This window comes from Sulfitobacter sp. 1A12157, from assembly GCF_043557345.1.
GTDB lineage: Bacteria > Pseudomonadota > Alphaproteobacteria > Rhodobacterales > Rhodobacteraceae > Sulfitobacter.
The window spans coordinates 1-53,879 of the sequence record NZ_JBIFFV010000001.1; the positions used below are offsets into that span (position 1 = coordinate 1).

The window sequence follows — 53,879 nt, forward strand, 5'->3', positions numbered from 1 at the left end:
CCCGTCTGGCGCCCCGCCGTGCGCCTCAGCGCCGCCGGTGAAGGGGGTTCTAAGGCGAGTGAAGCAAAGCCGCAAGCAGAAATTTGAGAAAAGACGATATTTCGGGGAACCTGTCGGCAAGTTGCTGAAATGGCTTGCTTTTTCATCGCGCACCACTCGCGAGCCACGCCCCGACGGGGGGGCATAAAGCAGAGTCCAAGCCTCGATAGCTGGGTGAATCAGCTCCGCGCTTAGCCGCCAAGAGACGGGATGTTTGATAAATCGCCCTAATCTCGCGCGACTCGTGGGGGGGGGCTTTCGGTAGGGCGGCCCCTGACCTGAGGGAACCCTCAAAGGAATGAGCGTAGGGAATGGGCATATGCACAGCAGACTGCCCCGCGCCTCCCTCACACAGCATTCCGCAAGGGCGAAATGCACCGTTCAGCGATGCAACTGCGTCAATCAATTCAAGGAAATGTGGCAGGGGCTGAGGGACTCGAACCCACGACCCTCGGTTTTGGAGACCGATGCTCTACCAACTGAGCTAAACCCCTATGCCGGTGGCTTGGGTAGTCGCAAACGGGCTGCGGATCAAGAGCAGATCTGACCTTTCCGCCGATATTCTCTTCTTTGGGGAACATTGACCGTCCAGCTTACGTTTTCCCGTCGAACCAAGCCCGAAATTGGAGGACGACCGATGACTATGAACAATCTCAAAGACGTCTACACCGACCAGCTGCAAGACCTCTACTCTGCCTGCAAGCAATCGCTCGAAGCGACCAATGCTCTGGGCCGCGCGGCGGAAGACAAGGAGCTGAGCGAAGCGCTGATCGACGGCAGCAATGGAATCGCCAAGGGCATGGATGTGCTGAAGTCCATCTGCGCCAAACATGACCTCGATCCGGATGGCGAGCACTGCCACGGGATGGAAGGCCTTGTAAAAGAGGCGCATAAACATGTGCTGGAAGAAGACTTTGGCGACAGCGATGCCCGCGATGCGATGATCATCACGCAGTACCAGCGGATGGTGCATTATGCGTTGGCGGGTTACGGCTGTGTTGTCGCCTTCGCCAATCGTCTGGGCGAGAATGAAGATGGTGCGCAACTGCAGGAGCAGCTTGATCACACCTATGACGGCGACCGCCGCATGACCGAGATCGCAACCAAGGGTGGCGTGAACGCTGACGCGGCTTGATTCTGGTGGGACTAGAATGACGAAAGCCGGCTCTTACGGGAGCCGGCTTTTTTTGTCTCCGGGGGATCACAGACCCCAGCAACGCAAAAGGCCGCAGCAAACGCTGCGGCCTTTCGATTCCTTCAGACGTCAGCCTTGAAAGCCCGATCCAAAGATCACTCAGTGATTTTGGAAACGACGCCCGCGCCGACAGTCCGGCCACCTTCGCGGATCGCGAAACGCAGGCCGTTTTCCATGGCGATCGGTGCGATCAGCTCAACGCCGAAGGACACGTTGTCGCCCGGCATGACCATCTCGGTCCCTTCTGCCAGCTGAACGGTGCCGGTCACGTCAGTTGTACGGAAGTAGAACTGCGGACGGTAGTTCGCGAAGAACGGCGTGTGACGGCCACCTTCCTCTTTGGTGAGGATATAGGCTTCGGCTTCGAACTTGGTGTGCGGGGTCACGGAGCCGGGCTTGCAGAGAACCTGACCACGCTCAACCCCGTCACGCTCAACGCCGCGCAGCAGGGCGCCGATGTTGTCGCCTGCTTCACCGCGGTCCAGCAGCTTGCGGAACATTTCCACGCCGGTGCAGGTGGTTTTCTTGGTGTCGCGGATGCCGACGATTTCGATCTCGTCGCCCACGTTGATCACGCCACGCTCGACACGCCCGGTCACAACGGTACCACGACCGGAGATCGAGAAGACGTCTTCGACGGGCATCAGGAAGGGCTGGTCCACGGCACGCTCAGGTGTCGGGATGTAGGCGTCAACTTCTTCCATCAGCTTGCGGATCGCGTTCTCGCCGATGTTCTCGTCACGGCCTTCCATCGCCGCCAGAGCGGAGCCGGGCACGACGGGGATGTCGTCGCCGGGGTAGTCGTAGGAGGACAGCAGTTCGCGGATTTCCATCTCGACGAGCTCGAGCAGCTCTTCGTCGTCAACCTGGTCAACTTTGTTCATGAAGACGACCATGGCGGGGATGCCAACCTGACGGCCGAGCAGGATGTGCTCGCGGGTCTGGGGCATCGGGCCGTCGGCCGCGTTCACAACCAGGATCGCGCCGTCCATCTGCGCCGCACCGGTGATCATGTTTTTCACATAGTCAGCGTGGCCGGGGCAGTCGACGTGGGCGTAGTGACGGTTCTCGGTCTCATACTCGACGTGCGCGGTCGAGATGGTGATGCCGCGGGCCTTCTCTTCGGGCGCGCCGTCGATCTGGTCATACGCTTGGAAGTCACCAAAGTATTTGGTGATCGCCGCGGTCAGCGTGGTTTTACCGTGGTCAACGTGGCCGATCGTGCCGATGTTGACGTGCGGTTTGGTGCGTTCAAACTTTGCCTTTGCCATGGTGGCGCCCTTTTAATTGAGGGGCCCCAACGGGGACCCGAACCCTATCTGGCGGGCGATGTATTGGGTTCGGGCGGTAAAATCAAGCGGGACTTGCGTCTTGGCGCCACTTAAAGCCCGACGTGGGCTTGTGGCATCGGTTGGGGTCGCCCCGGCTGAGGGCTATTTATCCTCCGGCTCCCCGGCGGGGGACAGGGCCGTGCCGCCGTTGAACCAACCCTCTTCCCGGTTTTGCTTGACCAGATAGGTCTCGATCGCCTTGGCGGCGTTCTGGCTGAGGTTCTTGAGCTGCTCTTCGGCGGATTTGGTATAGCCCGAGCCCACCACCGGCCCCTGATCGAAGGATTCGAAGACGGTGACCTGATGCGGCTCGGGGTTCAGCTTCTTGTTCTTGGCGTCGTCCCAAACCGTGAGGTTGAGGATCAAGATTGATTTCGGTGCAAAGACCAGCGGGATGCCCGGCTGCGCCAGCACATAGCCCTCGACGCTGATTCCAAAGTGGTAGAGGCGCTCGCCCTCGTAGCGGTCAAAGCGTTCGGCGGTGGCGGCGCGCACGGCCTCGGCCAGTTCTTCCTTGCTGACCTCGCGGCTCAGCGGCCCCTTCTGCGCTTTGGGCGCCACCACGATATTGTGGTGCAGGTTGAAATCCCCCAGCGGGGTCGGCGCCTTGTCGAGGTCGGATGCCCCGTTGCAGGCGGCCAGCGTCGCGACGAAGGTCAACAGGGCAAGAACTCTCAGCATGGGCGATCCCTCAGGGGTGTTAAGGTTTCGAAAAGGGGTAGCCGATGGGCCCAAGGGGCGCAATCATTTGCCGCAGTTGCGCAGCCCCCCGGCCGGTCTATCTTGGACAGTGAGTGAGGAGAGCAACATGACCCAAGCCCGCCCCCTGCCCGTTCGCGTGCCACTCGTTACCGAGCCTGTCGGCATGCTCGGCAGTCTTCAGATGGCGCGGCGCAATGTGCTCAGCATCATTCCCAAGATCGCCATGACCCAGCCCATGGTCTCGGGCAAGACCGGCAAGCGCTGGCATATGGTGATGGACCCCGGCGCGATCCGGCAGATCCTCTTGGACCGGGTGGAGGATTACCCAAAGTCCGACGTCACCAAGAACCTGCTGCGCCCCGCGATCGGCGAGTCGCTCTTTATCGCCGAAGGCGCGCATTGGCGCTGGCAGCGCCGCACCGCCGCGCCCGTATTTTCGCAACGCAATGTGCGCAACCTCGCCCCGGTGATGAGCGCCGCCGCCACCCGCTCAGCCGAGCGCATCGCCGCCGCCGGGCCACGCGCGGTCAACATGCTCGACGAGATGGTGACGACGACCTTCGAGGTGATCGGCGACGTGACTTTCTCGGGCGACGCCACCTTCGACCGTGACAAGGTGCATGGCGCCATCGACGATTATATTGCCGAGGCCGGCAAGATCAGCCTGTTCGACATTCTCGGCCTGCCCGACTGGCTGCCGCGCCCGGGGCGGATGATGTCCGGCCAAGCGCTCAAGCAGATGAAGGCGATGGCCGATCAGGCGATCGAGGCGCGGGTGGCGCGCGGCCATGACGGCACGCCCGATCTCTTGGACCTGCTTTTGGAGGGCGAAGACCCCAAGACCAAGCGCCAGATGAACACCGGCGAGTTGCGCGACAACCTGCTGACCTTCATCGTCGCCGGCCATGAAACCACGGCGCTGACGCTGGCGTGGTCGATGTATCTGATGGGTTTCGATCCCGAGATGCAGACCCGTGCCCGCGCCGAGGTGCGCGAGGTGCTGCAGGGCCGCGCCTGCACCGGTGAGGACGTGGACAAGCTGCCGCTGGTGCGGATGATCATCGACGAGGCGCTGCGCCTCTACCCCGCCGCCGGGATCATTTCGCGCACGGCGCAGAAACGCGACAGGCTCTGCGACCGCGAAATACGCCCCGGCGACACGGTGATGATCCCGATCTACGCGCTTGGCCGCAACGAATTGCTCTGGGACGATCCCGATGCCTTCCGGCCCGAGCGTTTCGCCGACCGCAAGGCGATCGACCGCTACGCCTATCTGCCCTTCGGAGACGGGCCGCGCATCTGCATCGGGGCGAGTTTCGCCTTGCAGGAGGCGGTGATCATCCTCGCCACGCTGCTGGGGCGGTTCAGGTTCACCCCGGTGCCGGGGCGCGACCCCAAGCCGGTGATGATCCTGACCCTGCGCCCCGAAGGCGGCGTCTGGATGACCGCCGAGCCGCTGGACTGACCGCGCCCCGAGGGGCGCGGGTGTTTCACGTGAACTTGTTGTCGCGCGGGAAGCCGCGGGGGGCCATGCGGCCCGAGCTTGCGCGCTTGCCGGTCCATTCGGCCAGATCGGCCTCGGTCCGGGTGCGGCCCGCCGGATCCTGCCAGCTGAGACCCGCCTCGCGCGTGAAGGTGATGGCGTCCGACAACCCGCCGTCCTTGAATTTCTGCAGGCGCACGCCCTTGCCCCGGCCCATCTCGGGCAACTCGTCGAGGCCGAAGACCAGCACCTTGCGGTTCTCGCCCACAGTGGCGACACTGTCGCCCGACACGGGGTGACAGACCAGCGCAGTGACCCCCTCACCGCGCACGTTCAGCACCTGTTTGCCGCTGCGGGTCTGGGCCACAACGTCATCCTCGGGCACGACAAAACCATCGCCTGCCGTGGAGGCCACCAGCAGCTTGCGCCCCGGCTGGTGGATAAAGAGCGAGACGATCTGCACCTCGTTGGGCAGGTCGACCATCAGGCGCAGGGGCTCGCCCATGCCGCGCCCGCCCGGCAGGTTGGCGGCGGAGAGGGTGTAGAACCGCCCGTTCGAGCCGAAAACCAAAAGCCGATCCGTCGTCTCGGCATGGAAGATGAAGCGCGGCCCGTCGCCGTCCTTGAACTTCAACTCGCGCCCGAGGTCGATATGGCCGGTCATGGCGCGAATCCAGCCCATCTGGGAGCAGACCACGGTGATCGGCTCGCGGTCGATCATCGCCTCGATCGGCACCTCCTCGACCTCTCCGGCGGTGTCGAACTCGGTCAGGCGCTGGCCGCGTTTGACGCCATCGATCACCCAATCCTTGCCGAACTGCTTTTTCGTCGCACGCAGCTGGTCGGCGATGGTGGACCATTGCAGGTCCTCGCTCTCGAGCAGGTCTTCGAGCCCCGCACGTTCGGTCATCAGCGCGTCGCGCTCGGCGACCAGCGCGTCTTCTTCCAGACGCCGCAAGGACCGCAGGCGCATGTTGAGAATCGCCTCGGCCTGCACGTCCGAGAGCCCGTTCTCGCGGCCGGCAAAGCTGTGCGGCACGGCGCGGGTCTCGCCGCTCTCGGCCAGCACGCCGATGGCCTGCGCCTCGGCATCGGCGATCACCGCAAGCTTCGAGACATCGACCCCGGCCAGCGGCGAGACGTAAGCCGCCTCGTCCATGGCGCGGCTGAGGGTGTCCTGATGCGCGCGGCTCCAGTCCTCGTACATCAGCGCGGCCTTGGGGTCCTCGTCGTAGCGGATGATCTCGATCACCCGGTCGAGATTCAGAAACGCCGTGATCAGCCCCTGCAGCACTTCGAGCCGGTGGTCGATCTTGTCCATCCGGTGCCGCGAGCGGCGTTGCAGCACCTCGCGCCGGTGGTCGAGGAAGGCGCGCAGCACTTCCTTGAGCGAGCAGACCTTGGGCGTCTGCCCGTCGATCAGCACGTTCATATTGAGCGAGAATCGCACCTCGAGATCCGAGTTACGGAACAGCATGCCCATGAGCACGTTCGGATCGACGTTTTTGGACCGCGGTTCAATGATCATGCGAATGTCTTCGGCAGATTCGTCGCGGATGTCGGCGAGAATCGGGATCTTTTTGGTCTGGATCAGCTCGGCGATCTTCTCGATCAGCTTGGACTTCTGGACCTGATAGGGAATCTCGGTGACGACGATCTGCCACGCGCCACGACCCAGATCCTCGACCTCCCAGCGGCAGCGCAGCCGGAAGGAGCCGCGACCGGTGCGATAGGCGTTGGCGATGTTCTCGGGCGGTTCGACGATGACGCCGCCGGTGGGGAAATCCGGGCCGGGCACGTAGTTCAACAGCGTGTCATCGCGGGCGTCAGGCTTCTTGATCAGGTGGATACAGGCGTCGCAAAGCTCGGCGATGTTATGCGGCGGAATGTTGGTGGCCATGCCCACGGCGATGCCAGAGGAGCCATTGGCCAGAAGGTTCGGGAACTGCGCCGGCAGCACGACAGGCTCGGTCAGCGTGCCGTCGTAGTTCTCGCGGAAGTCGACGGCGTTCTCGTTCAACCCTTCCAGCATGGCCTCGGCCACGGCGGTCATCCGCGCCTCGGTGTAGCGCGAGGCGGCGGGGTTGTCGCCGTCGATATTGCCGAAGTTGCCCTGCCCGTCGACCAGCGGGTAGCGCACGTTGAAATCCTGCGCCAGACGCGCCATCGCGTCGTAGATCGCGGCATCGCCATGCGGGTGGTAGTTACCCATCACGTCGCCCGAGATCTTGGCCGACTTACGGAAACCGCCCGTCGAGGACAGGCGCAGTTCGCGCATGGCATAGAGAATGCGGCGGTGCACCGGTTTCAGCCCGTCACGCGCATCGGGCAGCGCCCGGTGCATGATCGTGCTCAGCGCATAGGTCAGGTAACGATCCCCCAAGGCGCGGCGCAGCGGCTCGGACAGGTCATTCGGGTCGAGTTCTGGGGGTGTGCTTGTGTCTGACATGACGGGTCTTTTAGCCAAGCACGCCAGAGCGGGCAAGCGACAGATTACCCGCAAACGACTCGGCAAAATCGCCGCTGTCACGGTTTCAAGTGAGAAAAAAGCAATACTTTTCGGCTATGCGAATTCTTGCCAATCGGAAATGAACCATTCGCGAAGTTTCGCGTTGGTCTCTCACAGCAACATGGTTTGACACGGGACGAGGAACGGCGAAAATGAAACGGTTCATCTTTTTGACATTTGGTTTCATGGGCTGGGCATTCTACGAGATGAGCGGCGGCGCGGATTTCGTGCCTGCAGGACCGCAAATGGCCAGCGCCGAAGCCGCAGAATCGGCTCTGATCGCCAATGCGAACCCCTCTTCAAACCTTGTCACTGCCACCGCGGCAAACGCGGCCCGCAAGGCGGAGAGCCCGATCACCCCCTTCGCCGAACGCACACCCGCCCGTGATACCACAGCCACCCGCGTGGCACTGAACCTCACAACGCTCAGCGACCTGCCGCAGGTCAATGACGGGATGGTGCAAAAGGCCGTGGCAACCCCTGCGGACCGCGCCGGGGCGAAGGTGGTCAAGGCCAAGGCTGTCAGCGCCCCTGCCCCTCAGGTTGAGAAAGCCGCCTACACGACGACAACCGCCAGCGCGCCCGTCGTGATCCCAAGCCTGATTGACGGTGCTGAAAGCGACGCAACCTATGTCAGCACGACGCAGGCCGACATCCGCAAGGTAAACGGCACCCGTGTCAACGTTCGCGGCGGTCCGGGCACTAACTTCGGCGTGGTCGGCAAGCTCGGCAAAGGCGATGCCGTCGAAGTGATCGAAGACAACGGCGCAGGCTGGGTGCGTTTCCGCAGCGTCGACGGCAGCGAATCCGGCTGGATGGCCGACTTCCTCCTCAACAACGGCTAACTTGCCAATCCTATAGCATCGCGCGATGAAGGGCCCTTCAAACGAAGGGCCCTTTGCATGTCTGCGACCCGCTCCATCCTCATCACCGGCTGTTCCAGCGGCATCGGCTATGCCGCCGCGCACGGTATGCGCGCCCGTGGATGGCGCGTCTTTGCCGCCTGCCGCCAACAAGCGGATTGCGACCGGTTGCAGGCCGAAGGCTTCGACGCGCCGCGCCTTGATTACACCGACGAGGCCAGCGTCGAAGCGGCGCTCGCCCATGTGCTGAACCAAACCGGCGGCACGCTCGACGCGCTGTTCAACAACGGTGCCCACGCAACGCCCGGATTGGTCGAAGACCTGCCCACCGATGCCCTGCGTGAGATATTCGAGGCGAATTTCTTTGGTTGGCACAGCCTGACCCGCGCGGTGATCCCGGTGATGCGCAGGCAGGGGCATGGGCGGGTCGTGCAATGCTCTTCGGTGCTTGGCATGGTGGCGATGCCGTGGCGCGGCGCGTATAATTCCACGAAATTCGCCCTTGAGGGGCTGACCGATACCCTACGGCTTGAAATGCGCGGCACCGGGGTCGCGGTGATCCTGATCGAGCCCGGCCCCGTCACCTCGAAACTGCGGGCCAAGGCCATCCCGCGTTTCGAGCGCTGGATCGACTGGCAAAACAGCCCCCGCGCGGCGGAGTATGAAAGCACCATGCGCCCCCGACTTTATGACGACAGCGGCAAGAAAGACCGCTTCGAACTCCCGCCCGAGGCGGTGGTCGAGAAACTGGCGCACGCCGTCGAATCCCCCCTGCCCCGCCCGCGCTATTTCGTCACAACCCCAACGCATATCGGCGGTATTTTACGGCGTATCCTGCCGACGCGCGCGTTGGACTGGGTCACCAGCCGTTGATTTTGGTTGCGCGGCTGCCCGCTGCCGCTACATCTCAGGCCAACGAAAGGACAGCCCATGCCAAATGATCCGTTTTTCGTGATCGTCCTGATCTCTGTCGTGGTGGTCGCCGTTGTGCTCCTGATGGGGCTGGGCGGATTTGCTACCGGCGGCAAATTCAACAAACGCAACGCCAACAGGCTGATGCGCTGGCGGATCATCGCGCAGTTCATCGCCGTGCTGCTGATCCTTGCCTATGTCTATTTCCGAGGGGGCACGATCTGATGGTAGTACTGAACAAGATTTACACCCGCACCGGCGACAAGGGCACCACCGCGCTTGGCAATGGCGATCGCGTGGCGAAACACGACGCCCGGGTCGAGGCCTATGGCACGGCGGATGAGCTCAACTGCTTCGTCGGCGTGGCGCGGTTGGAGGCCACGGGTGCGACGGACGAGGCGCTGGCGCGCATTCAGAACGACCTCTTCGATATGGGCGCCGACCTTTGCCGCCCCGATATGGAAGCCGATAAGGATGCGGAATACCCGCCCCTGCGAGTCACCCAAGCACAGGTCGACCGGCTGGAGCGTGAGATTGACGTGATGAACTCCGAGTTGGAGCCGTTGCGCAGCTTCATCCTGCCGGGGGGCCGTGCCTTGGCGGCGCACCTGCACGTCTGCCGCACCGTGGCGCGCCGCGCCGAGCGGCTGGCGGTGCTGCTGGCCGAGCAAACGGCAGTGAACCCTGCCTGCGTGACCTATCTGAACCGGCTCAGCGATTGGTTCTTCGTCGCCGCGCGGATGGCTAATAACGCGGGCAAGGAAGACGTGCTTTGGGTGCCGGGGGCAAACCGGGCGTAAAATAGCGCTAACAGACGAAAAACCGGGAAAACGCCGCGTTCAAAACTGCCAACCTGCCGATTTTGGCCTGTTTTGATCCGATCCGCTTCGTTACACCCGTGTGGAGAATTAGGGAGACCGGGCCACCAGCCCGCGTCGCAAACTGAGGAGAGAGACCGCTCATGAAGGTACTGGTGCCTGTCAAACGCGTGATCGACTATAACGTGAAAGTTCGTGTCAAAGCGGACGGATCGGGTGTTGATCTTGCCAATGTGAAAATGTCGATGAACCCCTTCGACGAAATCGCCGTCGAACAGGCGATTCGCCTGAAGGAAGCCGGTCAGGCTGAAGAGGTCGTCGCCGTCTCCATCGGTGTGAAGCAAGCGCAGGAAACGCTGCGCACCGCCCTCGCCATGGGTGCCGACCGCGCGATCCTCGTGGTGGCCTCGGACGATGTGCACAAGGACATCGAACCGCTGGCCGTGGCCAAGATCCTCAAAGCCGTGGTCGACGAAGAGCAGCCGAGCCTCGTGCTCTGCGGCAAGCAGGCGATCGACAACGACATGAACGCCACCGGGCAGATGCTCTCGGCGCTGATGGGCTGGTCGCAAGCGACCTTTGCTTCCGAGATCGCTATCGAAGGCGACAAGGCGAAAGTCACCCGCGAAGTCGACGGCGGCCTGCAGACCATCGAGGTCACCATGCCGACAGTCGTCACCGTGGACCTGCGCCTCAACGAGCCGCGCTACGCCTCGTTGCCCAACATCATGAAAGCCAAGAAAAAGCCGCTGGATGAGAAGACCGCCGAGGACTACGGTGTCGACGTCTCCAACCGGCTGGAAATCGTGAAGACCGAAGAGCCCGCGGAACGCGCCGCCGGCATCAAGGTCGGCTCGGTCGACGAGCTTGTGGCGAAACTCAAAGAAGCGGGGGCTGTGTAATGGCTGTTCTTCTGATTGCAGAGATTTCCGACGGCGAACTGTCGATGGACGCAACCGCCAAGGCGGTGACCGCGGCCAAGCAACTGGGCGACGTGACCATTCTGGCGGCGGGCAGCTCGGCTGCGGCGGCAGGCGAAGCGGCGGCCAAGATCGATGGCGTCTCCAAGGTGCTGGTTGCCGAGGACGAGATGCTGGGCCACCGTCTGGCCGAAGCCACCGCGGCGCTGATCGTCAGCCTTGCCGGTGACTACGACCACATTGTCGCGCCCGCCACCACGGACGCCAAGAACATCATGCCCCGCGTCGCGGCGCTGCTTGATGTCATGGTGATCTCGGATGCCTCCGGCGTGGTCGATGCCGACACTTTCGAGCGTCCGATCTACGCGGGCAACGCGGTGCAGACCGTGAAGTCGAACGACGCCAAGAAAGTCATCACCTTCCGCACATCGACCTTCGATGCCGCCGGTGAAGGCGGCTCCGCCTCGGTCGAGACCATTTCGGCAGCCGAGAACCCCGGCCTGTCCACATGGGTCGAAGACAAGGTCGCCGAATCGGACCGCCCCGAGCTGACAAGCGCGGGCGTGGTGGTGTCCGGTGGTCGCGGTGTCGGCTCCGAAGAGGACTTCGCCCTGATCGAGAAACTGGCCGACAAGCTGGGCGCCGCCGTTGGCGCCTCCCGTGCGGCGGTCGATTCGGGCTATGCGCCGAACGACTGGCAGGTGGGCCAGACCGGCAAAGTGGTCGCCCCCGACCTCTATATCGCCGTCGGCATCTCGGGTGCGATTCAGCACCTTGCCGGGATGAAGGACTCCAAGATCATCGTCGCGATCAACAAAGACGAAGAATCGCCGATCTTCCAAGTTGCCGACTACGGTCTCGTGGCAGACCTCTTCGACGCGGTGCCGGAACTGATCGAAAAGCTGTAAAGCACTCACATGAAACACCAAAGGCCCGCCGTTCTCGGCGGGCCTTTTTCGTGCATGCCCCTACCGGGAGCGTCAGGACATGCTTTGCAGCGCATCGGTCAGAGCGGCGGCGGCAGTGGCATGGGCCATCGGGCCCAGCATTTCCGACGCGGCCTGCGCCTCGAACTCACTGACGACCATTCCAGCCGTCGGCCCGGCAGAGGGGTCTTTTGGCGTGACGACCTCGATCTTGGCCGTGGCGTGCTGGGCCACCGCGTCCAACATTTCGCGCGTTACGAACAGCGGATCATGGCCCAACTCCCCCACCGGCTGCGCTGCCGCTGCGACCGGCGGGCGGTCGGCCAGCCAAAGCAAAAGCGTGCGCCCCTGTATTTGCCCCAACATCAAACGCATGCGTGCCATCCACGCCTGCTGAAGCTCCGCACGCACCGCCTCAAACCGTTCGGGCGAGACCTGCATGAGATGGGTCAGCATGTGCCGGTTGAAGTGGAATTGCGAGAAATCGACCTCGCGGTAGATCGTCTGCAACAGCGCTGAGGCCCCGACGAAGCGGTCGTTTCGACGCCGGTGCACGGAATAGAAACGGTTGGTCATATTCTGCGCGCCCATGATCTGAACGACTGTCACATCCGCCTGCGAGGCAGCCTGCGCGACGAACGGGTCATGGGCAAAAGCGTCAATCCCCGCATTCGGGAAGCCGAAGTTCACACAGGTTTTGCCAATCTCGGCCTCGACCCGCGCGGGAAACGGCTCTTCAATGAATTTGCCATAGGTCTCTGTCCCGCCGAGAAAGGCGATATAGGGCGCCTCCAGCCTGCGGCGCGGGCCGCGAAACATCAGTTTTGACGTGCCATAGCGACATGGCAAATAGTCCAGGGGCGCTGGCCCCACTGCATCATAGGTCATCGAACCCACCTTTTTGTTCACCCAAAGCCAGATTGCACAGCAGGGGCTGCGATTCTGTTAACGGGCGAATTTGTCGTGAGATTTCGTAAACAGCTGCCCTTGCGGCACCCCCGCCACGCGCCCTATTGTGCGCCGAACTCAAGCAAAGGACAGGCCATGGACATCCAGACAATCGGTATCGTGGGAGCGGGGCAAATGGGCAATGGGATCGCCCATGTCATGGCGCTGGCAGGCTACGACGTGCTGCTGAACGATGTCAGCGTCGATGCGCTGGCCAAAGCGATGAAAACCGTGACCGGCAATATGGACCGCCAAGTCAGCCGCGAGAAGATCACCGCCGCCGACCGGGACGCCGCCATGGCGCGCATCACCACGACGCAGACGCTAAGCGATCTGGGCCAAAGCGATCTGGTGATCGAAGCCGCAACCGAGCGTGAAACGGTGAAACAAGCGATTTTCGAAGACCTGATCCCGCATCTAAAGCCGACGACGATCCTGACCTCGAACACTTCCTCGATCTCGATCACCCGCCTTGCCAGCCGCACCGACCGACCCGAAAAATTCATGGGTTTCCACTTCATGAACCCCGTGCCGGTGATGCAACTGGTCGAATTGATCCGCGGCATCGCCACGGACAGTGAGACCTATGACGCTTGCAAAGCCGTGGTCGACCGTCTGGGCAAGACCGCCGCCTCGGCCGAGGATTTCCCCGCCTTTATCGTGAACCGCATCCTGATGCCGATGATCAACGAGGCGGTCTATACGCTCTACGAAGGGGTCGGCAATGTCGAGTCGATCGACAGTTCGATGAAGCTGGGTGCGAACCACCCCATGGGGCCGCTGGAGCTTGCGGACTTTATCGGTCTGGACACATGTCTTGCCATCATGAACGTCCTGCATGACGGCCTGGCGGATACGAAGTATCGCCCCTGCCCGCTGCTGACCAAATATGTCGAAGCCGGGTGGTTGGGCCGCAAGACGCAGCGCGGCTTCTATGATTACCGGGGCGAAAAACCGGTTCCGACGCGCTGAATTGCGAGGGTGTTGGGGGCCCTGCCCCCATCGCGCCAGAGGCGCGATTCCCCCGAGGGTATTTTCAAAAGGATGAAGCCTAGTTGGTCAGCGCCAGAGTATGCGCGCGCAGCCAGGCCATGAAGCCGCGCGGGTCGTCTGCCCAGCGGTCGATCTCTTCGCGGGCGAGCGGGTGGCCGACGATGGGGCCTTGGGGCCTGTCGCAGGCGTGGGCGATTTCATGCAGCAAGAGCCCTTGGCGCAGCATCGGGCTGAGCCTGTTGGCGATCTGATAGGCGCGGCTGTTCTGGCCCGGGAAGCGCATCGGCACCACCTGCGCGCCGGAGCGGCGGATCATTTTGGCAGTAAAGACGTTCCATTCCGCTTCGACCGCCGGGCCCCACCAGCTTTTCGAAGCAGCAACGACGCCTGAGGGGAAGAGCGCCACGACGCCCCCCTCCTTGAGATGGGCCATGGCCTTGGCGCGCATTTCCACACCTTTGCGCTGCGCATCCGGGTCATGTGGGAAGGGCACCGGGATCATGTAGCTGCCCGCCACCTCGTCGATGGAGGTGAGCAGCGATCGGGTGAGGATACGGTAATCGGGGCGCACGCGGCCGATGAGGTCGGCGAAGATCATACCGTCGACCATGCCGTGGGGGTGGTTTGCCACGACCACGACTGGCCCCTCTTTTGGGATGCGGTCCAACTGCGTTTGCGGGGTGGTGAGGTCGATGCCCATCGTGTCGAGCGCCGCGCGCCAGAAGGCCTGGCCCGAGGGGGTGCCGCGTTGTTCGAACTTGCGGATCAGACGCAGGATCTTGAGCTTGCCGGTAAAAAGCTCCATCGCGGAGATCACCCGCGCTTTCCATGGGTCATCGAAGGTCGAGGCATAGGACAGGCTGCGGCGGTCGTATTTGGTGAAGGTCACCGTGCCGTCGCCTGTCTGGGCCGGCTCGGCCGCGATGTTTTGCAGGTCATCCATGGGGTCGGTGGATCCTTTTTCCCGCTTGGCGGACCTAAAATCCTTCGCCGAACTTATCCGCCACGAGGGCGGTCAAAGCTTCGGCCAAGGCCTCGGCATCGGGGCCGGAGGTTTGGACATCGATGGTGGTGCCGCGCGATGCGCCGAGCATCAAGAGCCCCATGATACTGTCGCCGGAGGCCGACATGCCGTCCTTGCTGACTTCGGCGCGGGCATCAAATGCCTCGACCACTTCGACTAATTTGGCGGAGGCGCGCGCGTGCAGGCCTTTTTCGTTTACAATCTTTAAAGAAAATTCGGGCATGACGTCTTGGGGCCTTCTAACCTGCGCTGACATTCTGGCTGTCGATATACTTCTTACCAGCTTCGAGCGCGGCACGCACGGCATCGGGCACATCCATATGCCGCGATTTGGCGAGTTTGATCAGCATTGGCAGGTTCGCGCCGTAGATGATCCGGCGGTTTTCCGGGCGGCAGGCCAAGAGGCTGAGGTTCGAGGGGGAACCGCCGAAAAGGTCGGTGACCACCACCACACCGGCGCCTTGGTCCACCGCATCGGCGGCGCTGCAGATCTCGCGTTCCTTGTCGGTGCGGTCGTGGTCGGCTTCGATCGCGATGGCGCGCACGCCAAATTGGGATCCCACGACATGTTCGATGGCGGCAAGATATTCTTGCGCCAGCCCCCCATGTGCGACGATGACGATCCCGATCACGGCTTGTTTCCTTCACGATGCTGACGGTCCAGCTCTCGGTGCCTAATTGACACCTGCCAGCCCTGCTCTGCAAGGCGCAAAGCGTGGTCTTCGGCCATGGCGACAGAGCGGTGTTGGCCGCCCGTGCAACCAAAGGCGATGGAGATATGCGACTTGCCCTCTTCGCGGTACGCGGGCAGCAGCAGCAGGCTCAGGTCGAGCACCTTGTCGGCGAAATCGGCGTAGCGTTTGTCCCCGGCCACATGGGCCGCAACCGAAGGATCGCGCCCGTCGCCGCTGCGCAGTGCGGGCACCCAATAGGGGTTTCTAAGGAACCGGCAGTCATGCACCACATCGACGCCACGCGGGAGGCCCCGTTTATAGGAAAAGCTCTGAACCGAGACCGTAAGGTGGCGCTGGCCGCCGGGGGCGAACCACTGTTCGACCTCTGCGCGCAACTCGTGGACGTTGAGGGTTGTCGTGTCGATCAACACATCGGCGCGGGCGCGGATCGGGTGGAGCAGTTCCTGCTCGCGCGCGATCCCGTCGACGGGGCGGTCAGCCGGGGCCAGCGGGTGGCGGCGGCGGGTTTCGGAAAAGCGTTGCAGCAGCACATCGGGGGCGCAGTCGAGATAGAGCAGTTCCGCGCGCCACCCCGGTTCAGCCGTCAGGCGGCCCATCAGTTCGAGCACGCCTTCGGTGGAAAAGTCCCGGTTGCGGGCGTCGATCCCCAGAGCCACCGATTGCGCATCGCCGGGGCGGTCAAGGAGCGCGGGCAGCAGCCGCAGCGGCAGGTTGTCGATTGCCTCGAACCCCGCATCCTCCAGCACGTTGAGCGCAGAGGACCGCCCGGCGCCCGAAGGGCCGGTGACAAGGACCAACCGCCGGGGGGCGGGGTCTGTTGATGAGGTCTGACTGATCAATTCGGTTTTTCCACACCTGACATATACAGATGAATTGCTGCCGCAAAATGAGCGCTATCGCATTTGTGAAAACAGGGCAACGTGACACCCCGTAGCATATGGCTGTGCGGTTCGGGAAGGCGCTGGTCTTCGGTACGGGACAGATCGACGACGAGGGCCAAGGGCACGGGGCCGTGATCCTCGGCCCGCAGAATGCCGACATAGCGCGCCTCGATCAGGCCGCGGATCGGTTCTGGGACGCTGGCGATCACCTGATCCCCCTGACGCATGATATCGGTGCGATCATCGGCCACCAGCGTGGCACCAAGGGCGATCAATTGCAGGGCGAGGGCCGATTTGCCCGCACCCGAGGGGCCAAGGATCAGCACCCCGCGCCCATGGATCGCCACGCAGCTGGCGTGGAGGTTTTCGCGCTCGATAGTCATATCAGGCCCCGCGCCCGGGATTTAGGTGGGCAACCCCACGACAAAACGCGCGCCCAAGGGTTCGGAGGTGATGTCAGCCTCGGTCGGGCGGATGTTCTCGGCCCAGATCACGCCGCCATGGGCTTCGACGATCTGCTTCGAGATCGCGAGGCCGAGACCGGAGTTATTGCCGAAATGCTCTTCCGGGCGCTGCGAGTAGAAGCGTTTGAAGATCTTGCCAAGTGCCTGTTCGGGAATGCCCGGGCCAGTGTCTTCGACCACGATCAAAACGCGGTTGGCCCGTTTGCGGGCCCAGACCCGGATCGCGTCGCCGTCTTCGCAAAAGGAGATTGCGTTGGTGATCAGATTCACGAAAACCTGCGCCAAACGGGCTTCCAGCCCATGCACGGTGATCGGCGCAGCGGGGAGATCAGTGATGAAATCGATGCCTTTGGATTTCGCGTCTTCGCCAAGGTATTGGCCCAGATTGCCCAGCATTTGCAGCAGGTCGAAGGGCTCTTCCTCTTCCTTGACCAGCTCGGAGTCGAGCCGCGAGGCATTGGAAATGTCGCTCACCAGCCGGTCGAGGCGGCGCACGTCATGTTCGATCACATCCAGCAGTTTCTCGCGCTGGTCGTCACGCTTGACCATGCGCAGCGTGCCCACGGCAGACCGGAGCGAAGCGAGCGGGTTCTTGATCTCATGCGCCACATCGGCGGCGAATTGTTCGTTGCCGTCGATCCGGTTGTAAAGCGCCGAGACCATGCCGCGCAGCGCGCCCGAGAGGCGGCCAATCTCATCGGGGCGCGCGGTCAGATCGGGGATGCGGATGCGGCCGGGGTTCATCTTGCGCGCGTCCTTGTCGCGGCCCAGTTCGGCAGCGGCAGAAAGGTCGGCGAGCGGATTGGCGATGGTCGAGGCCAGAACGAGGCTGAGGCCGATGGAGACGAGGGTCGCAATGACGAAAATCTGCAAGACGCGCTCACGTTCGCTGCGCACAAGGCGGTCGATCTCTCCCGCCGCGCTGGCCACGGCGACCACGCCGACGGGGGACTCGCCCTGCATGATGGGGGTCACCACGCTGAAAAGCGTGCCGCCTTCGATGGCAAGCGTGCCTTCCAGTCGGGTGCCGCTGGTCACGCTGGTGCCGACCATGCCGCGCAATTGCTCTTCGAGCGGCGGGGTGGCGGTGACCTCATCGGTGCTGAAGGGGGCCGAAACCCGGTCCCAAAGCCAATTCAACCCGTCGTTCAGCAAGGTCCGCTCACCCGCCTCGGAGGCGGCGAGGGCCTCGGCCACGGTAAGGCTGCCTGCGGTGCGGGCGACCAAGGTTTCCGCCGGATCATAGACAAAGACTTCGATGCCGCCGCGCAGGTCCAGCCCGTCGAGCGTGGCAGCCACATCGACGCCATCGCCGGTGGTCAGGTTCACCGGCGCGCCCGCGGGCAGTTGCGCTTCGATCACATCGGCGATCAGCTCGGTCTCGGACACCAGCGCCGCGGCGCGTTGTAGCGCCAGACTGTCGCGCGAGGAATTGAGGTAGAGGATCCCCGCCACCAGAACGCTCAGCGCGATCAGGTTAAAGGTAATGATCTTGCGCGTCAGCGGCGAGGAGCGGAGAGAGAACAGCCCCCGCCGTTCGCGCTTGACCCGAATTTCATCCGGCGCGGCACTGTCGGGGGTGACCCAATCGTCCCCCAGTACAACGTCACCGTCCCTGCCAGCAGCCATGTCCCGCACAAGCTTCCTTTCGACCCGCGTTAACCGACGGGTTTACTCTTCGTTATATCTATAGCCGATGCCGTAAAGAGTCTCGATCGCCGAGAATTCATCATCTGCGCTGCGCATCTTCTTGCGCAGCCGCTTGATGTGGCTGTCGATGGTTCGGTCATCCACATAGACCTGATCATCATAGGCCACGTCCATCAATTGGTCGCGCGATTTCACGAAACCGGGGCGCTGCGCGAGCGCTTGCAGCAGCAGGAATTCGGTCACGGTCAGCGACACATCCTTGCCCTTCCAGCTCACCGCGTGGCGCAGCGGATCCATCCGCAGATCGCCGCGTTCCATCACCTTGGTCTCTTCGGTATCGCCGACCTCATTGGTCTCAACCGCGTCTTGGCGGCGCAGAAGCGCACGGATACGTTCGACCAAAAGGCGCTGGCTGAAGGGCTTTTTGACGTAATCGTCAGCCCCCATGCGCAGGCCCAGCACCTCGTCGATCTCATCGTCCTTGGAGGTCAGAAAGATCACCGGCATCGCGGTTTTCTGGCGCAGACGTTGCAGCAGATCCATGCCGTCCATACGGGGCATCTTGATGTCCAGCACCGCCATATCGGGCAGTTTCTTGTTGAAGGCGTCCAAGGCCGCTTGGCCATCGTTATAGGTTTCCACTTCGAAACCTTCAGCTTCAAGAGTCATCGAAACGGATGTCAGGATGTTCCTGTCATCGTCTACCAATGCGATCTTTGACATTGCCTGCTTCCTTATGCTGCTCAATTCGTTCTTATTTTTGGAGTCAGTGATCTCCAATATTAAAGATCGAATCAATCCTTAAGTGCGAATCGTGCCTCTGAGATGCACCAATTCCGTCATAATTTGGTTAGGAATGGCTAAATTGCCGCACTTTGAGCGGCCTGATCCGAGAGGAAGCCGGTGTCGCGCACGCCGCATCGGTCCGGGATCTAAGCGCTCAGAAACAAAGTTTTAGATGATGGCGCTAACTGTGACAAAGCTGCCTGTTCAACCTGAAAACGCCCGTGTTAAGAGGCTCTCAAGGCCCCCGACGCCCAGGGCAATTGCGCCCGCTCGGACACGTTCTGCGCTGCTCACGCGCTACCACAGGAGACATCATATGACATTTGGACGGGTAAACCCGCAGTTCAGCCTTGAGGATCAAAAGATCAGCGGGCTTGGCGATGTCTATTACAACCTGACCGAGCCTGCGCTGGTCGAGGCGGCATTAAAACGGGGCGAAGGCAGCCTTGGCAAAGGCGGGGCCTTCCTCGTGACCACCGGCAAGTTCACGGGCCGCTCGCCCAAGGACAAACATGTGGTCAAGACCGACAGCGTGGCCGACAGCATCTGGTGGGAAAACAACGCCGCGATGTCGCCCGAGGGCTTCGACGCGCTCTACGAAGACATGATCGCCCATATGCAGGGCAAGGACTACTTCGTCCAAGACCTCGTCGGCGGGGCGGACCCCAAACATGCGATCAACGTGCGCATGGTCACCGAGTTGGCATGGCACGGGCTTTTCATCCGCACCATGCTGCGCCGCCCCGATGCCGAAGCGTTGAAGGACTTCATCGCCGATTTCACCGTCATCAACTGCCCCAGCTTCCAGGCCGATCCGGCCAAGCATGACTGCCGCAGCGAGACCGTGATCGCGATGAACTTCGACCGCAAGATGATCCTCATCGGCGGCACCGAATACGCGGGCGAGAATAAGAAATCGGTCTTCACCTTGCTGAACTACCTGCTGCCGGAAAAAGGCATCATGCCGATGCACTGCTCGGCCAACCACGCCAACGGCAACCCGGTCGACACCGCCGTCTTCTTCGGCCTGTCGGGCACCGGCAAGACCACCCTCTCCGCCGATCCCGAGCGTACGCTGATCGGCGATGACGAACACGGCTGGTCCGACAATGGCACCTTCAACTTCGAAGGCGGTTGCTATGCCAAGACCATCAACCTCAACCCCGAGGCGGAGCCGGAGATCTACGCGACGACCTCCAAATTCGGCACGGTGATCGAGAATATGGTCTTCGATCCCGACACCTTCGAGCTCGACTTCGACGACGACTCGCTCACCGCGAACATGCGCGCCGCCTATCCGCTGCACTACATCTCGAACGCCAGCGAGAAGGCCGTTGGTGGCCATCCGAAGAACATCATCATGCTGACCTGCGACGCCTTCGGCGTGCTGCCCCCGATCGCGCGGCTTAGCCCGGCGCAGGCGATGTACCACTTCCTGTCGGGCTTCACCTCCAAAGTGGCGGGCACCGAGCGCGGCGTGACCGAGCCTGAGCCCACCTTCTCTACCTGTTTCGGCGCCCCCTTCATGCCGCGCCGGCCCGAGGTCTACGGCAACCTCTTGCGCGAAAAGATCGCCCAGCATGGCGCAACCTGCTGGCTGGTGAACACCGGTTGGACCGGCGGCGCCTATGGCACCGGCTCGCGGATGCCGATCAAGGCGACCCGCGCCCTGCTCAGCGCCGCGCTCGAAGGCCGTCTGGCGGATGCGGAGTTCCGCAAAGATCCGAACTTCGGCTTCGATGTCCCTGTCGAGGTGAACGGCGTCGCCGACATCCTGCTCGACCCGCGCCGCACATGGGACGACCCCGAGGCCTATGACCGTCAGGCGGCAAAACTGGTCAAGATGTTCTCGGACAACTTCGAGCAGTACCTGCCCCATATCGACGACGACGTGAAAGCCGCGGCGATCAGCTAAGCCTGTCGCCAAGGGCGAAACAGAAAGGGCCGTCCCTGTTGGGGCGGCCCTTTTCGCATCTCACACCCCGTGGCCTTAGCCCGCGAAAGTCACCTTCGCATCCAAAGGCATCTCGCGCAGGAAACTGTCATCGACGCCGACGATATTCACCGAACTCGACCGGTCGACCGCCGCGATCAGGGCAAAACTCTTGTCTGGATAACGCCCGGCCATCAGCAACCGTTTATAGGCCAAGGGCACCGGCGCGCCCCCCTCCTCTCGCGGGATCTCGGTGACAACCTCGTCCAAGCGAACGCCACAGGTCGCCTCGACCTCCCGAAAGGGGTAGTTCAGCATATTCTCGAACTCAGGCCCGCCCGGGAAGAGTTTGATGGGCCGCCCGATGCTGCTGCGCGCATTGGACCAGCCCCACCATTGCGTGTAAAAGGATTTCTCCCCCACCTCGGTACAGATCCACCCATTGGGCGAGTCGCGGTACACCAGCACATAGGGACGCATGGCGCGGAAGGCCTCACTCTCCAACTCGCCGCGGCTCAGGCTCCAGGCCTGTAGCACGGCCTGAAGCATGGCAGAGCCGCCATCCCAAATCAACGACAGGGGCTGCTGTTGTTGGTGAAAGCACCAGCCGCTCGGCTCTTCATAGGAAAGGCGCAGCATACCATCGGCATGGCGCGTCTTGCCATCCAGCCACAGCTTGCCCCGGTCGAGGATATCGCGCGCTTCGGGCAGGGCTTCGGTGCCTGCTTTGGTCAGGGAATAGCGGCGGTTCTCAATCGTGAACAGCGGCGCGCCCATCGCCTCTTCCAGCTGCTGGATATGCCGCCGGACCGTCTGCCGGGTGCTGGCCAATTCGGCCACCGCATGGCTCAGGTTCAAAGTATGCGCCAGAGTCACGAAAGAGCGCATCATCTCAAACAAAAGGGCCGGGGCGGGGTCCTTTTGCAGGGTCTGGGGCACGGGGGCGACCGGCTCAATATCGGACATATGCTGGTTCATAGGCAAGGTATGGTACATGAATCACCCGGTAACGCAACATAATCCATACATCCACGGTGAATTGGTTAACGCAAAGAGGCCAGATCTAGGCAATTGATCCTCAATACATTGCGGGTAGTGAATATATGGTACTCAACCAGAGGTATTGAACCATGTCCCACCCCGTAGACGTTCACGTCGGTCGTCGGCTCAAGCAGGCTCGCACCCTGCGCCGGCAATCTCAGACCGATGTGGCACGCGAACTCAAACTGTCGTTTCAGCAGATTCAGAAGTATGAAATCGGCTCCAACCGGATCGCCGCCAGCCGCTTGCATGAGCTGGCCCGGATACTCAACGTGACCCCCGGCTATTTCTTCGAAGGGCTGGATGACGACAACCCCGAGACCAACAACGACCCCTCGCTCGACATCGTGAATGCCATTGGCTCCATCAAGGATGAAGCGGTAAAGGCCCGTATTCTAACGTTTATCGAGGATGTTGCCGGCGTCACCGTCGCGCGCAAAGGCTGATAACAGCCCGTCGTTCACGCGAAACTCCACCCGGGCCATAGGGCTCACACCACCTGCCCAAGGGCCACGAAAGCCCGCGGCAAACCGATGCGCACCCGCTTTAAGGGCCGGTCCAAATCACCGGCGTCTCCCACCTTCACGCGACCAGCGTTTCCGCCTTTTTCAGATCGACAGAGACCAACTGGCTCACCCCCTGCTCCGCCATGGTGACGCCAAAGAGCCGGTCCATCCGCGCCATCGTCACCGCATGGTGCGTGATGATCAAAAAGCGCGTGTCGGTCTGACGGCACATCTCATCCAGCAGATCGCAGAACCTGGTCACATTTGCGTCATCAAGCGGCGCGTCGACCTCATCCAGCACACAGATCGGCGCCGGATTGGCGAGGAAGACGGCAAAGATCAGCGCCATCGCGGTCAATGTCTGCTCTCCGCCCGACAGCAGGCTGAGGGTGCTCAGCTTCTTGCCCGGCGGCTGGCACATGATCTCAAGCCCGGCTTCCAAGGGATCGTCGCTTTCGACCATCACAAGGTTCGCCTCACCGCCGCCGAAGAGATGGGTGAACAGCATCGAGAAGTTCGCGTTCACCTGATCAAAGGCCGTCAGCAGCCGCTCCCGCCCCTCGCGGTTGAGGCCCGCGATGCCACTGCGCAGGGTCTTGATCGCCTCTTCCAGATCGGCCTTCTCGGTCAGCAGCGCTTCATGCTCTTCGCGTATCTCTTTCGCATCGTCCTCGGCGCGCAGGTTCACCGCGCCAAGGGAATCCCGCTGCCGCTTGTACCGGTTTACGTCTTCTTCAAGCCTTTCCACAGGCGAGATCTGATCCGGCTCGACATCGAGCGCCTCGCGCAGCGCCTCGGGCGTGCACTGCCGTTCGTCCTGAATCCGCTCTGACGCATGGGTCACCGTTTCGCGGGCGGCATCGCTGCGGGCCTCGGCCCGGGCACGGGCCTCCCGCGCGTCCGAGGCTTGCCGCTCTGCATCGCGCTCGGCATCCGTCGCGGCTTTCAAGGCGGCCTCGGCGGCGGCCAGCGTTTCCGTGGCATGGGCGCGGCGCGCCTCGGCGGAGGTGATCGCGCCCGACAGGTCTTCCCGCTTCGCCGCGATGTCCGCCGGAACGGCGCTCGCCTCGGCCAATTCGGCTTCGGATGCGCCCTTGCGCTCGACCAATTCAGCGCTGCGCTTGCCCGCCGTTTCCAACCGATTGCGCCAGCCGCTGACCTCTTTGGCAACCTCTTGCAGCCGCCTTCTGCGCGTTTCCCCCTCGCGGCGCAACTCGTCATGGGCCGAGCGGCGCGACATCATGGTGATCCGTGACGCCTCGACCGTCATGCGGACATCCTCGACCGTCGCACGGGCGGCGGAGAGATCATCCAACCCCGCCAGCGTGCGCTCGGCGTCCATCACCTCGGCCCGCGCGGTAATCGCGGCGTCCTCATGACGCTTCACGGCTAGGCCGAGGGATTCCAACCGGCTTTGGGCCAGATTGCGATCTGCCTCTGCACGGCTTAGCGCGCGGCCTGCTTCGGCGACCTGCCTGTCGGCATCGCGCCGCGCCTCGCGGGCGCGCTTGTCGGCCTCGGCCTGTTCGGTCAATTGCTGCTGGAGGGTCTCATGCGCCGTCCGCGCAGCTTCGGCACGGGCGCTCGCCTGCTCCAGCGTCTGTTTCAGGACTTCCAACCGGTTCAACTGCTGCAAGCGCAGCGCGGCCGCCGAGGGCGCATCTTCGGCCATGGCGCGGAAACCGTCCCACCGCCAGAGATCGCCTTCCTTCGACACCAAGCGCTGCCCCGGCTGCAACTGCGCCTGAAGCTCTGCACCCGCTTCGGCATCGACGAGCCCGACTTGAGCCATCCGGCGCTCTAGCACCTGCGGCACGGTGACATGCTGTGTAAGCGGGGTCACCCCGGCGGGCAGTGGCTGCGGCGCCGGGTAGCTTGGCAAATGCGTCCAGCCCGAGGGGCGACCGGCCTCGACCTCAGGTGCACGCAGGTCGTCGGCCAAGGCCGCGCCGAGCGCTTTCTCAAAGCCCTGTTCCACCTGCAACCGGTCGAGGATCTGCCCGCCGTCGGCGCTATCACGCTCCACCAATTTTGCCAGCGCGCCGACCTCGGCCTGCAGGGCCTTGGCCTCGCCCTCCGCCTCAGAGCGCTCCGCGCGGGCCTCGGCCTCGCGCGATTGCGTGTCGGCACGGGTCTCTTCCGCGGCCAGAAGGGCGGTATCCGCCGCTGTCGAGGCGGTGACGGCAGCCGCTTCGGCCTTCTCAGCCGCCGCGAAATCCCGCCCGGCCTTGTCGAGGGTCGCTTGGCTTTGCGCCACCGCATCGCGCGCCTTGCGGGCCTCGGCTTCCGACTTCTCCAAGGTTTTGCGGCTGTCCTGAAGCAACCGTTCCGCCGAACTGTGGCGCGCCGCCAAACGGGCCACGTCTTCGGTTTGCTGCGAAAGATCCGCCTCGCGGGTTTGCAAGACTTCGGCGGCTTCCCGCGCGGCCTGTTCCGCCGCCTTAACCGCGCTGTCGTGACCCTTATCCGCCTTGGCGAGGTCTTCCGCTTCCTCTTCGAGGCGCGCGATCGTTTCTTCGGCGTCGCGGTTCAGCCCGCCTTCGCGGTCGATATCGCGGGTCAGCTGGGCAATGCGGCCTGTCAGGGTTTCGATCAGCGACGCCGCCCGCGCCTCTTCTTCGGTCAGCGTGTCGCGCTGCGTGGTGAGGCGTTGCAGGACCGCAGTCGCAATCGTCTCTTCCTCGCGCAAAGGGGGCAAGGCGGCTTCGGCCTCTTCCCGCCCCTCGGCCACACGGCGCACCTGCGCTTCGGCCTCTGCCGTGGCGGCGACGCGGACCCGCAGTTCACCCTCGGCCTTCGCACGCGCCTCATCGGCTTCGCGCCAGCGGCGATACAGCAACAAGCCCTCGGCATGGCGCAATGCTTCGCCAATCTCACGATACCGGGCCGCCTGCCGGGCTTGCCGGGCCAGCGTGGCCAATTGCGCGGCCAGTTGTTCGACCACATCATCCACGCGGGCGAGGTTTTGCTCGGCCCCGTTGAGTTTCAACTCGGCCTCATGGCGGCGCTGATACAGGCCCGAGATGCCAGCGGCCTCTTCCAGAATGCGGCGGCGGCTTTTTGGCTTGGCGTTGATCAACTCGGCAATCTGTCCCTGCCGGACCAAGGCGGGGCTATGCGCCCCGGTCGAGGCATCGGCGAAAAGCATCTGCACGTCGCGGGCGCGTACATCCTTGCCGTTTACCTTATAGGCGCTGCCCACGTCGCGGGTGATCCGGCGGACGATTTCAAGCGCGTCTTGTTCGTTGAACCCTGCGGGCGCAAGCCGGTCGCTGTTGTCGAGGTGCAGCGCCACTTCGGCGAAGTTGCGTGCGGGCCGGGAGGCGGCCCCGGCGAAGATCACATCTTCCATGCCGCCGCCGCGCATGGCGGTCGGGCGGTTCTCCCCCATGACCCATCGCAGCGCTTCGAGCAGGTTGGATTTGCCACAGCCATTCGGCCCGACGACCCCGGTCAACCCGTCGGAAATGACGAGGTCGGTCGGATCCACAAAGCTTTTGAAGCCGGTTAATCTGAGTTTGGAAAAGCGCAAGTTAGCCCTGCCGTGATTGATTCTCGCCTGAGCGGCGAACTTGCCGTTTGGCATGGGTCTGAGTCAATCAAAAGCCCCAAGGGAGAGGGGGCGGTCGGCGGTTATCCACAAGATATTGTCCTGCTTGGCGGCTGTGCCCTCCCCTGCACTCGTTTGGCGCGGGTCGATAGCGCACCTCGCCTATTCCCCGCCCCTCGTCTCGCGCCGCAAGCGGGGCCGCAAGAGAAAGCCCAGCCTAATCACAGTCCAACACCCCAAGCGCCAGCGCCTGATCGCCCAGAACCTCCTTCACCTCACAGCCGCTAACCAGTGCCATCGCGCGCCCGGCCCGCCCGCGGATGGGGCCAAAGCGCGGGGCGTATTGGGTGTTCACGCGCACCGCCTCCGCCCGCTCGCCCCTTACGCGGACATCGAACACCGACCCCTCCACCGTGATCCGTTGCGCCGGCAGCCCCCGGAACTCCCGACTGGGCGCCGTGCAGGCCGCAAGGCTGAACCAGACTGCAATGTTAACGAGCAAGCGCATGGCGCAACCCTGCCCTTACAGAGTTAACAAAAGCCTAACGCAAAAGAAAAAGCCCCGGCGAGGCCGGGGCTTTCAAAATTCTTTCAAACGCTCGTTCAGTGCAGCTTGGCTTCGACTTGGGCGATGCCCTCGTCGATCAGCTTATTGCCCTGAGCGGCGGTCATCTGCTTGGCGATCACGTCGCGCGCGGCGGCCACGGCGATAGTCACCGCTTGGTCGCGAACTTCCTTCACAGCGGCGGCCTCGGCCGAGCTGATCTGGTCTTTCGCGGCGGCCATGCGGCGCTCAAGCGACTTGGCCATATCCGCCCGCGCCTGTTCGGCGGCAAGACGGGCGTCTTCCTTGGCGGAAGATACGATCCGGTCCGCTTGGTCCTGCACCTCTTTCTGCTTGCGCTCGTAAGAGGCCAGCAGGGTTTGCGCTTCTTCACGCAGGGCGCGGGCTTCTTCCAGCTCGGTCTTGATGCCGTCGGCGCGTTTGTCGAGCATGCCGATCAAAAGCGTTGGCACCTTGAAGTAAATCAGGATCCCAAGGAACAGCAGAAAGGCCAGCAACACGATGAAATCGGTGTTGCGCAGCGAAAAGAAAGGCCCCGTGGCGGCAAGCGCCGGCGAAGCGGCGAGACCGGCGAGCAGGGTCGAAAGTGTCAGGCGCATGGATTTGGTCATGGCTTATCCTTTCATCCGCGCGTCGACGGCAGCGCTGACGGTTGCGGTATCGGCCGTGCCACCCAGAGCGGCGACGAGGGCCTCGGCGGTGTCCTTGGCAACGGCTTGCACGTTGTCCATGGCGCCCGCGCGAATTTCGGCGATGGCTTTTTCCGATTCTGCCACTTGCGCGGCAATCTCGGCATCGGCCTTGGCCATTTCGGCATCCAGATCAGCCTGCATGTCCGCTTTTGCCTGAGCCACGATCTGCTGTGCCTCGGCACGGGCGTCGATCAGGGCCTTGTCATAGGCGGCTTCGGCTTCCTGCGCCTTGACCTTGAGGTCTTCGGCAGCCGCGATGTCATTGGTGATGGTCCCTTGGCGCTCGGCCATAACCGCACCGATACGAGGCAGAGCCACGCGCGACAAGATCAGGTAGGTGGCGATCAGCGCCAGGATCAGCCAGAAAATCTGGTTGCCCCAGTGATCGAAGTTCAGCTGCGGCATGCCCGGCGTTTCGGCAGCATGGGTCGCAATGCCGGTCGCGTCGGCCAGCCCGTCGCTGGTTGTTACAGTTGCCATCGTGGCTTCTCCTTGGAAACTTTGCCGTTACAGCCGGGCAGACACGGCGCTGCGCGCCTGCCCGCTCGTAAGGATTACAGTTCCGAGAGCTTAGACAGCGAACATCAGCAGCAGAGCGACGAGGAACGAGAAGATCCCCAGAGCTTCTGCGAAGGCGATGCCGATGAACAGCGTTGCTGTCTGGCTTGCGGCTGCAGAGGGGTTGCGCAGTGCGCCGGACAGGAAGTTGGCGGCAACGTTGCCGACACCCAGGGCTGCGATGCCTGTGCCGAGACCTGCGATGCCTGCGCCGATATGTGCGAGTTGACCTTCCATTGGGGTATCTCCTTACGATTGGAAGTTAAAACTTTGACGGGAAACCCCGCCGTTGTTGGGGTTGTTAGTGTGCCGGGTGCAGCGCGTCCTTGAGGTACACGCATGTCAGGATGGTGAAGACATAGGCCTGAATGAAGGCCACCAGCACTTCGAGACCGTACATCGCGGTGATCGCGACGACCGAAACCGGCGAGATGACGGCGATGGCGGCGAAACCGGCGAAAACCTTGATCACCGCGTGGCCCGCCATGACGTTGCCCGCCAGACGAATGGAGTGGCTGACCGGGCGCACGAAGTAGCTGATCAGCTCGATGATCGCCAGCACCGGGCGCAGGGCCAGAGGCGCCGAGGACACCCAGAAAAGGCTCAGGAATGCCGCGCCGTTCTTGACGAAGCCCACGACAGTCACGGTGATGAACACCGCCAGCGCCAGCACCACGGTCACCGAGAAATGCGCGGTGGGGGTGAAGGCTGTCGGGATCAGGCCGAGGAAGTTGGCCATGACGATGAACATGAACAGCGTCATGATATAGGGAAAGAACTTCAGCCCCTCTTTGCCGCAGATGTCTTCGACCATCTTGTGGATGAAGCCATAGGCCAGTTCGGCCACCGACTGCATGCGACCCGGAACGACCGAGCGGCGCGCGCTGCCCAGAACGAGCATCGCGAAAGTGGCCAGAACCGCCAGCGCCATCCAGAAGGTCGCGTTGGTGATGGTGTACCAAGCAACGGAAGCATCGTCGCCAAAGAGCGGCGATACGATGAACTGGTCCATCGGGTGGAATTCCAGACCGCCTGTTTCAGCGCCGTTCGTCTCTGTTGCCATCTCAGGCTCCCTCGTCCTTGCCCGAATGGGGCGTATCCTGTTCGGCCGGTTCGGCCTGTTGTTTACCCCGGATTTCCTCAGCGGTGCGGAGCATCGTTTTCACCCCCGCCGCAAGGCCCAGCATTACAAAGAGCACCATGAAGATGGGCAGCGTGCCAAAGAGCACATCAAGCCCGTATCCGATGCCAAAACCGATCCCAAGACCGGCCACAAGTTCGATCACCATCCGCCATGCCATATTGGCCTGCGAATAATGTTCATCCGCCCGGGGCTTGGGTGCGCCGCGTTCTTTCGCAGCCGCCAGTCTGGCCTCAAGCTGCTCCATTTGCTGCCGTTGGTCCGGGCTGGTCACACCAAAATCCCCTTAGGAATATCTGCTGCGGTGCTACTGTCAGGGCGGGTTAGAGTCAACAACCTTGGCCGCCGCAGTTTTTTTGAACAGTTACAATGACTTAAGGAACTCATAGCCTGCCGACTCTTGAAACAGGCCCGGCAATTCCCAAGGAAATCGCGCAGAATGGTTATTCAACTTAGCGGTTAAGTTAGCTGCAATGCCCGCTTTCGCCTACGCGCGCTCCGCGCTATTCAAGCCTATGACCCAAGACCTAGATCAGGTGTTTGCCGCCCTCGCCGACCCCACGCGCCGCGCCATCCTCGCTATGCTGCTGGAGGATGATATGGCCGTGACCGATGTCGCATACCCCTTCGAGATGTCGCTCGCCGCGATCTCGAAACATTTGGGCGTGCTGACAGCGGCGGGGCTGATCAGTCAGGAAAAGCGGGGGCGGGTGAAATGGTGCAAACTGGAACCGGATGCGCTGCGGGATGCGTCGGTCTGGATGCAGGGGTTCGGGCAATTTGAGCCGGTGAACCTAGATGCCTTCGAGCGTTTTTTGGAAATAGAGCTGCCTGAAGGTGGCGAAGGCGAGAGGCGCTCAGGGTCGGAATAAAGAGAGTGATCCCCCCTTGCCGCGAGGTAAATAAGACAAGGGGAGGATCAATCGACGGTCAGATGACGCCGAATGCGAAACGCAAAATAGCCAAAACCACGACGATCAACCCGATCAGGTAAATAATACTACGCATGGTGGTGTCCTTCACTGTTAATTCACGCCCCAACGCAGGGCCTCGCGCTAAGGTTCCACCGATTCCGCAACTTTCTGAATTTTTATGATTTTTCTTCGCCATCCGCGCGCAGCAGCAGCGAAAGCGCGAGGATCGTCATCAGCACCCCGCCCCAGACCAGCGCCCCCGGCAGGGCATTGCCAAAGCCCAACTCCCACAGGATTACCCAGCTGGGCGTGAGATAGGTATAGGCCATGACCTTGGCCGAGGGCAGCCGCAGCGCCGCGAATTGCAGCAGAACCACCGTGGCCGCCGTCGCGAAGACCGCGACATATAGAATAGTGATCCAGACCAAGGGGCGCAGCCCGCTCCAATCGGTCGCGCGGAGGTCTTGCCAGCCGTAAAGCCCCAAGAGGACCGTGCCCGCCAGCAAGGTGCCAAAGGTGAACATCACCGCACTTTCGCCGCGGTTCAGCCGCCGTACCATCGGGGTGTAAAGCGCATGGCTGATGCAGCCGACGAAATAGATCGCCTCCCCCCGCCCGATGTCGAAGGCCAGAAGCGCCGAAAGGTCGCCGCGAAAGATCACCCAAAGCGCCCCGGCCCCGCCGATGGCCAGCGCGAGCGCCATGCGCGGCGTCATGACCTGCCGCATCAACAGCCACGCGAACCCCGCCGCCATCACCGGCACAAGGGTAAAGACCGCCGCCGCAGCCACCGGGGGCGCGGTTTTCAACCCTTCGAACATCAAAACGAAGTAGAGCGTGAACAGCCCCGCCAGCACGAAATAGCGCCAAGGTGCTGCAAAGCCCGCCCGGCTGATATCGCCTCGCCCCCAGGCCAAAACCCCAACCAGGACCGTCGCTAAGGCGAAACGCAGGGCGTTCAGCGCTGTCGGCGTGATCTCATTCGCCACCTGCGCCCCGAGCGAGAATGACCCGGCCACCAAGGCCGAGAAGCAAAGCATCGCCAGATGCCCCTGCGCCGCGGCGCTTATTCGGGGCATGTGACCGCATCCTCGGCGTGTTCCTTGAGGAACCGCAGCACCGCCTGCACCTTGCTGGTGCGGTGCAGATCGACATGGGTGACCAGCCAAAGCGCACTGCCCCATTCGGGGCGCGGCGCGTGAATCTCGACCAATTGCGGATCGTTGCGTCCCATTGCGGCGGGCAGGCCGCCGATCCCGGCCCCGGCCCGCAGCGCCGCCTCCATCGCCGTGCCGCTGGTGCTGCGCCATGTCACGCTTTCCTCCGGCACCGTGGTCCAGAGCCACTTGTGATAGGGCGCGCGGCTGTCGCGGTTGTCGGCGGCGATGAAACGGTGCTTGTGGTAATCCTCCGGCCCCTGCGGGATGCCGTACTGCGCCACATAGTCCCGGCTGGCATAGGCCCCCACCGCCAACTGCGCATAGGGCTGCACCACATTGTCGGGCTGATCCGGCACGGCCCCGGCGCGGATGGCGACATGCGCCTCGCCATATTCGAGCCGGAACAGGCGCTCTCCGATTAGATAGCGCACCACCAGTTCCGGGTTCTGGCGCTGGAACTCGGTCAGCAAAGGCGCAAGCTGCGGGGCGAGGAAATCGAGCGAGGTGATCACCAACTCCCCTGAAACATCGCTGCCGCGCCCCTTGATCCGCCCGGCCAATTGGCTGAACTGATCGTCGGTCGCCCGCGCCACCCGCAGCAGGTCTTCCCCCGCTTCGGTCGCCGTGTAGCCGCGTGCATGACGCTGAAACAGCTTCACCCCAAGCCGCCCCTCCAGCGCGTCGATATGACGGATTACTGTGGCATGATGCACGCCCAGCACCTCTGCCGCGCCGCTCACGGTGCCAAGCTGGGCGACCTGATAGGCGGTTCTGATTTCGTCCCAATTGTCCATTGTTCACCTCGCCTTTCCGACTTGTGCATTTACGAACATGGTCACGCTCATTCTGGCAGTTGCGTTCGCGAGCACAATGGCCAATTCCATGCCATCAGATTTACCCTTGGAACAAGGATCAACACCATGGCCACATTGCGCATCGAAACCTCGGTGAACCGCGAAAACTCCGTCACCCGCCAATTGACGGATCGGATCATCGCGACCCTGGGCGACAGCGACGTCGTCACCCGTGACATCGCCAGCGAACCCCTGCCGCTGATCGATTCGACATGGGCCAGCGCCCGGGTGAAACCCGCCGAAGAGCGTTCAGAGTTGGATCAAGAAGCCCTCGCTCTCTCCGACGCGCTGGTCGCCGAAGTGCAGGCCGCCGATACGATCGTCATCGGCGCGCCCATCTATAACTTCACCATTCCCGCCTCGCTGAAAGCGTGGATTGACCTGATCGCCCGCGTCGGCGTGACCTTCCGCTACACCGAAGACGGCCCCAAAGGGCTGCTGGAAGACAAACGCGTGATCGTCGCCTTCGCCTCGGGCGGGACGGGCATCGATTCTGCCGCCGATTTCGCCAGCGGCTACCTGCGCTTCGTGCTGGGCTTTCTGGGCATTACCGATGTGACCTTTGTCGCGGCGGACCAACTGGCCATGGACGCCGAAGGCACCATCGCCCGCGCCCATGCACAGATCGACGCGCTGCGCGACGCGGCCTAAGCGCCCCGCCCTCCCCTCCAAATCAGCCGCGTCCCCACACCGGGGCGCGGCTTTTGCGTGGCAGCCCTTCGCCACCCAGCCCACCCGGCTTGACTCGCAGCCCCGCAGCGCGTAAACGCCAACCGATCTCCGGAAGCATTGCCTTCCGGTCCCGGCCTGTCGTCGGGATCGCCCCCAGTCAGCGCGTTGCGCCCACTGGGGCGTTTGTGCATTTTCGCGCGCGTCCTTAAATAGGGGCAAGTGCAACCGACCCGAAAGGCCCTGTGCCCATGTTTGAGAATCTAAGCGAACGGCTCTCTGGTGTCTTTGACCGCCTGACCAAACAAGGCGCGCTCAGCGACGAGGACGTCAAGACCGCCCTGCGCGAAGTGCGCGTCGCCCTGTTGGAAGCGGACGTTTCGCTGCCCGTGGCGCGTGAATTCGTCAAGACGGTGCAGGAAAAGGCGACGGGCCAAGCGGTGACCAAATCGGTGACGCCGGGCCAGCAGGTCGTCAAGATTGTCCATGATGCGCTGATCGACGTGCTGAAAGGCGAAGGCGAACCCGGCTCGCTGAAGATCGACAGCCCGCCCGCGCCGATCCTGATGGTCGGCCTCCAGGGCGGCGGTAAGACCACCACCACCGCGAAACTCGCCAAGCGCATGAAAGACCGCGATGGCAAGCGCGTGTTGATGGCCTCGCTCGACGTGAACCGCCCCGCCGCGATGGAGCAACTGGCGATCCTCGGCACCCAGATCGGCGTCGACACGCTGCCGATCGTCAAGGGTGAAAGCCCCGTTCAGATCGCCAAACGCGCCAAGACGCAGGCGGGCTTGGGCGGCTATGACGTCTATATGCTCGACACCGCGGGCCGCCTGTCCATCGACGAAGAGTTGATGAGCCAAGTCGAAGCCGTGCGCGACGTGGCCAATCCACGTGAAATATTGCTGGTCGTCGACGGTCTGACCGGCCAAGACGCCGTGCACACTGCCGAGAACTTTGACGCGCGCATCGGCATCACCGGCGTGGTGCTGACCCGGATGGACGGCGACGGCCGCGGCGGTGCTGCGCTCTCGATGCGGGCCGTGACCGGCAAGCCGATCAAGTTCGTCGGTCTGGGCGAAAAGATGGACGCGCTCGAAACCTTCGAGCCTGAGCGCATCGCGGGCCGCATCCTCGGCATGGGCGATATCGTTGCCCTCGTCGAGAAGGCCCAAGAAACCATCGAGGCCGAACAGGCCGAAAAGATGATGAAGCGCATGGCCAAGGGTCAGTTCAATATGAACGACCTGAAGATGCAGCTTGAGCAGATGATCAAGATGGGCGGCATGCAGGGCATGATGGGCATGATGCCCGGCATGGGGAAGATGGCGAAACAGGTCGAAGACGCCGGTTTCGACGACAAGATCCTCAAGCAGCAGATCGCCCTGATCCAGTCCATGACCAAAAAAGAGCGCGCCAACCCTGCCCTGCTGCAGGCCAGCCGCAAGAAGCGTATCGCCAAGGGTGCCGGCATGGAGGTCTCCGACCTCAACAAGCTGATGAAGATGCACCGCCAGATGTCCGACATGATGAAGAAGATGGGCAAGATGGGCAAAGGCGGCATGCTCAAGCAGGCCATGAAGGGCATGATGGGCAAGGGCGGCATGCCCGGCGGCATGGACCCCAGCCAGATGGACCCCAAGGCGCTGGAAGCGGCGGCCAAGCAGATGGGCGGCAAGCTGCCCGGCGGTTTGGGCGGCATGGGGGGCGGCCTCGGCGGCGGCATGGGCCTGCCCGGCGGCCTCAGCGGTTTCGGAAAGAAGAAATGACCGATACCGTCACAGATACCGCAGCCCGCGCCGCCGAGCTGTTGAAAGAGCACCGCGCCTCGATCGACCGGCTCGACGCGATCCTCGTCTATACGCTGGGCGAGCGGTTCAAACACACGCAGGCCGTGGGGAAACTCAAGGCCACGCACGACCTTCCCCCCTCCGATCCGGCCCGCGAAGCGGCCCAGATCGAGCGGCTCGAAGATTTGGCGGAAGCGGCGGACCTCGACCCCGTCTTCGCCAAGAAGTTCTTGAACTTCATCATCGCCGAAGTCATTCGGCACCACAAAACCCACCAAGAAGAATAGGACGGCCTCCCGTCCCCCCAACCAACCTAAAGGATTAAACACCATGGCAATGAAAATTCGTCTCGCCCGCGGCGGCTCCAAAAAGCGCCCCTTCTACCGTATCGTGGCTGCCGACAGCCGCATGCCGCGCGATGGCCGCTTCATCGAGAAGCTGGGCACCTACAACCCGCTGCTGCCGAAAGACAGCGAAGACCGCGTGAAAATGGACGTGGAAAAGGTGCAGGAATGGATCGCCAAAGGCGCCCAGCCGACCGAGCGCGTTGTTCGCATGCTGGAAGCCGCTGGCGTCCGCGAAAAGACCGAGCGTAACAACCCCAAAAAGGGCACACCGGGCAAGAAAGCCCAAGAGCGCGTGCAAGAGAAGGCCGACAAGGCCGCTGCCGCTGCCGAGGCCGCCAACGCCCCTGCCGAAGAAGCTTCCGCAGAATAAGCTTCGAGCGCCCGGCATGGATACGTTCTCTGATGACTTCCGTGCCGGGCTGCACGACCTGATGCGATGGCGGCGCGACGTGCGCCGCTTTCGCACAGACCCGCTGGACGAGGCGCTGGTGCAAAGCTGCCTCGACAGTTTCAACCTCGCCCCCTCCGTGGGCCTGTCGGAACCCTGGCGGATCATCCGCGTCGCCTCCGACACCGCGCGGCAAGCTGCGCTTGAGAATTTCCAATCCGCCAATGCCCGCGCCCTCGCCGGATACGAGGGTGAGAAGGCCGCGCTCTATGCCGGGCTCAAACTCTCGGGGATGAGCGACGCGCCCGAGCAATTGGCGATCTACTGTGATGAGAGCACCCAGAAGGGCAGCGGCCTCGGCGCGGGCACCATGCCCGAGATGCGGCGCTATTCGGTGGTGGGGGCGATCACGCACCTATGGCTCACCGCCCGCGCCCATGGCCTTGGGCTGGGCTGGGTTTCGGTGCTCGACCCCGCGCGGCTGAACCGTGACCTCGTGGTGCCAGAGGACTGGTCGCTGGTGGCCTATCTTTGCATGGGCTGGCCCGAGGAAAACAGCCTGACGCCGGAACTGGAAACCAAAGGTTGGGAGACCCGCGCCCCCCGCCTCAAGGTCGAGACCCGCTGATGAGAAAACTGCTGTTCCTTCTGTCCGTGCTCGTGCTCGGCTTTGTCCTTGGCATTCGCTATGATCGGCAGTTAATGCAGGATGAATGCAAAGCCGGGGCCGGTGAATGGACCGGGACGATCTGCGTGAATTCGGAGTTGTTGCAATGAGTGACCAAGACCTGATCTGCGTCGGTGCCATCGCGGGCGCCTATGGCGTGCGCGGCGAAGTGCGGGTGAAAAGCTACTGCGCCGTGCCCGAAGACATCGAAAACTACCGCCCGCTAAGCACCGAGGACGGCAGCCGCCAGTTCACCCTCGCCCTGCTGCACCCGGTCAAAAACGGCTTTGCCGCGCGCATCGCCGAAATCACCACCAAGGAAGAGGCCGACGATCTGCGCGGTGTCTCGCTCTTTGCCGCGCGGGATCAATTGCCGGGCCTGCCGGATGACGAATTCTACCACGCCGATCTCATCGGGCTTGAGGTCTATGACACCGGTGGCGTTCTGCTGGGGCGCGTGAAGACGGTGCAGAACCACGGGGCGGACGATCTGTTGGAACTGCACCTTGCAGGCAGTTCGGCCACCACCTTCCTGCCCTTCACCAAAGCCGCCGTGCCCACGGTCGACCTCGCCTCGGGCCGGATCATCGCCGACCCGCCTTTGGGCGTGCTGCCCGAGGGCAAGGATGGCTGAGACCGGAGCCGGATGATGCCCCGCCGGATCATCCTGCATCCCGGCTTTCACAAGACCGGGACCAGTTCCGTTCAAGCCACCCTGCGCGCCAACCGCGCCCTGCTGAAACCCCATGTCGCCCTGCGCCTGCGCTGGCAGATGAAAGACCTGCTGCATGCCGCGCGCGGCTATTCCACATGGCGCGACCCGCTCACCTTGCTCAAGGCCGAGTACCGCTTCGACGCCCTTCTCGATGCCCTGCCCCGGATGCCGCGCCGGACGCTGGTCCTCTCGGCTGAGGAACTGGCGGGTCACATGCCCGGACGGGGCGAACTGGCCGATTACAGCGCCGCGCCCGACCTGCTGGAGACCTTTACCCGCAGCCTGCGCCGCCGTTTCCCCCGGGCCGAGATCGTGGTCTACCTCTCGACCCGCGATCCGGCGGATTGGATCGCTTCGGCCTATTGGGAGCATGTCAAAGCCTCCTCCATGACGCTGGACCTTGCCGAGTTCACATCCCGCTACGCCCCAGCGGCAGATTTGGATGCGGTGGCCGAAACGATGGCCCGCCGCCTGCCCTGCCCGGTGCATCACGCGCGGCTGGAGGCCTGCCGCGATCTGCCGCTTGGCCCCGCGACGCCACTTTTGGACCTCTGCGCATTGCCGCCTGAGGTCATGGCGCAGATAACCGTGCCCCCGCCCGAGAACCGGCGCTTGCCTGTAGACCTTTTGCAGGCTCTGCTTGACGCCAACCGCCAACACGCCGATGACCCCGAGGCGCGCCGCCGCGCCAAGACCGCCCTATTGCAACAGGCAGGAACCGCATGAAACCCACCCGCTCTCACGGACGTCAAAGCGCCCGGCCCAGCCTCACACCCCGCGCCCTGATGCAGGACACGCCCGATTACGCCGATGTCTGGCAGGCCCGGATCGTCACGCTGTTTCCCGATCTCTTCCCCGGTGTGCTGGGGGCGAGCCTGACCGGAAAAGCGCTGCACGAAGGGCGTTGGCAGTTGCACACCCATGACCTGCGCGATTTCGGCATCGGCAAGCACCGCAATGTCGATGACACCCCCGCAGGCGGCGGGGCGGGCATGGTCATGCGCGCCGATGTGGTCGGCCCGGCGCTGGCGCGCGCGCAAAGCCATGCCCACGGGCGCTGGCCGATCCTCTACATGTCGCCGCGCGGGCGGCGGTTCGATCAGGCCATGGCGCGCGATCTGGCAAGCTGCGCGGGGGTGACGATGCTCTGCGGGCGGTTCGAGGGCGTCGACGAGCGGGTGATCGAGCATTTCGGGATAACCGAGGTCAGTCTGGGCGATTTCGTCATGACGGGGGGCGAGTTGGCCGCCCAAGCGATGATCGACGCCACCGTGCGCCTGCTGCCCGGCGTGCTGGGCAATGCTGAGAGCATCGAAGAAGAAAGCCACGCCTCGGGCCTGCTGGAACATCCGCAATATACCCGCCCGGCCGAATGGCAAGGGCGCGAAATTCCGCCCGTGTTGATGTCGGGCAACCATGGCGAGATCGCGAAATGGCGGCAGGCGCAGGCCGAAGAGCTGACCCGCAAGCGCCGCCCCGACATGTGGGCCGCGTTCGAGAGCAAGGACTAAGCCCGCGCCCGGGTACGGAACCCGCCCCTGCGCGGCGCGTTGATCCTCCATATCGGAGGGAGAATCCAAATGCTTGAACTTATTCTTATTCTGTTGATCGTCGCCGCCGTTGCAGCGCTCTTGGGCTTTGGCCGCGTATCGGGCGCCGCGATGACCGGGGCGAAAGTGCTGATCGGCATCGTATTGGTGCTGTTCCTGCTCGTTGTCTTGGGCGTGATCGCGCTGGCCTGACGCGCCAGCGCACAGTGGTTTGAAACACTGAGGATCAAGGCGGCCACAGCCCCCCTTGATCCTACCGCTTTTGCCCCCTATACCCCGCGCATCCGGAATCGCTTTGGCGGCTCCGGTGATTTGCGTTTTACGCAGAAAACTAAGCAATGACGACGATACCTCCGGCGGGGGGCCATGATCGGAAACGATCCCGGCGCTGCCCGATAGAACCCGAAGCTCTGGGTCGCGACATAATTTCGTGGAATACCGCGAACATCATAGGAGAATGGTCAGATGAACCTGATCGCAGAGATCGAGGCGGAACAAGTCGCCGAACTGGGGAAAGAGATCCCTGACTTCCGTGCCGGTGATACCGTTCGTGTTGGCTTCAAAGTCACCGAAGGCACCCGCACCCGTGTGCAGAACTACGAAGGCGTCTGCATTTCGCGCAAGAATGGCCACGGCATCGCCGGGTCCTTCACCGTGCGCAAAATTTCCTTTGGCGAAGGCGTAGAGCGTGTGTTCCCGCTGCATTCGACCAACATCGACAGCATCACCGTCGTGCGCCGCGGCCGCGTCCGTCGTGCCAAGCTGTACTACCTGCGCAGCCGTCGCGGCAAATCCGCACGGATCGCCGAAAACGTCCACTACAAGCCGCTTTCCGGCGCGAACGCATAAAGGACTGGTCGATGAAAACCGATACACATCCCGAATACCACATCATCAACGTCAAGATGACCGACGGCACCGTTGTGGAAATGAAATCGACATGGGGCAAGGAAGGCGACCAGCTGTCGCTCGACATCGACCCCTCCGTGCACCCTGCCTGGACCGGCGGCACGGGCCGCATCATGGACACCGGCGGTCGCGTGTCGAAGTTCAAGAACAAATACGCAGGTCTGGGCTTCTAAGCCCTACCGACATTGCGAAACAAAGGCGCGGCCCCTTATGGGTCGCGCCTTTTGCGTTTGGGGGATGGGGCAGTGAATGGGGCCGAGACCGGGTGTGTGCGGCAAGCGCTGTGGAGGTATTTTTAAAAGGATGAAGTTAAGGGGGGAGGCGTGCCGCTGGAGGCCGGGGCGCATGGGGAGGCCGGGCTAGAGGCGGCGCTCTTGTAGGGCGGCTTGGGCGCCGTAGCCGTGCAGGTGGGACAGCACCGCGCCATAGGCGATCAGCAGATAGGCGAGCAGTTCCGTGCCTTCTTGGACGGTGGTTTTGATTTGCGGGTCATAGGCTGTGCCCATGACGGCCTCCCACAGGGCGCCGGTGCCGAAAATCCGTGAGAAGAAGAGCAGCAGCACCACGCCGATATAGACGAAAGTGGCGGAGCGGGTTTGCAGATGGTGCAGCATGGGCAGCAGCGTGGTGCCGCGGTTGCGCCATGCGATCAAGCTGCCCACCGCCAGTGTCACGAGGGCGGGGTAGATCCAGAACCCATGTTGGATACGGTCGAGTGCGGCGTCATATTCGCGCAGGAACATGCAAGCGAAGAGCGTGGCCGCCAGCGTCAGATACCCCCGCATGCCCACATGTTGATAAGCGCCCAACATGAAAATTGCAGCCGCGATGGCCAGCAGGGTGTTGTGCATATGTTCGGTCAGCGAGTCTTCGGTAACGCCATCGCCCAGAACGGCCGTATCGAGGTAGACCGTCACCGGCACCAGCGCCACCAGCAGGCAAACCAGCGCGAACTCCGCGATCACCATGGCCAGAGACGGCAGCACGCCACGGGCTGTTGTCGGCTTTGATCTGGTGGGGTGGTGATCTGGCATGAGGAAGGCCTTGCTTAAGCGGTTCTTTGGGGCGCATTGGCGCGCGGTAAGGCGCGGTGTTACAACCTGTCTTGGGCAGTGAAAATAGTGCAAATATCCGTGATGTCCAAAAGCGGCAGGGCTGCCACGGTCGGGCCGAACAAGCGGCCTCGCCACTTTCCAAAGGCGTGAACCCTACATATAGTGCGGCTCAACAATATCCTGCCTTGAAGGGCAGGCGCGAAGGGACAGCAGTATGGCGCATATTATCGTCGTCGGTAACGAAAAAGGCGGCGCGGGCAAATCGACCGTTTCCATGCATGTGGCGACGGCCTTGGCGCGGCTTGGCCATAAGGTCAGCGGGCTGGACCTCGACCTGCGGCAGCGGACCTTTGGGCGCTATATCGAAAACCGCCGGGCCTTCATGCGCGAGTCCGGCCTGACGCTGGCCAGTCCGACGCTGTGCGAATTGCCGGATGTGGAGGCCAGCAGCCTGCGCCCCGGCGAGAATATGTATGACCATCGCTTGAGCGCCGCCGTGGCCGCGCTGGAGCCGGACAATGATTTCATTCTGATCGACTGCCCCGGCTCGCACACGCGGCTCAGTCAGGTGGCCCATTCGCTGGCGGACACTTTGATCACGCCACTGAACGATAGTTTCATCGACTTTGATCTTTTGGCCCATATCGACGCCAATGGCGAAAAGATCACCGGCCCCTCCGTCTATTCCGAAATGGTTTGGAACGCGCGGCAGCTTAGGGCGCAGGCCGGGCTGTCAGCCATCGACTGGATCGTGGTACGCAACCGTTTGGGGGCGCAGCGCATGGTCAATAAGGAAAAGATGGAGCGCGCGATCAACAACCTCAGCAAGCGGATCGGCTTTCGCACCGCGCCGGGGTTCAATGAGCGGGTGATCTTTCGGGAGCTTTTCCCGCGCGGTCTGACCTTGCTGGACCTCAAGGATATCGGGGTAAAACAGCTCAATATCTCGAATATCGCCGCGCGGCAGGAGCTGCGTGAGTTGATCAAAGCGCTGGAGTTGCCGGGCGTCAGCCCCGACTTTTGATCCTAGTGGCGCGGCAGCGGCGGAACGACCCGGCGGCGGCGCGACAGGGCGACGAGGTTCGATAGGAATAGCGCGCCCACGACGATCGCCCCGCCGATCAGCGCATAGATGCCCGGGTCTTCGCCCAGCACCGCCCAGACCAGCAGCGGCGCCAGCACGGATTCCAACAGGACGAGGAGGCCTACTTCGGCGCTTGAGATATAGCGCGGGCCGAGCGCGATGAGCCCGGCGCTGGCGGCCATGAATGCCGCGTAGAGCAGCATCTGCGGCAGTTCTGCGGTGGGCATCTGCAGCGGCTGAGCCACGGGCAGCAACACCGCACCGGCCAGCAGATAGGCCAATGCCACCGCCGGCACCATCGACACCGCGCGCGCGTGGCGCGCCGCTGTCAGCGCCCCGGCGAAGATGGCCGAGATCGAAAGAGCCAGCAGATCGCCCGCGCGCGAGGCATTCTCGGTCTCGCCCGAGCCGAAGGCGATCACGGCCAATCCGGCAAGCACCGCCGCGATGGTAAAGAACATGCGTCGGCTGATCGGCTCGCCCAGAAAGACCCGGCTATAGATCGCGGCAAAGACCGGCAGCGAGGCAAGGATAAAGACCACATTCGCGACGGAGGTCAGGCGCACGGCCAGCACGAAGCCGACCCCGGCGCAGGCCACGCCGCCGATGTAGATGGCGCTCGCCCATCCGGCGCGGCGGAGGGCGCGGAAGGGGGCGGTGCCCTGGGCCAGCAGCAGGCCCGTGCCGATGGTTATGCCCACGAGGGTCACCTTCCAAAAGGCGAGCGTCAGCATCGGCGCGTCGATGACGCGCACGAAAAGCGCTTCGGGAACGATGCACATCACCCCGAGAAAGGTGAGCAGGAGGCCTTTGGTCTGATCTGTCATGCGCCATCGGTGGCGGTTTCCACGGGCTAAGTAAAGCCCCCCTGCCCCACATCCGACAGCTTGAGCAGCGCCCGCCGCAGCACCGCCGCCTCGGCAGGGTCGAGCGCATCCATCAGCGCGGCATTGTAGCGCTGTGCCACGGCGCGCAGATCGTCATAGGCCGCTTGGCCCTGCCGGGTCAGCGACAGATGCTCCACCCGCCGATCCTCTGGGTCGCGGCTGCGGGTCACGAAGCGCCGCTCGGTCAGGCGGTGCACGGCGCGGCTGATCTTGGTCTTATGCATCCGCGCGCGCTGGCCGATCTCGCTTGCCGTGAGTTGCCCATAGAGGCCGAGGTGGAACAAGACCCGCCATTCGGTGCGCAGCATGCCGTAGCGGCTTTTGTAGATCTGCTGAAACTCAAGCGATGACGCCTCTGCCGCTTGGTTCAGCAGGTAGGGCAGAAAATACTGAAGCTGAAACTCACCGTCCGCCATGCTGCGCCGCTTGTTAGTTACAAATCCAACTATTACGCTTGTAACAGATTCTGCAAGGGGGCACAGATGACCAGCCAGTCAAAGCCATCGACGATGACAACCGCGGCCACCACATCGGGCACGCATCCGGGCTATATGCCGGGTTTCGGCAATGATTTCGAAACCGAAGCCCTGCCCGGTGCCCTGCCGCAGGGCATGAACTCCCCGCAGAAATGCAACTACGGGCTCTATGGCGAGCAGCTTTCCGGCACGGCCTTTACCGCGCCCTCTCATCAGAACGAGCGGACGTGGTGTTACCGCATCCGGCCTTCGGTCAAACATTCCTCGCGCTTCACGCGGATCGACCTGCTCTATTGGAAGTCCGCGCCGCATGTGCCCGAGGATGTCACCAGCCTTGGCCAATACCGCTGGGATCCGGTGCCGCATAGCGACACGCCGCTCACGTGGCTCACCGGCATGCGCACGATGACCACGGCGGGGGATGTGAACACCCAAGTTGGCATGGCGAGCCATATCTATCTGGTGACCGAGAGCATGGTGGACAGCTATTTCTACTCTGCCGACAGCGAACTGCTGATCGTCCCGCAGGAGGGCAGCTTGCGCTTTTGCACCGAGTTGGGCGTCATGGACATCGCCCCGCAGGAGATCGCCATCATTCCGCGCGGGCTGGTCTACCGGGTCGAGGTGCTCGACGGCCCCGCGCGCGGCTTTGTCTGCGAGAACTACGGCCAGAAGTTCCACCTGCCCGCGCGTGGCCCGATCGGCGCAAACTGCATGGCGAACCGGCGCGATTTCAAGACCCCGGTGGCGGCTTTCGAGGACCGCGAGGTGCCCTCGACCGTCACCATCAAGTGGTGCGGCCAGTTCCACGAGACCCGGATCGGGCATTCGCCGCTCGACGTGGTGGCATGGCACGGCAACTACGCGCCGGTGAAATACGACCTCAACACCTATTGCCCCGTGGGCGCGGTGCTCTTTGACCACCCGGACCCGTCGATCTTTACCGTGCTGACCGCGCCCTCGGGCGTGGAGGGCACCGCCAATATCGACTTCGTGCTGTTCCGCGACCGCTGGATGGTGGCCGAGGATACCTTCCGCCCACCATGGTATCACAAGAACATCATGTCCGAGCTGATGGGCAATATCCACGGCCAGTATGACGCCAAGCCCAAGGGCTTCGTCCCCGGGGGCATGAGCCTGCACAACATGATGCTGCCGCATGGGCCGGACCGGAACGCTTTCGAGGGCGCGTCGAATGCCGAGTTGGCGCCCCATAAGCTCGACAACACGATGTCCTTCATGTTCGAGACACGCTTCCCGCAGCATCTCACCGAATTTGCCGCCCGCGAGGCACCGTTGCAGGACGATTACATCGATTGCTGGGAAAGCCTTGAGAAAAAGTTCGACGGCACCCCGGGCAAGAAGTGACCGCCCTCGAAAGGACCGCAATGACCCTGATGACCTCTTGGGTGGAAAGCGCCAATTCGGCCACCACCGATTTCCCGCTGAACAACCTGCCCTACGGCGTCTTTTCGACCAATCAGCTTGAGGCGCGCTGCGGCGTGGCCATCGGGGATATGATCCTCAACATGGCGGCGCTGGAGGAAGAGGGGCTCATCGCCCTCGCCGAAGAGCCGGTGTTCGATGTGCCCTATTGGAACGATGTGATGGACCTTGGCCCCACGGCTTGGGCCTCTTTGCGGTCCCGGCTGTTCGAATTGCTCAGCGCCGATGCGCCGGATCAAGCCGCCGTTGCCCCTCATCTGGTGCCGATGGAGGCCGCGCAGTTGCACATGCCGATGATGGTTTCCGAATATACGGATTTCTACGCGGGCAAGCATCACGCCACGAATGTCGGCACCATGTTTCGCGGGGCCGAGAACGCGCTGCCCCCGAATTGGCTGCACATCCCCATCGGCTATAATGGCCGCGCCTCCACCGTCGTCGTCTCGGGGACCGAGATCACGCGGCCCAATGGCCAGTTGAAAGCCCCCGAAGCCGAAGCGCCGCATTTCGGCCCCTGTCAAAAACTCGATATCGAGTTGGAGATGGGCGCGATCGTCGGCACCTCGACCGAGATGGGCCAGCCGATCCGCATCATTGAGGCGGATGAGATGATCTTTGGCTATGTCTTGCTGAACGACTGGTCGGCGCGGGACATTCAGGCGTGGGAATACCAACCGCTCGGCCCCTTTCAGGCGAAAGCCTTCGCCACCTCGATCTCCCCGTGGATCGTGACCCGTGACGCGTTGGAGCCCTTTCGCACCCCGACGCGCGCGCGGGAAAAAGACCTGCTGCCCTACCTGCGCGAGAGCAAACCCGGCCTTTATGACATCGAGCTTTCCGTGATGCTCCAGCCCGAGGGCGGCGAGGCCGAGGAAATCGCCCGCACCAACTACCGCGAGATGTATTACTCCGCCGCGCAGCAGTTGACGCATCATGCCTCTTCGGGCTGCGCGATGAACGCGGGCGATCTTTTGGGTTCCGGCACGATCTCCGGCCCCGAAAAATCGCAACGCGGGTCCCTCTTGGAACTGTCATGGGGCGGCAAGGAGCCGATCACCCTCGCAGACGGCAGCACCCGCAGCTTTGTCGAAGACGGCGACACGCTGACCCTCACCGGCCACGCACAGGGCGATGGCTATCGCGTGGGCTTTGGCAATTGCACCGGCAAGGTCCGCCCGGCACTCGACTTTTCCTGAACAGACCGCGCAACCGCGCCGGCGAAGCAAGACAGAAGGACAACATATGGCCAAGCAATTCGCATCCCAAGGCGACATGACCGAGAAAGAAATCTCCTTTACGCAGGTGGGTGAGGGTCTCTACGCCTTCACCGCCGAGGGCGATCCGAACTCCGGCGTGATCATTGGCGACGACAGCGTGATGATCATCGAAGCACAGGCGACACCGCGTCTGGCAAACAAGGTCATCGACTGCGTCCGCTCGGTCACCGACAAGCCGATCAGCCATCTGGTGCTGACCCATTACCACGCTGTGCGCGTGCTCGGGGCGTCTGCCTTCGGCGCCTCGCAGGTCATCATGTCCGAGAAGGCCCGCGCCATGGTCGCCGAACGCGGACAGGAGGATTGGGACAGTGAATTCGAGCGTTTTCCACGTCTTTTCGAAGGTCATGAGAGCATCCCCGGGCTGACCTGGCCCACCACCACCTTCAATGGGCGGATGAGCGTTTATCTCGGCAAGCGCCGGGTCGATATCATGCAGTTGGGTCGCGCCCATACGGCGGGTGACGCGGTGGTCTATGTGCCCGACCAAAACGTCATGTTCACCGGCGATATCGTCGAATACCACTCCGCCTGCTACTGCGGCGACGGGCATTTCCACGACTGGCCCGAGACGCTGGAACGCATCCGCGCCTTCGACCTCGACGCCATCGCGCCGGGCCGGGGCGACGCGCTGGTAGGGCGCGAGATGGTCAATGCCGCAATTGACAGCACCGCAGACTTCGTGCGCTCCACCTACCGCCCGGCGGCCCGCGTCGCCCTGCGCGGCGGCACCTTGAAAGAGGCATGGGACGCCGTGCGCGCCGAATGCGACCCCAAGTTCGGCGATTATGCCATCTACGAGCACTGCCTGCCCTTCAACGTCGCCCGCGCCTATGACGAGGCGCTGGACATCGACACGCCGCGCATCTGGACGGCGGCGCGCGACAAAGAGATGTGGGAGGCGCTGTCGGACTGATGTCCCTGCCCGCGCTTCTTCCTGCCCTGATCGTGCTGGCGCTGGCGCTTTGGTTCTATCTGGTCTTCGCGCTGGTGATGGAGCATCGCCGCCACGCGGCACGCCGCAGCGGGCAGCCCTACGCGGGCCTGCGCGACACGGCGCAGGTTTGGTCAAAGATGCTGCGCGCGCCCAAATACCGCGGTGCGCGCCGCCGGGTGGCGCTGGTGACGCTGGCCTTGCTGGCCCTGCTGCTCTTGCGCGCCTTTCTCTGAGGATACCGCCATGGCCTATGCCTACACCCCCTTCCCCTACAGCCCCCCGCCCGGCCTGACCGCGCCCGAGCCGCGGCACCCGGTTGTGATCGTAGGCGCTGGCCCTATCGGGCTGTCGATGGCAGTGGACTTGGCCCTGCGCGGGATCAAATCGGTCGTGCTGGATGACAACAATGTCGTCTCCCTCGGCTCGCGCGCGATCTGCTGGGCGAAACGGACGCTGGAGATTTTTGACAGGCTCGGCATCGGGGAGCGGATGTTGGAAAAGGGCGTGACATGGAAAGTGGGCCGCCAGTTTCACGGGGAACAGGAAGTCTATAACTTCGACCTGCTGCCCGAGCCCGGGCATAAATATCCGGCTTTCGTAAACCTTCAGCAATATTACGTCGAAGAGTATCTCATCGAACGCGCGCAAGAATTCCCCGACCTGATCGACCTGCGCTTTCTCAACAAGGTCACCGATCACAAGGGCCACGCGGATCATGTCGAGCTGACGGTCGAGACGCCGGATGGCCCCTACCAGCTGGAAACCGACTGGTACATCGCCTGCGACGGGGCAGGCTCGGCCACGCGCAGACGGATGAACCTGCCCTTCGAGGGGCAGACCTTTGACGAACATTTCCTCATTGCCGATGTGGAGATGGAGACCTCTCCCTTCGGCGACCATGACACGCCCGAGCGGTGGTTCTGGTTCGCCCCGCCCTTTCACAACGGACAATCCGCGCTGCTGCACAAACAGCCCGACAACATCTACCGCATCGACCTGCAACTGGGGCCAGAGACCGACCCAAAAGCCGAAGCGACCGAAGAGAAGGTCGTCCCCCGCCTGAAACAGATGCTGGGCGATGCGCCGTTCCGGCTGGATTGGATGAGCGTCTATAAGTTCCGCTGCGCGCGGCTGGAGAGGTTCGTGCATGATCGCGTTGTCTTTGTCGGTGACAGCGCCCATGTGGTCAGCCCCTTTGGCGCACGGGGCGGCAATGGTGGGGTGCAGGATGTCGACAACCTCGGCTGGAAACTGGCCGCTGTTGTGCAGGGCGATGCGCCGCCAAGCCTGATTGAGAGCTATGACATCGAACGCGGCCATGGCGCGGATGAGAACATGCGCAACTCCGCCCGCGCGACCAATTTTATGACCCCCAAATCCCCTATCGAGACCCTGTTTCGCAACGAGGTGCTGACCCTCGCAGCAAAGCATCCTTTCGCGCGCAAACTGATTAACTCAGGCCGGTTGTCGCAGCCCTGCACGCTGGCCCAAAGCCCGCTGCAAACTGCAGGCGACGCCCCCCTGCACCCCGGCAGCGCCCTGATTGACGCGCCGTTGGTCGGGCCTGCGGGGGATTGCTGGCTGTTGGATGCGGTTCAGGGCCGGTTCACCCTGCTCGCCGTGGGCGAGATCACCGCCCCCGACCTTCCCGGCCTTGCCCGGATTGGCATAGATCAATCCCATGACGCCTACCCCTGTTTTCAGGGCAAGGACGGCCACGCGCAAAGGCGCTATGGCAGCGGATTCCTCTATCTGCTGCGCCCCGATGGCCATGTTTGCGCCGTCTTCGACCGGCCCGACAGCGCCGCGATTGCCCGCGCCTTTGACCGTGCGAAAGGAGCCCCCGCATGATCCTCGAAGACAACCTCGGCGCCGAGGGCGACAGCGTCTATGCCACCCTCATGGCCGCCCACGAAGGGCTGAGCGCGGCGGAAAGCCACGCTCTCAACGCCCGGTTGGTTCTGATGCTGGCCAATGAACTCGGCGATCCCGCCCGGCTTGCGGCGCTTTTCAAAGCCGCGCGCGAACTGGCCTAACCCGCCAGCCTCAAAGCACTTTTCCCCCATACCCGCGCTTGCCGGGCCGCTTTCCTGCGCTAGCTTGCTGCTCAACTTCCCGCGACAGGCTTGACGCAACGCGCCTGATCGGCAGACTAAACACCCCGCGCCCACCTCAAGAGGCGACAAAAGCAGGTCAACTGCATCACCTGCCCCACCGTGAAAGGTGGGGATCCGCGATGGCCCGGCCAACGCACCAACGGAGAGGAAAATCATGGAATTTTTGACACGCACCGGAAAACCGCTGCCGCAATCCGTGCTGAGATCGGCCGAGAACGCCAAGAAAGACCCCGTCAGCAGACGCGAGTTTCTGGCGATTGCGAGCGCCTTCGGGGCCACGTCCGCCACCGCTTATGGGATGCTTGGCATGGCCGCGCCCGCCCGTGCGGCGGCCCATGCCAACCTTAAGGAAGGCGGCACCGTGCGGATGCAGATGGAGGTGCGTGCCCTGAAAGACCCGCGCACCTATGACTGGTCGCAAATCGCCAACTTCAGCCGCGGCTGGCTGGAATACCTCGCCATCTGGGAGAATGACGGCACCTTCACCCCCGGCCTGCTGGAAAGCTGGGAGATCAACGACGACGCCACCGAATACACGCTGAACGTCCGCAAGGGCGTGACATGGAACGACGGCACCGCCTTCACCGCGCAGGACGTGGCGCGCAACATCGAGGGCTGGTGCGACAAGTCGCTCGAAGGCAACTCCATGGCGGGCCGTTTCGCCACGCTGGTGGATGAGGAAAGCGGCAAGGCCATCGAAGGCGCGATCGAGGTGGTGGACGACCACACCGTGAAGCTCACGCTGCCCAAATCCGACATCACGCTGATCCCCGGCATGGCCGACTATCCCGCCGCGATCACGCCCGAGGGGTTCGACCCCGACACGATGCTGGAAAACCCCAAGGGCACCGGCCCCTACCTACCGGAATCGCTCGAAGTGGGTGTGAAAAGCGTGCTGGTCAAGAACCCCGATCACATATGGTGGGGCACGGAGGTCTTTGGTGGGCCGTACATTGATCGCTTGGAATATATCGACTACGGCACCGACCCTTCCGCATGGATCGCCGCGGCCGAGGCCGAAGAGGTCGATGCTTTCTACTCCATGGAGGGCGAATATATCGACGTGATGAGCACGCTTGACGGCTGGGTCGAGAATGAGATCGCCACGGCGGCGACCATCGTGATCCGCCCCAACCAATTGGCCGAAATCGACGGCATGAAACCCTACGAGGACAAGCGCGTGCGCAATGCGCTGCAACTGGCCGTCGACAATGCCGTGCTGCTGGAACTGGGCTACGCCGGGCGCGGGATCGTGGCCGAGAACCACCACGTCGGCCCGATGCATCCCGAATATGCCGAGATCGAACCGCCCAAGACCGACCCCGAAGCCGCCCGCGCGCTGATGGAAGAAGCCGGTATGGCGGATTACGAACACGAGCTTTTCTCGATCGACGATGCCTGGCGCAAGGACACGACCGATGCAGTGGCCGCGCAGCTGCGCGATGCGGGCATCAAGGTCAAACGCACCATCCTGCCCGGCTCGACCTTTTGGAACGACTGGGTGAAATACCCCTTCTCCTCGACCAACTGGAACGCGCGGCCTCTGGGCGTGCAGATCTGGGCGCTGGCCTACCGCTCGGGCGAGGCGTGGAACGAGTTTGGCTATGCCAACCCCGAGTTCGACGCCCTGCTGTCAGAGGCGTTGGCCACGGCGGATGTCGAAGCCCGTCGCGAGATCATGGCGAAGGGTGAGAAGATGCTGCAGGACGATGGTGTTACGATCCAGCCCTACTGGCGCTCGCTCTACAACCACACCCGCGAGGGGCTGGTGGGTGCCGCGCATCACATCGGTTTCGAATACCACCCGGCGCGGATGGCTTGGGCGGAAGAGTGATCTGCCGCTAAGTCGAGACGCGAAAGGGCCGCAGCGATGCGGCCCTTTTTCTCTGCGCGGCGGCGCAGTTACCCGCCAATCAACTCTTTCGCCATCATCATATGCACGCCCTTCTCGCGGTTCACCGTCTGGGTGATCCGCAGATCACCCGCCAGCGAACAGAGCACATAGGCATCCTCTCGGCTGATCCCCGCGCGTTCGGAGACAAGCGCGATCATGTCCCGCAGGGCCATCTCCGCGCAGCGGTCGAGGTCGGGGGCCATGCCCATGGTGATCACATGGCTCGGCGTCTCGGCCTGCGGATAGCTAAGTGTGCGGTCCTTCAAAACGGTCAAACGGAAGCGCCCCTGTAGCGCCGTCTCAATCGCCGTGACGCAGACCTCTCCATCGCCCTGCGCGCCATGCCCGTCCCCGCAGGAAAACAGCGCCCCTTCATTGAAGACCGGCAGGTAGAGCGTGCTGCCCGCCACCAGCTCCTTGTTGTCCAGATTGCCGCCATGTTTGCGCGGCTCGATGGTAGCGATCCGGCCCCATTCAGGCGGCGGGGCCACGGCCATCACGCCAAAGAACGGGGCCAAGGGCAGTTCCAGCCCCCAAGGCAGCCGGGCGACGCCCCGCTCTGCGTCGAGCGGGATGTTGCTGTGATAGGTCTCGGGGAAATCCTGCGGCAGCGTGCCCGCCAAGGGGCGGATGAAGTTATACCCCCAGTCCTGCCGCAGCGCGACATCGAGGATTTCGACCTTCAGCACATCGCCGGGCATCGCGCCTTCGACGGCGACCGGCCCGGTCAGGATATGGCCCGGCATCGGCGGCGGGCCTGCCTTGTGGATGTCGTAGAGTTCGGGCGGCACATGGAAGCCTTCGGGCGGCAGGCAATTGGGCGCGCCTGAGACGGTGTTGATAATCACCTCCTCGCCGCTTTGGATGGTCAGCGCAGGCGGGCGGCTGGCCTCGAAATAGCCCCAATGGCAGGTCTCGGGCGAAGACTGCAGCGTGGCGGTCATGACTGCGCCCCCCGGTTGGCCAAGATGCCTTCGATCAGTTCCTGCACCCGCAGCGCTTCCTCTGGCGTCGCCAGTCGGCTGGCCTTGCCCGCCATCAGCAGCGCCATGTCATCAAGCTGCGCCTTGAGGCTGGTGGCGCGGGTGTCGGCGGGGGCGTCGCTGGTCGGCGCGAAATCCTCCCCGGTCGAGACGGTGTCGATAGAGAATTCCGAGATGCGGCGGCTGGCTTTCGCGCCTTTCACCGTCACCTCCTGCCGGTCCGGCTGCGCGCCACCGACAGAGCCGAGGATCGAAACCGGCAAGCCCTCTGCATTGACCAAGCGCGCTGCCACATGGGTCTCGCAGAGCTTGTCGTCGGGGTATTCCGCATGGGCCCATTGCAAGGTCAGCGGCCCCAACACCCGCTCGCTTAGGAAGAGGAAATGCGAGATCACCTCGCGCGTCATGCCCCCCTCAGCGGCAAAGCGCAGCCAATCGGCATCGACCTGCCACGCGCGGGGCCAAGCCGGATAGGTCACGATGATGTCGATGCCGCAAAGATCACCGAGCGCGCCCTCACGGATCGACCGTGTGAGATCGGTCAGCGCCGCCCCCGCCGCTTGTGTGAAATTCACCGCCGCCGGAACGCCCGCGGCCTGCAACGCGGCCACCAAGGCGCGGCTCTCGGCGATGTCCACGCCTAGCGGCTTTTCGAGGAAAATCGCCTTGTCCGCCGCTGCGGCCTCAAGCGCATAGGCTTTGCGCGGCACGGGTGGGCAGGCGAGGTAAACGAGATCGACATCGGCCATCGACTCGGACGCCGTGGCAGAGACCACCGCCTCCGGCGCGACCTCTTGCGCGGCGGCGCAGGCCGCGGGGTCGGGATCCCACATGGTGGTGACCGTGAAGCCGGGGTGCAGCACCATGTTCTCGGCCATGCGCCGCCCCATGATCCCCAATCCGATTACCGCAGTCCTGATCGTCATCTTCGTCTCCCTCAATGTGCTGCGCGATAAGACGCTGCAATCGGGAGAACTTCAACTGCGCGCGGCGCAATTGCCTCAGGCGAGGTCGGCGCGGACCAAAGGTTTGATCACGCGGGCCAGTTCTTCGGGCGCGGATTGGCTTTTGAAAACATCCGCGATGGTGAAAACACAGGTGAAAGACCCTTCGAAACACAGCACCCCATTCTGCCGCGCCTTCATGCCGAAGGTGATGGATTTATTGCCAAGCCGTGTCGGATAGGTCTCGCACATCAGCTTGTGCCGCGGCGTGACCGGGCTGCGAAAATCCATCGACAGGTTGACGAAAGGCGTGCCGATATTGCGGTCGATCTGAAGTTGAAACCAACCGTCACCGTCGAAATGCGCCTCCCACCACGCGTTGATCGCATCCAGCGCGAAATAGGGCAGCCGCGCGGTATAGGCGATCTGCGCCGGGTCACAATCGCCCCAAGTGACATTGATCTCGTGAACGAAGTTTTCCGTGGTCATAACGCTGCTTTCATCTGCTCAAACCCGCCTGGGGCATGGGCAATCTTCTATCCCTTCCTGCCCGACGCGCAACCCAAGCGCGGAGCGCGCACAGCAAGGCGGACGCGGCATGTTCAACTGAAACAAGAAGAGGGGGGAGGATGGTGGCGTTACCTGGATTTGAACCAGGGACCTAACGATTATGAGTCGTTCGCTCTAACCAACTGAGCTATAACGCCGTGGCGCGTCGGATAAGGCAGCTTGGCATTGGGGTCAAGGGCGAAAACCGGATGATTTCACTTTTGCCCCAGAAAACTGCCGCCTGCCCTCAATGCGCGGGGGCCGAGACCACATCAAGCAGCGTGCGCCCGCCGTCGATGGTCATGATCTCACCCGTCATGAAGCCCGAACTTTCAGCGGCGAGGAATTGCACCGCCTCGCAAAGCTCATTCGGCCCGGCGATCCGACCAAGCGGCGTATGCGCGCGGATGTCGTCGCGCCAATCGCGGTTTTCGGCCACTGCAGCGCGGAGGGACGCGCTCATCACCGAGCCAAAGGAGATCGCATTCACCCGTATCCGGTGCTCTGCCAGCACCAGCGCCAGAGAGCGGGTCATCTGCTGCACCGCCGCCGAGGCGATGGCATAGCCCATCATATCCGGCTGGTGACGCTGTGCCGCGATGGAGCTGAGATTGATGATCGACCCCACCTGCCCCTCGGTCTGGCCTTCGGCCTGTTTGATCATCCGCCGCGCCACCTGCTGTGACAGTTGCAGCGCCGTCATCAGGTTCTGCTGCAACAACGTCTCGACCGAGCCATCCTCCACATCGAGCGGATCGGTCGGCATCACCTGCCGCGAGGCATTCACAAGGATATCGACCTGATCATAGGCGTCGATCGTGGCCGAGACGAGGTTGGCGATGGTCAACCGCTGGCGCAGATCACCGGCGAAAACGCGGATATTGCCGTCGTCCGGCGTGTCGCCCAGCTCTTCCATGAGCTTTTTCTCGTTGGAATCGGCGCACATGACATTGGCGCCCCGGTCGGCCAGATGCCGCGCGATGGCAAGGCCGATCCCGTCCGCCGCGCCGGTGATGATGGCTGTTTTACCAGAGATCGAGAATGACATCGGGATACCCCCTTAAGGCTCAGCGGCGCCGGGTCAGCGGGCGTGTGGCGTGGAACAGTTTGAACCGCGCATCGCCTCCAAGCTCGGCCAC

The 53,879-nt window shown here is 63.0% G+C and carries 61 protein-coding genes and 2 tRNA genes (1 of these 63 running past the window's edge); 32 read left to right on the forward strand and 31 right to left on the reverse strand.

The annotated features are described in order from the left end of the window. Window positions 1–457: 457 nt before the first annotated feature. Window positions 458–533, reverse strand: a tRNA-Trp gene (locus tag ACGYLC_RS00005). Between the two features lie 143 nt (window positions 534–676). Here ACGYLC_RS00005 and ACGYLC_RS00010 point away from each other — a divergent pair. Further along, window positions 677–1,174 (forward strand): DUF892 family protein, encoded by a 498-nt coding sequence (locus ACGYLC_RS00010; protein WP_394420903.1) that lies wholly within the window; start codon window positions 677–679, stop codon window positions 1,172–1,174. 155 nt (window positions 1,175–1,329) lie between these two features. Here the strand turns inward: ACGYLC_RS00010 and tuf are convergent, their stop codons facing one another. Together tuf and ACGYLC_RS00020 are read right to left on the reverse strand one after the other, a co-directional pair. Beyond that, on the reverse strand, window positions 1,330–2,505 hold the full coding sequence (gene tuf, locus ACGYLC_RS00015; protein ID WP_394420905.1) for an elongation factor Tu: 1,176 nt from the start codon (window positions 2,503–2,505) through the stop codon (window positions 1,330–1,332). Window positions 2,506–2,667: 162 nt separating this feature from the next. Then, entirely contained in the window at window positions 2,668–3,246 is a 579-nt protein-coding gene (locus ACGYLC_RS00020; RefSeq protein WP_394420907.1) for a hypothetical protein, read from the reverse strand. A gap of 127 nt (window positions 3,247–3,373) precedes the next feature. Here ACGYLC_RS00020 and ACGYLC_RS00025 point away from each other — a divergent pair, with 127 nt between their 5' ends. Beyond that, window positions 3,374–4,732, forward strand: coding sequence for a cytochrome P450 (locus ACGYLC_RS00025; RefSeq protein WP_394420909.1), 1,359 nt, complete (start codon window positions 3,374–3,376; stop codon window positions 4,730–4,732). 25 nt (window positions 4,733–4,757) lie between these two features. On the opposite strand, the gene ACGYLC_RS00030 is transcribed toward ACGYLC_RS00025, so the two are convergent. After that, entirely contained in the window at window positions 4,758–7,199 is a 2,442-nt protein-coding gene (locus ACGYLC_RS00030; protein WP_394420911.1) for a DNA topoisomerase IV subunit A, read from the reverse strand. Window positions 7,200–7,411: 212 nt separating this feature from the next. Between ACGYLC_RS00030 and ACGYLC_RS00035 the strand changes: the two genes are divergently transcribed. From ACGYLC_RS00035 to ACGYLC_RS00060, 6 genes are all read left to right on the forward strand, one after another. Further along, window positions 7,412–8,104: an SH3 domain-containing protein gene (locus ACGYLC_RS00035; RefSeq protein ID WP_394420913.1), complete on the forward strand. Its 693-nt coding sequence runs from the start codon at window positions 7,412–7,414 to the stop codon at window positions 8,102–8,104. A 57-nt stretch (window positions 8,105–8,161) separates the two neighbouring features. Further along, window positions 8,162–8,995 (forward strand): SDR family NAD(P)-dependent oxidoreductase, encoded by an 834-nt coding sequence (locus ACGYLC_RS00040; protein ID WP_394420915.1) that lies wholly within the window; start codon window positions 8,162–8,164, stop codon window positions 8,993–8,995. Between the two features lie 57 nt (window positions 8,996–9,052). Then, complete coding sequence (locus ACGYLC_RS00045; protein ID WP_394420916.1) at window positions 9,053–9,259, forward strand: twin transmembrane helix small protein; 207 nt, start codon at window positions 9,053–9,055, stop codon at window positions 9,257–9,259. After that, entirely contained in the window at window positions 9,259–9,834 is a 576-nt protein-coding gene (locus ACGYLC_RS00050; RefSeq protein ID WP_394420917.1) for a cob(I)yrinic acid a,c-diamide adenosyltransferase, read from the forward strand. Before ACGYLC_RS00045 ends, ACGYLC_RS00050 begins: the two co-directional genes overlap by 1 nt. Before the next feature lie 161 nt (window positions 9,835–9,995). After that, window positions 9,996–10,754 (forward strand): electron transfer flavoprotein subunit beta/FixA family protein, encoded by a 759-nt coding sequence (locus ACGYLC_RS00055; RefSeq protein ID WP_394402484.1) that lies wholly within the window; start codon window positions 9,996–9,998, stop codon window positions 10,752–10,754. Then, window positions 10,754–11,680: an electron transfer flavoprotein subunit alpha/FixB family protein gene (locus ACGYLC_RS00060; RefSeq protein WP_394420919.1), complete on the forward strand. Its 927-nt coding sequence runs from the start codon at window positions 10,754–10,756 to the stop codon at window positions 11,678–11,680. The genes ACGYLC_RS00055 and ACGYLC_RS00060 overlap by 1 nt, the downstream gene beginning before the upstream one ends. Window positions 11,681–11,752: 72 nt before the next feature. Here ACGYLC_RS00060 and ACGYLC_RS00065 read toward each other — a convergent pair whose 3' ends face one another. Further along, window positions 11,753–12,586 carry a DUF6473 family protein gene (locus ACGYLC_RS00065; RefSeq protein WP_394402488.1) on the reverse strand — a complete coding sequence of 278 codons (834 nt, stop codon included), beginning with the start codon at window positions 12,584–12,586 and terminating at the stop codon, window positions 11,753–11,755. A gap of 156 nt (window positions 12,587–12,742) precedes the next feature. Here ACGYLC_RS00065 and ACGYLC_RS00070 point away from each other — a divergent pair, with 156 nt between their 5' ends. After that, a complete protein-coding gene (locus ACGYLC_RS00070; protein ID WP_394420922.1) occupies window positions 12,743–13,618 on the forward strand; it encodes a 3-hydroxybutyryl-CoA dehydrogenase in 876 nt (291 codons plus the stop codon). A gap of 79 nt (window positions 13,619–13,697) precedes the next feature. Here the strand turns inward: ACGYLC_RS00070 and ACGYLC_RS00075 are convergent, their stop codons facing one another. Genes ACGYLC_RS00075 through ACGYLC_RS00105 form a run of 7 tightly spaced genes read right to left on the reverse strand, consistent with a single transcriptional unit; the run spans window position 13,698 to window position 19,076 of the window. Then, window positions 13,698–14,582: a lysophospholipid acyltransferase family protein gene (locus tag ACGYLC_RS00075; protein ID WP_394420923.1), complete on the reverse strand. Its 885-nt coding sequence runs from the start codon at window positions 14,580–14,582 to the stop codon at window positions 13,698–13,700. A 34-nt stretch (window positions 14,583–14,616) separates the two neighbouring features. Then, the gene (locus ACGYLC_RS00080) at window positions 14,617–14,886 is read right to left on the reverse strand and encodes an HPr family phosphocarrier protein (protein ID WP_067260603.1); all 270 of its coding nucleotides are present in this window, start codon (window positions 14,884–14,886) and stop codon (window positions 14,617–14,619) included. Between the two features lie 16 nt (window positions 14,887–14,902). Next, window positions 14,903–15,295: a PTS sugar transporter subunit IIA gene (locus ACGYLC_RS00085; protein ID WP_394420925.1), complete on the reverse strand. Its 393-nt coding sequence runs from the start codon at window positions 15,293–15,295 to the stop codon at window positions 14,903–14,905. Then, window positions 15,292–16,197 (reverse strand): RNase adapter RapZ, encoded by a 906-nt coding sequence (rapZ, locus tag ACGYLC_RS00090; RefSeq protein WP_394420927.1) that lies wholly within the window; start codon window positions 16,195–16,197, stop codon window positions 15,292–15,294. The genes ACGYLC_RS00085 and rapZ overlap by 4 nt, the downstream gene beginning before the upstream one ends. Further along, window positions 16,194–16,622, reverse strand: a complete 429-nt coding sequence (locus ACGYLC_RS00095; protein ID WP_394420929.1) for an HPr kinase/phosphorylase — start codon at window positions 16,620–16,622, stop codon at window positions 16,194–16,196. Before ACGYLC_RS00095 ends, rapZ begins: the two co-directional genes overlap by 4 nt. Before the next feature lie 21 nt (window positions 16,623–16,643). Next, the gene (locus ACGYLC_RS00100) at window positions 16,644–18,332 is read right to left on the reverse strand and encodes a sensor N-terminal transmembrane domain-containing protein (RefSeq protein ID WP_394420931.1); all 1,689 of its coding nucleotides are present in this window, start codon (window positions 18,330–18,332) and stop codon (window positions 16,644–16,646) included. A 42-nt stretch (window positions 18,333–18,374) separates the two neighbouring features. Continuing rightward, a complete protein-coding gene (locus tag ACGYLC_RS00105) occupies window positions 18,375–19,076 on the reverse strand; it encodes a response regulator transcription factor (RefSeq protein ID WP_067260621.1) in 702 nt (233 codons plus the stop codon). Window positions 19,077–19,455: 379 nt separating this feature from the next. Here ACGYLC_RS00105 and ACGYLC_RS00110 point away from each other — a divergent pair, with 379 nt between their 5' ends. Next, complete coding sequence (locus ACGYLC_RS00110; protein WP_394420933.1) at window positions 19,456–21,054, forward strand: phosphoenolpyruvate carboxykinase; 1,599 nt, start codon at window positions 19,456–19,458, stop codon at window positions 21,052–21,054. Window positions 21,055–21,129: 75 nt separating this feature from the next. Here ACGYLC_RS00110 and ACGYLC_RS00115 read toward each other — a convergent pair whose 3' ends face one another. Beyond that, the gene (locus ACGYLC_RS00115) at window positions 21,130–22,038 is read right to left on the reverse strand and encodes a LysR family transcriptional regulator (RefSeq protein ID WP_394402498.1); all 909 of its coding nucleotides are present in this window, start codon (window positions 22,036–22,038) and stop codon (window positions 21,130–21,132) included. A 164-nt stretch (window positions 22,039–22,202) separates the two neighbouring features. Here ACGYLC_RS00115 and ACGYLC_RS00120 point away from each other — a divergent pair, with 164 nt between their 5' ends. Beyond that, window positions 22,203–22,559, forward strand: a complete 357-nt coding sequence (locus ACGYLC_RS00120) for a helix-turn-helix domain-containing protein (RefSeq protein WP_394402500.1) — start codon at window positions 22,203–22,205, stop codon at window positions 22,557–22,559. A 136-nt stretch (window positions 22,560–22,695) separates the two neighbouring features. Here ACGYLC_RS00120 and ACGYLC_RS00125 read toward each other — a convergent pair whose 3' ends face one another. From ACGYLC_RS00125 to ACGYLC_RS00155, 7 genes are all read right to left on the reverse strand, one after another. Then, entirely contained in the window at window positions 22,696–26,151 is a 3,456-nt protein-coding gene (locus ACGYLC_RS00125; protein WP_394420934.1) for a chromosome segregation SMC family protein, read from the reverse strand. Between the two features lie 235 nt (window positions 26,152–26,386). Then, the gene (locus ACGYLC_RS00130; RefSeq protein ID WP_394420935.1) at window positions 26,387–26,677 is read right to left on the reverse strand and encodes a hypothetical protein; all 291 of its coding nucleotides are present in this window, start codon (window positions 26,675–26,677) and stop codon (window positions 26,387–26,389) included. 95 nt (window positions 26,678–26,772) lie between these two features. After that, the gene (locus ACGYLC_RS00135; protein ID WP_168613456.1) at window positions 26,773–27,333 is read right to left on the reverse strand and encodes a F0F1 ATP synthase subunit B; all 561 of its coding nucleotides are present in this window, start codon (window positions 27,331–27,333) and stop codon (window positions 26,773–26,775) included. A gap of 15 nt (window positions 27,334–27,348) precedes the next feature. Continuing rightward, window positions 27,349–27,906 carry a F0F1 ATP synthase subunit B' gene (locus ACGYLC_RS00140; protein WP_394420937.1) on the reverse strand — a complete coding sequence of 186 codons (558 nt, stop codon included), beginning with the start codon at window positions 27,904–27,906 and terminating at the stop codon, window positions 27,349–27,351. A 90-nt stretch (window positions 27,907–27,996) separates the two neighbouring features. Further along, on the reverse strand, window positions 27,997–28,221 hold the full coding sequence (locus ACGYLC_RS00145; RefSeq protein ID WP_007118046.1) for a F0F1 ATP synthase subunit C: 225 nt from the start codon (window positions 28,219–28,221) through the stop codon (window positions 27,997–27,999). A 64-nt stretch (window positions 28,222–28,285) separates the two neighbouring features. Then, entirely contained in the window at window positions 28,286–29,047 is a 762-nt protein-coding gene (locus tag ACGYLC_RS00150; RefSeq protein ID WP_394420939.1) for a F0F1 ATP synthase subunit A, read from the reverse strand. A gap of 1 nt (window position 29,048) precedes the next feature. Beyond that, complete coding sequence (locus ACGYLC_RS00155) at window positions 29,049–29,399, reverse strand: AtpZ/AtpI family protein (protein WP_394420941.1); 351 nt, start codon at window positions 29,397–29,399, stop codon at window positions 29,049–29,051. A gap of 241 nt (window positions 29,400–29,640) precedes the next feature. Between ACGYLC_RS00155 and ACGYLC_RS00160 the strand changes: the two genes are divergently transcribed. Next, a complete protein-coding gene (locus ACGYLC_RS00160) occupies window positions 29,641–29,997 on the forward strand; it encodes an ArsR/SmtB family transcription factor (protein ID WP_394420942.1) in 357 nt (118 codons plus the stop codon). A 218-nt stretch (window positions 29,998–30,215) separates the two neighbouring features. On the opposite strand, the gene ACGYLC_RS00165 is transcribed toward ACGYLC_RS00160, so the two are convergent. Continuing rightward, on the reverse strand, window positions 30,216–31,118 hold the full coding sequence (locus ACGYLC_RS00165; protein ID WP_394420944.1) for a DMT family transporter: 903 nt from the start codon (window positions 31,116–31,118) through the stop codon (window positions 30,216–30,218). Next, window positions 31,106–31,993, reverse strand: coding sequence for a LysR family transcriptional regulator (locus tag ACGYLC_RS00170; RefSeq protein WP_394402514.1), 888 nt, complete (start codon window positions 31,991–31,993; stop codon window positions 31,106–31,108). Before ACGYLC_RS00170 ends, ACGYLC_RS00165 begins: the two co-directional genes overlap by 13 nt. A 126-nt stretch (window positions 31,994–32,119) precedes the next feature. On the opposite strand from ACGYLC_RS00170, the gene ACGYLC_RS00175 reads away from it, so the two are divergent. From ACGYLC_RS00175 to rpmE, 12 genes are all read left to right on the forward strand, one after another. After that, the gene (locus ACGYLC_RS00175; protein WP_394420946.1) at window positions 32,120–32,704 is read left to right on the forward strand and encodes an FMN-dependent NADH-azoreductase; all 585 of its coding nucleotides are present in this window, start codon (window positions 32,120–32,122) and stop codon (window positions 32,702–32,704) included. Window positions 32,705–32,973: 269 nt separating this feature from the next. After that, on the forward strand, window positions 32,974–34,494 hold the full coding sequence (gene ffh, locus ACGYLC_RS00180) for a signal recognition particle protein (protein WP_394420948.1): 1,521 nt from the start codon (window positions 32,974–32,976) through the stop codon (window positions 34,492–34,494). Then, window positions 34,491–34,802 (forward strand): chorismate mutase, encoded by a 312-nt coding sequence (locus tag ACGYLC_RS00185; RefSeq protein WP_339819109.1) that lies wholly within the window; start codon window positions 34,491–34,493, stop codon window positions 34,800–34,802. The genes ffh and ACGYLC_RS00185 overlap by 4 nt, the downstream gene beginning before the upstream one ends. A 43-nt stretch (window positions 34,803–34,845) precedes the next feature. Further along, on the forward strand, window positions 34,846–35,232 hold the full coding sequence (gene rpsP, locus ACGYLC_RS00190; protein WP_394402518.1) for a 30S ribosomal protein S16: 387 nt from the start codon (window positions 34,846–34,848) through the stop codon (window positions 35,230–35,232). 16 nt (window positions 35,233–35,248) lie between these two features. Then, entirely contained in the window at window positions 35,249–35,878 is a 630-nt protein-coding gene (bluB, locus tag ACGYLC_RS00195) for a 5,6-dimethylbenzimidazole synthase (protein ID WP_394420949.1), read from the forward strand. Further along, window positions 35,878–36,027: a hypothetical protein gene (locus ACGYLC_RS00200; protein ID WP_169306052.1), complete on the forward strand. Its 150-nt coding sequence runs from the start codon at window positions 35,878–35,880 to the stop codon at window positions 36,025–36,027. Before bluB ends, ACGYLC_RS00200 begins: the two co-directional genes overlap by 1 nt. Continuing rightward, complete coding sequence (rimM, locus tag ACGYLC_RS00205; RefSeq protein WP_394402520.1) at window positions 36,024–36,551, forward strand: ribosome maturation factor RimM; 528 nt, start codon at window positions 36,024–36,026, stop codon at window positions 36,549–36,551. Before ACGYLC_RS00200 ends, rimM begins: the two co-directional genes overlap by 4 nt. Window positions 36,552–36,566: 15 nt before the next feature. Then, window positions 36,567–37,358, forward strand: a complete 792-nt coding sequence (locus ACGYLC_RS00210; protein WP_394420950.1) for a hypothetical protein — start codon at window positions 36,567–36,569, stop codon at window positions 37,356–37,358. Continuing rightward, window positions 37,355–38,143, forward strand: coding sequence for a tRNA (guanosine(37)-N1)-methyltransferase TrmD (gene trmD / locus ACGYLC_RS00215; protein ID WP_394402524.1), 789 nt, complete (start codon window positions 37,355–37,357; stop codon window positions 38,141–38,143). Before ACGYLC_RS00210 ends, trmD begins: the two co-directional genes overlap by 4 nt. Before the next feature lie 69 nt (window positions 38,144–38,212). After that, a complete protein-coding gene (locus ACGYLC_RS00220) occupies window positions 38,213–38,374 on the forward strand; it encodes a DUF1328 family protein (protein ID WP_082849512.1) in 162 nt (53 codons plus the stop codon). A gap of 273 nt (window positions 38,375–38,647) precedes the next feature. Continuing rightward, window positions 38,648–39,031, forward strand: a complete 384-nt coding sequence (gene rplS, locus ACGYLC_RS00225; RefSeq protein WP_067262249.1) for a 50S ribosomal protein L19 — start codon at window positions 38,648–38,650, stop codon at window positions 39,029–39,031. Window positions 39,032–39,042: 11 nt separating this feature from the next. Continuing rightward, the gene (rpmE, locus tag ACGYLC_RS00230; RefSeq protein WP_067262252.1) at window positions 39,043–39,264 is read left to right on the forward strand and encodes a 50S ribosomal protein L31; all 222 of its coding nucleotides are present in this window, start codon (window positions 39,043–39,045) and stop codon (window positions 39,262–39,264) included. Window positions 39,265–39,450: 186 nt separating this feature from the next. Here the strand turns inward: rpmE and ACGYLC_RS00235 are convergent, their stop codons facing one another. Then, window positions 39,451–40,125 carry a hypothetical protein gene (locus ACGYLC_RS00235; protein WP_394420951.1) on the reverse strand — a complete coding sequence of 225 codons (675 nt, stop codon included), beginning with the start codon at window positions 40,123–40,125 and terminating at the stop codon, window positions 39,451–39,453. Between the two features lie 235 nt (window positions 40,126–40,360). On the opposite strand from ACGYLC_RS00235, the gene ACGYLC_RS00240 reads away from it, so the two are divergent. After that, on the forward strand, window positions 40,361–41,170 hold the full coding sequence (locus tag ACGYLC_RS00240) for a division plane positioning ATPase MipZ (protein WP_271688345.1): 810 nt from the start codon (window positions 40,361–40,363) through the stop codon (window positions 41,168–41,170). A gap of 2 nt (window positions 41,171–41,172) precedes the next feature. Here ACGYLC_RS00240 and ACGYLC_RS00245 read toward each other — a convergent pair whose 3' ends face one another. Together ACGYLC_RS00245 and ACGYLC_RS00250 are read right to left on the reverse strand one after the other, a co-directional pair. Beyond that, the gene (locus tag ACGYLC_RS00245; protein ID WP_394420953.1) at window positions 41,173–42,057 is read right to left on the reverse strand and encodes a DMT family transporter; all 885 of its coding nucleotides are present in this window, start codon (window positions 42,055–42,057) and stop codon (window positions 41,173–41,175) included. Window positions 42,058–42,083: 26 nt separating this feature from the next. After that, on the reverse strand, window positions 42,084–42,533 hold the full coding sequence (locus ACGYLC_RS00250; RefSeq protein ID WP_394402529.1) for a MarR family winged helix-turn-helix transcriptional regulator: 450 nt from the start codon (window positions 42,531–42,533) through the stop codon (window positions 42,084–42,086). 66 nt (window positions 42,534–42,599) lie between these two features. Here ACGYLC_RS00250 and hmgA point away from each other — a divergent pair, with 66 nt between their 5' ends. The 7 genes from hmgA to ACGYLC_RS00285 all read left to right on the forward strand — a co-directional run bounded on the left by hmgA (window position 42,600) and on the right by ACGYLC_RS00285 (window position 50,204). Continuing rightward, a complete protein-coding gene (hmgA, locus tag ACGYLC_RS00255; RefSeq protein ID WP_394420955.1) occupies window positions 42,600–43,961 on the forward strand; it encodes a homogentisate 1,2-dioxygenase in 1,362 nt (453 codons plus the stop codon). A gap of 20 nt (window positions 43,962–43,981) precedes the next feature. Continuing rightward, window positions 43,982–45,235: a fumarylacetoacetase gene (gene fahA / locus ACGYLC_RS00260; RefSeq protein WP_394420957.1), complete on the forward strand. Its 1,254-nt coding sequence runs from the start codon at window positions 43,982–43,984 to the stop codon at window positions 45,233–45,235. Window positions 45,236–45,281: 46 nt separating this feature from the next. Next, window positions 45,282–46,232 (forward strand): MBL fold metallo-hydrolase, encoded by a 951-nt coding sequence (locus ACGYLC_RS00265; protein WP_394420959.1) that lies wholly within the window; start codon window positions 45,282–45,284, stop codon window positions 46,230–46,232. After that, a complete protein-coding gene (locus tag ACGYLC_RS00270; RefSeq protein WP_394420961.1) occupies window positions 46,232–46,486 on the forward strand; it encodes a hypothetical protein in 255 nt (84 codons plus the stop codon). Before ACGYLC_RS00265 ends, ACGYLC_RS00270 begins: the two co-directional genes overlap by 1 nt. A 10-nt stretch (window positions 46,487–46,496) precedes the next feature. After that, complete coding sequence (locus tag ACGYLC_RS00275) at window positions 46,497–48,104, forward strand: FAD-dependent oxidoreductase (protein WP_394420963.1); 1,608 nt, start codon at window positions 46,497–46,499, stop codon at window positions 48,102–48,104. After that, on the forward strand, window positions 48,101–48,289 hold the full coding sequence (locus ACGYLC_RS00280) for a DUF2783 domain-containing protein (protein WP_394420965.1): 189 nt from the start codon (window positions 48,101–48,103) through the stop codon (window positions 48,287–48,289). The genes ACGYLC_RS00275 and ACGYLC_RS00280 overlap by 4 nt, the downstream gene beginning before the upstream one ends. 235 nt (window positions 48,290–48,524) lie before the next feature. After that, window positions 48,525–50,204 carry an ABC transporter substrate-binding protein gene (locus ACGYLC_RS00285; RefSeq protein ID WP_394402540.1) on the forward strand — a complete coding sequence of 560 codons (1,680 nt, stop codon included), beginning with the start codon at window positions 48,525–48,527 and terminating at the stop codon, window positions 50,202–50,204. 68 nt (window positions 50,205–50,272) lie between these two features. On the opposite strand, the gene ACGYLC_RS00290 is transcribed toward ACGYLC_RS00285, so the two are convergent. The 6 genes from ACGYLC_RS00290 to ACGYLC_RS00315 all read right to left on the reverse strand — a co-directional run. Then, window positions 50,273–51,208, reverse strand: a complete 936-nt coding sequence (locus ACGYLC_RS00290; protein ID WP_394402542.1) for an acetamidase/formamidase family protein — start codon at window positions 51,206–51,208, stop codon at window positions 50,273–50,275. Continuing rightward, entirely contained in the window at window positions 51,205–52,173 is a 969-nt protein-coding gene (locus ACGYLC_RS00295) for a Gfo/Idh/MocA family protein (protein WP_394420966.1), read from the reverse strand. The genes ACGYLC_RS00290 and ACGYLC_RS00295 overlap by 4 nt, the downstream gene beginning before the upstream one ends. Before the next feature lie 75 nt (window positions 52,174–52,248). Then, complete coding sequence (locus tag ACGYLC_RS00300) at window positions 52,249–52,680, reverse strand: thioesterase family protein (protein WP_067268618.1); 432 nt, start codon at window positions 52,678–52,680, stop codon at window positions 52,249–52,251. A 141-nt stretch (window positions 52,681–52,821) separates the two neighbouring features. Continuing rightward, window positions 52,822–52,898 (reverse strand) — tRNA-Met (locus ACGYLC_RS00305). An 89-nt stretch (window positions 52,899–52,987) separates the two neighbouring features. Continuing rightward, window positions 52,988–53,788 carry an SDR family NAD(P)-dependent oxidoreductase gene (locus ACGYLC_RS00310; protein WP_394402545.1) on the reverse strand — a complete coding sequence of 267 codons (801 nt, stop codon included), beginning with the start codon at window positions 53,786–53,788 and terminating at the stop codon, window positions 52,988–52,990. Window positions 53,789–53,807: 19 nt separating this feature from the next. Next, window positions 53,808–53,879: the 3' end of a class I SAM-dependent methyltransferase gene (locus ACGYLC_RS00315; protein ID WP_394420968.1), read on the reverse strand. 921 nt of this gene lie beyond the right edge of the window; the window shows 72 of its 993 coding nt (coding positions 922–993); its start codon lies off the right edge, out of view; its stop codon occupies window positions 53,808–53,810.

Bases quoted from the DNA above. Each gene is read 5' to 3' on its own strand.
- ACGYLC_RS00080 (WP_067260603.1), bottom strand. From the start codon at position 14,886: ATGCCCGAATTTTCTTTAAAGATTGTAAACGAAAAAGGCCTGCACGCG.
- ACGYLC_RS00070 (WP_394420922.1), top strand. From the start codon at position 12,743: ATGGACATCCAGACAATCGGTATCGTGGGAGCGGGGCAAATGGGCAAT.
- ACGYLC_RS00150 (WP_394420939.1), bottom strand. From the start codon at position 29,047: ATGGCAACAGAGACGAACGGCGCTGAAACAGGCGGTCTGGAATTCCAC.
- ACGYLC_RS00265 (WP_394420959.1), top strand. From the start codon at position 45,282: ATGGCCAAGCAATTCGCATCCCAAGGCGACATGACCGAGAAAGAAATC.
- rplS (WP_067262249.1), top strand. From the start codon at position 38,648: ATGAACCTGATCGCAGAGATCGAGGCGGAACAAGTCGCCGAACTGGGG.
- ACGYLC_RS00295 (WP_394420966.1), bottom strand. From the start codon at position 52,173: ATGACGATCAGGACTGCGGTAATCGGATTGGGGATCATGGGGCGGCGC.
- ACGYLC_RS00275 (WP_394420963.1), top strand. From the start codon at position 46,497: ATGGCCTATGCCTACACCCCCTTCCCCTACAGCCCCCCGCCCGGCCTG.
- ACGYLC_RS00025 (WP_394420909.1), top strand. From the start codon at position 3,374: ATGACCCAAGCCCGCCCCCTGCCCGTTCGCGTGCCACTCGTTACCGAG.
- hmgA (WP_394420955.1), top strand. From the start codon at position 42,600: ATGACCAGCCAGTCAAAGCCATCGACGATGACAACCGCGGCCACCACA.
- trmD (WP_394402524.1), top strand. From the start codon at position 37,355: ATGAAACCCACCCGCTCTCACGGACGTCAAAGCGCCCGGCCCAGCCTC.
- ACGYLC_RS00065 (WP_394402488.1), bottom strand. From the start codon at position 12,586: ATGACCTATGATGCAGTGGGGCCAGCGCCCCTGGACTATTTGCCATGT.
- ACGYLC_RS00210 (WP_394420950.1), top strand. From the start codon at position 36,567: ATGCCCCGCCGGATCATCCTGCATCCCGGCTTTCACAAGACCGGGACC.
- ACGYLC_RS00220 (WP_082849512.1), top strand. From the start codon at position 38,213: ATGCTTGAACTTATTCTTATTCTGTTGATCGTCGCCGCCGTTGCAGCG.
- ACGYLC_RS00100 (WP_394420931.1), bottom strand. From the start codon at position 18,332: ATGGCTGCTGGCAGGGACGGTGACGTTGTACTGGGGGACGATTGGGTC.
- ACGYLC_RS00010 (WP_394420903.1), top strand. From the start codon at position 677: ATGACTATGAACAATCTCAAAGACGTCTACACCGACCAGCTGCAAGAC.
- ACGYLC_RS00045 (WP_394420916.1), top strand. From the start codon at position 9,053: ATGCCAAATGATCCGTTTTTCGTGATCGTCCTGATCTCTGTCGTGGTG.
- ACGYLC_RS00095 (WP_394420929.1), bottom strand. From the start codon at position 16,622: ATGACTATCGAGCGCGAAAACCTCCACGCCAGCTGCGTGGCGATCCAT.
- ACGYLC_RS00130 (WP_394420935.1), bottom strand. From the start codon at position 26,677: ATGCGCTTGCTCGTTAACATTGCAGTCTGGTTCAGCCTTGCGGCCTGC.
- tuf (WP_394420905.1), bottom strand. From the start codon at position 2,505: ATGGCAAAGGCAAAGTTTGAACGCACCAAACCGCACGTCAACATCGGC.
- ACGYLC_RS00050 (WP_394420917.1), top strand. From the start codon at position 9,259: ATGGTAGTACTGAACAAGATTTACACCCGCACCGGCGACAAGGGCACC.
- fahA (WP_394420957.1), top strand. From the start codon at position 43,982: ATGACCCTGATGACCTCTTGGGTGGAAAGCGCCAATTCGGCCACCACC.
- ACGYLC_RS00135 (WP_168613456.1), bottom strand. From the start codon at position 27,333: ATGCGCCTGACACTTTCGACCCTGCTCGCCGGTCTCGCCGCTTCGCCG.
- rpmE (WP_067262252.1), top strand. From the start codon at position 39,043: ATGAAAACCGATACACATCCCGAATACCACATCATCAACGTCAAGATG.
- ACGYLC_RS00140 (WP_394420937.1), bottom strand. From the start codon at position 27,906: ATGGCAACTGTAACAACCAGCGACGGGCTGGCCGACGCGACCGGCATT.
- ACGYLC_RS00200 (WP_169306052.1), top strand. From the start codon at position 35,878: ATGAGAAAACTGCTGTTCCTTCTGTCCGTGCTCGTGCTCGGCTTTGTC.
- rpsP (WP_394402518.1), top strand. From the start codon at position 34,846: ATGGCAATGAAAATTCGTCTCGCCCGCGGCGGCTCCAAAAAGCGCCCC.
- ACGYLC_RS00105 (WP_067260621.1), bottom strand. From the start codon at position 19,076: ATGTCAAAGATCGCATTGGTAGACGATGACAGGAACATCCTGACATCC.
- ACGYLC_RS00120 (WP_394402500.1), top strand. From the start codon at position 22,203: ATGTCCCACCCCGTAGACGTTCACGTCGGTCGTCGGCTCAAGCAGGCT.
- ACGYLC_RS00185 (WP_339819109.1), top strand. From the start codon at position 34,491: ATGACCGATACCGTCACAGATACCGCAGCCCGCGCCGCCGAGCTGTTG.
- ACGYLC_RS00310 (WP_394402545.1), bottom strand. From the start codon at position 53,788: ATGTCATTCTCGATCTCTGGTAAAACAGCCATCATCACCGGCGCGGCG.
- ACGYLC_RS00235 (WP_394420951.1), bottom strand. From the start codon at position 40,125: ATGCCAGATCACCACCCCACCAGATCAAAGCCGACAACAGCCCGTGGC.
- ACGYLC_RS00270 (WP_394420961.1), top strand. From the start codon at position 46,232: ATGTCCCTGCCCGCGCTTCTTCCTGCCCTGATCGTGCTGGCGCTGGCG.
- ACGYLC_RS00240 (WP_271688345.1), top strand. From the start codon at position 40,361: ATGGCGCATATTATCGTCGTCGGTAACGAAAAAGGCGGCGCGGGCAAA.
- ACGYLC_RS00160 (WP_394420942.1), top strand. From the start codon at position 29,641: ATGACCCAAGACCTAGATCAGGTGTTTGCCGCCCTCGCCGACCCCACG.
- ffh (WP_394420948.1), top strand. From the start codon at position 32,974: ATGTTTGAGAATCTAAGCGAACGGCTCTCTGGTGTCTTTGACCGCCTG.
- ACGYLC_RS00040 (WP_394420915.1), top strand. From the start codon at position 8,162: ATGTCTGCGACCCGCTCCATCCTCATCACCGGCTGTTCCAGCGGCATC.
- ACGYLC_RS00175 (WP_394420946.1), top strand. From the start codon at position 32,120: ATGGCCACATTGCGCATCGAAACCTCGGTGAACCGCGAAAACTCCGTC.
- rimM (WP_394402520.1), top strand. From the start codon at position 36,024: ATGAGTGACCAAGACCTGATCTGCGTCGGTGCCATCGCGGGCGCCTAT.
- ACGYLC_RS00145 (WP_007118046.1), bottom strand. From the start codon at position 28,221: ATGGAAGGTCAACTCGCACATATCGGCGCAGGCATCGCAGGTCTCGGC.
- ACGYLC_RS00245 (WP_394420953.1), bottom strand. From the start codon at position 42,057: ATGACAGATCAGACCAAAGGCCTCCTGCTCACCTTTCTCGGGGTGATG.
- ACGYLC_RS00030 (WP_394420911.1), bottom strand. From the start codon at position 7,199: ATGTCAGACACAAGCACACCCCCAGAACTCGACCCGAATGACCTGTCC.
- ACGYLC_RS00250 (WP_394402529.1), bottom strand. From the start codon at position 42,533: ATGGCGGACGGTGAGTTTCAGCTTCAGTATTTTCTGCCCTACCTGCTG.
- ACGYLC_RS00060 (WP_394420919.1), top strand. From the start codon at position 10,754: ATGGCTGTTCTTCTGATTGCAGAGATTTCCGACGGCGAACTGTCGATG.
- ACGYLC_RS00285 (WP_394402540.1), top strand. From the start codon at position 48,525: ATGGAATTTTTGACACGCACCGGAAAACCGCTGCCGCAATCCGTGCTG.
- ACGYLC_RS00165 (WP_394420944.1), bottom strand. From the start codon at position 31,118: ATGCCCCGAATAAGCGCCGCGGCGCAGGGGCATCTGGCGATGCTTTGC.
- ACGYLC_RS00075 (WP_394420923.1), bottom strand. From the start codon at position 14,582: ATGGATGACCTGCAAAACATCGCGGCCGAGCCGGCCCAGACAGGCGAC.
- ACGYLC_RS00290 (WP_394402542.1), bottom strand. From the start codon at position 51,208: ATGACCGCCACGCTGCAGTCTTCGCCCGAGACCTGCCATTGGGGCTAT.
- ACGYLC_RS00055 (WP_394402484.1), top strand. From the start codon at position 9,996: ATGAAGGTACTGGTGCCTGTCAAACGCGTGATCGACTATAACGTGAAA.
- ACGYLC_RS00020 (WP_394420907.1), bottom strand. From the start codon at position 3,246: ATGCTGAGAGTTCTTGCCCTGTTGACCTTCGTCGCGACGCTGGCCGCC.
- ACGYLC_RS00035 (WP_394420913.1), top strand. From the start codon at position 7,412: ATGAAACGGTTCATCTTTTTGACATTTGGTTTCATGGGCTGGGCATTC.
- bluB (WP_394420949.1), top strand. From the start codon at position 35,249: ATGGATACGTTCTCTGATGACTTCCGTGCCGGGCTGCACGACCTGATG.
- ACGYLC_RS00115 (WP_394402498.1), bottom strand. From the start codon at position 22,038: ATGTCCGATATTGAGCCGGTCGCCCCCGTGCCCCAGACCCTGCAAAAG.
- ACGYLC_RS00110 (WP_394420933.1), top strand. From the start codon at position 19,456: ATGACATTTGGACGGGTAAACCCGCAGTTCAGCCTTGAGGATCAAAAG.
- ACGYLC_RS00170 (WP_394402514.1), bottom strand. From the start codon at position 31,993: ATGGACAATTGGGACGAAATCAGAACCGCCTATCAGGTCGCCCAGCTT.
- ACGYLC_RS00300 (WP_067268618.1), bottom strand. From the start codon at position 52,680: ATGACCACGGAAAACTTCGTTCACGAGATCAATGTCACTTGGGGCGAT.
- ACGYLC_RS00280 (WP_394420965.1), top strand. From the start codon at position 48,101: ATGATCCTCGAAGACAACCTCGGCGCCGAGGGCGACAGCGTCTATGCC.